53 protein-coding genes and 1 riboswitch (1 of these 54 cut by a window edge) are annotated in these 56,667 nt (G+C 58.4%); of the genes, 34 read left to right on the top strand and 19 right to left on the bottom strand.

Annotation, left to right across the window (positions count from 1 at the left end):
• The 3 genes in view from AC6I8F_RS19700 to AC6I8F_RS19710 are tightly spaced (each overlapping or abutting the next) and all read left to right on the top strand, a layout consistent with a single transcriptional unit that may run on beyond the window.
• Positions 1-191 carry the 3' portion of an antibiotic biosynthesis monooxygenase family protein gene (locus tag AC6I8F_RS19700; protein WP_127835075.1) on the top strand. The gene continues 133 nt to the left of window position 1, outside the view, so only the last 191 of its 324 coding nucleotides appear in the window; its start codon lies off the left edge, out of view; its stop codon occupies positions 189-191.
• Positions 184-576, top strand: coding sequence for an amino acid-binding protein (locus tag AC6I8F_RS19705; RefSeq protein WP_058781345.1), 393 nt, complete (start codon positions 184-186; stop codon positions 574-576). The genes AC6I8F_RS19700 and AC6I8F_RS19705 overlap by 8 nt, the downstream gene beginning before the upstream one ends.
• Positions 573-1,283 (top strand): ArsR/SmtB family transcription factor, encoded by a 711-nt coding sequence (locus AC6I8F_RS19710; RefSeq protein ID WP_238562220.1) that lies wholly within the window; start codon positions 573-575, stop codon positions 1,281-1,283. The genes AC6I8F_RS19705 and AC6I8F_RS19710 overlap by 4 nt, the downstream gene beginning before the upstream one ends.
• A gap of 174 nt (positions 1,284-1,457) precedes the next feature.
• Here AC6I8F_RS19710 and AC6I8F_RS19715 read toward each other — a convergent pair whose 3' ends face one another.
• Positions 1,458-2,405 carry a sulfonate ABC transporter substrate-binding protein gene (locus tag AC6I8F_RS19715; protein WP_127835077.1) on the bottom strand — a complete coding sequence of 316 codons (948 nt, stop codon included), beginning with the start codon at positions 2,403-2,405 and terminating at the stop codon, positions 1,458-1,460.
• A 242-nt stretch (positions 2,406-2,647) separates the two neighbouring features.
• Here AC6I8F_RS19715 and AC6I8F_RS19720 point away from each other — a divergent pair, with 242 nt between their 5' ends.
• From AC6I8F_RS19720 to AC6I8F_RS19730, 3 genes are all read left to right on the top strand, one after another.
• Positions 2,648-4,702 carry an FUSC family protein gene (locus AC6I8F_RS19720; RefSeq protein WP_127835078.1) on the top strand — a complete coding sequence of 685 codons (2,055 nt, stop codon included), beginning with the start codon at positions 2,648-2,650 and terminating at the stop codon, positions 4,700-4,702.
• A gap of 106 nt (positions 4,703-4,808) precedes the next feature.
• Positions 4,809-5,030, top strand: a complete 222-nt coding sequence (locus tag AC6I8F_RS19725; protein WP_010615756.1) for a YdgH/BhsA/McbA-like domain containing protein — start codon at positions 4,809-4,811, stop codon at positions 5,028-5,030.
• Positions 5,031-5,180: 150 nt separating this feature from the next.
• Positions 5,181-5,882, top strand: coding sequence for an aspartate/glutamate racemase family protein (locus AC6I8F_RS19730; protein ID WP_498028942.1), 702 nt, complete (start codon positions 5,181-5,183; stop codon positions 5,880-5,882).
• Positions 5,883-6,007: 125 nt separating this feature from the next.
• Here AC6I8F_RS19730 and AC6I8F_RS19735 read toward each other — a convergent pair whose 3' ends face one another.
• The 6 genes from AC6I8F_RS19735 to AC6I8F_RS19760 all read right to left on the bottom strand — a co-directional run bounded on the left by AC6I8F_RS19735 (position 6,008) and on the right by AC6I8F_RS19760 (position 10,879).
• Positions 6,008-7,279 carry an alanine racemase gene (locus tag AC6I8F_RS19735; RefSeq protein WP_127835079.1) on the bottom strand — a complete coding sequence of 424 codons (1,272 nt, stop codon included), beginning with the start codon at positions 7,277-7,279 and terminating at the stop codon, positions 6,008-6,010.
• 11 nt (positions 7,280-7,290) lie between these two features.
• Positions 7,291-8,028, bottom strand: a complete 738-nt coding sequence (locus AC6I8F_RS19740; RefSeq protein ID WP_021508752.1) for an amino acid ABC transporter ATP-binding protein — start codon at positions 8,026-8,028, stop codon at positions 7,291-7,293.
• The gene (locus AC6I8F_RS19745) at positions 8,025-8,669 is read right to left on the bottom strand and encodes an amino acid ABC transporter permease (RefSeq protein ID WP_021508751.1); all 645 of its coding nucleotides are present in this window, start codon (positions 8,667-8,669) and stop codon (positions 8,025-8,027) included. The genes AC6I8F_RS19740 and AC6I8F_RS19745 overlap by 4 nt, the downstream gene beginning before the upstream one ends.
• Positions 8,666-9,403, bottom strand: coding sequence for an amino acid ABC transporter permease (locus AC6I8F_RS19750; RefSeq protein WP_021508750.1), 738 nt, complete (start codon positions 9,401-9,403; stop codon positions 8,666-8,668). The genes AC6I8F_RS19745 and AC6I8F_RS19750 overlap by 4 nt, the downstream gene beginning before the upstream one ends.
• A 53-nt stretch (positions 9,404-9,456) precedes the next feature.
• Entirely contained in the window at positions 9,457-10,293 is an 837-nt protein-coding gene (locus AC6I8F_RS19755) for an ABC transporter substrate-binding protein (protein ID WP_021508749.1), read from the bottom strand.
• Between the two features lie 193 nt (positions 10,294-10,486).
• Positions 10,487-10,879: a RidA family protein gene (locus AC6I8F_RS19760; protein WP_021508748.1), complete on the bottom strand. Its 393-nt coding sequence runs from the start codon at positions 10,877-10,879 to the stop codon at positions 10,487-10,489.
• Between the two features lie 381 nt (positions 10,880-11,260).
• On the opposite strand from AC6I8F_RS19760, the gene AC6I8F_RS19765 reads away from it, so the two are divergent.
• From AC6I8F_RS19765 to zigA, 3 genes are all read left to right on the top strand, one after another.
• Entirely contained in the window at positions 11,261-12,013 is a 753-nt protein-coding gene (locus tag AC6I8F_RS19765) for an IclR family transcriptional regulator (RefSeq protein ID WP_010615761.1), read from the top strand.
• A gap of 150 nt (positions 12,014-12,163) precedes the next feature.
• Positions 12,164-13,270: an ABC transporter substrate-binding protein gene (locus tag AC6I8F_RS19770; protein ID WP_215800996.1), complete on the top strand. Its 1,107-nt coding sequence runs from the start codon at positions 12,164-12,166 to the stop codon at positions 13,268-13,270.
• 159 nt (positions 13,271-13,429) lie between these two features.
• Positions 13,430-14,647, top strand: coding sequence for a zinc metallochaperone GTPase ZigA (gene zigA / locus AC6I8F_RS19775; RefSeq protein ID WP_058770469.1), 1,218 nt, complete (start codon positions 13,430-13,432; stop codon positions 14,645-14,647).
• Between the two features lie 41 nt (positions 14,648-14,688).
• Here zigA and AC6I8F_RS19780 read toward each other — a convergent pair whose 3' ends face one another.
• Complete coding sequence (locus tag AC6I8F_RS19780) at positions 14,689-14,922, bottom strand: hypothetical protein (RefSeq protein WP_059010076.1); 234 nt, start codon at positions 14,920-14,922, stop codon at positions 14,689-14,691.
• A gap of 57 nt (positions 14,923-14,979) precedes the next feature.
• Complete coding sequence (locus tag AC6I8F_RS19785; protein ID WP_498029029.1) at positions 14,980-15,660, bottom strand: O-methyltransferase; 681 nt, start codon at positions 15,658-15,660, stop codon at positions 14,980-14,982.
• Positions 15,661-15,753: 93 nt separating this feature from the next.
• Between AC6I8F_RS19785 and AC6I8F_RS19790 the strand changes: the two genes are divergently transcribed.
• Both AC6I8F_RS19790 and AC6I8F_RS19795 read left to right on the top strand, forming a co-directional pair.
• Positions 15,754-16,392: a TetR/AcrR family transcriptional regulator gene (locus AC6I8F_RS19790; RefSeq protein WP_058775568.1), complete on the top strand. Its 639-nt coding sequence runs from the start codon at positions 15,754-15,756 to the stop codon at positions 16,390-16,392.
• A gap of 135 nt (positions 16,393-16,527) precedes the next feature.
• Entirely contained in the window at positions 16,528-17,349 is an 822-nt protein-coding gene (locus tag AC6I8F_RS19795; protein WP_021508741.1) for a Cof-type HAD-IIB family hydrolase, read from the top strand.
• Positions 17,350-17,435: 86 nt separating this feature from the next.
• Here the strand turns inward: AC6I8F_RS19795 and AC6I8F_RS19800 are convergent, their stop codons facing one another.
• Positions 17,436-17,864, bottom strand: a complete 429-nt coding sequence (locus AC6I8F_RS19800) for a winged helix-turn-helix transcriptional regulator (protein WP_058770471.1) — start codon at positions 17,862-17,864, stop codon at positions 17,436-17,438.
• A gap of 108 nt (positions 17,865-17,972) precedes the next feature.
• On the opposite strand from AC6I8F_RS19800, the gene AC6I8F_RS19805 reads away from it, so the two are divergent.
• The 3 genes from AC6I8F_RS19805 (at position 17,973) to AC6I8F_RS19815 (ending at position 22,287) form a co-directional block, all read left to right on the top strand.
• Positions 17,973-19,022 carry an NAD(P)-dependent alcohol dehydrogenase gene (locus AC6I8F_RS19805; protein WP_058758677.1) on the top strand — a complete coding sequence of 350 codons (1,050 nt, stop codon included), beginning with the start codon at positions 17,973-17,975 and terminating at the stop codon, positions 19,020-19,022.
• A 180-nt stretch (positions 19,023-19,202) separates the two neighbouring features.
• Entirely contained in the window at positions 19,203-21,038 is a 1,836-nt protein-coding gene (locus AC6I8F_RS19810) for a methyl-accepting chemotaxis protein (RefSeq protein ID WP_498028943.1), read from the top strand.
• Between the two features lie 172 nt (positions 21,039-21,210).
• The gene (locus AC6I8F_RS19815) at positions 21,211-22,287 is read left to right on the top strand and encodes a diguanylate cyclase (protein WP_021508737.1); all 1,077 of its coding nucleotides are present in this window, start codon (positions 21,211-21,213) and stop codon (positions 22,285-22,287) included.
• Here AC6I8F_RS19815 and AC6I8F_RS19820 read toward each other — a convergent pair whose 3' ends face one another.
• Entirely contained in the window at positions 22,288-22,749 is a 462-nt protein-coding gene (locus AC6I8F_RS19820) for an OsmC family protein (RefSeq protein WP_058770475.1), read from the bottom strand. It abuts the gene before it with no gap.
• Positions 22,750-22,878: 129 nt separating this feature from the next.
• Positions 22,879-23,649 carry a GntR family transcriptional regulator gene (locus AC6I8F_RS19825; protein ID WP_104187723.1) on the bottom strand — a complete coding sequence of 257 codons (771 nt, stop codon included), beginning with the start codon at positions 23,647-23,649 and terminating at the stop codon, positions 22,879-22,881.
• Positions 23,650-23,728: 79 nt separating this feature from the next.
• Here AC6I8F_RS19825 and AC6I8F_RS19830 point away from each other — a divergent pair, with 79 nt between their 5' ends.
• The 11 genes from AC6I8F_RS19830 to AC6I8F_RS19880 all read left to right on the top strand — a co-directional run bounded on the left by AC6I8F_RS19830 (position 23,729) and on the right by AC6I8F_RS19880 (position 36,620).
• A complete protein-coding gene (locus AC6I8F_RS19830; protein WP_498028944.1) occupies positions 23,729-25,009 on the top strand; it encodes a M20 family metallopeptidase in 1,281 nt (426 codons plus the stop codon).
• Positions 25,010-25,030: 21 nt separating this feature from the next.
• Complete coding sequence (locus AC6I8F_RS19835) at positions 25,031-26,629, top strand: ABC transporter substrate-binding protein (RefSeq protein ID WP_282955308.1); 1,599 nt, start codon at positions 25,031-25,033, stop codon at positions 26,627-26,629.
• A gap of 9 nt (positions 26,630-26,638) precedes the next feature.
• A complete protein-coding gene (locus tag AC6I8F_RS19840; RefSeq protein WP_021508731.1) occupies positions 26,639-27,586 on the top strand; it encodes an ABC transporter permease in 948 nt (315 codons plus the stop codon).
• Positions 27,579-28,409: an ABC transporter permease gene (locus tag AC6I8F_RS19845; RefSeq protein ID WP_282955309.1), complete on the top strand. Its 831-nt coding sequence runs from the start codon at positions 27,579-27,581 to the stop codon at positions 28,407-28,409. Before AC6I8F_RS19840 ends, AC6I8F_RS19845 begins: the two co-directional genes overlap by 8 nt.
• Entirely contained in the window at positions 28,406-30,043 is a 1,638-nt protein-coding gene (locus tag AC6I8F_RS19850; protein WP_282955310.1) for a dipeptide ABC transporter ATP-binding protein, read from the top strand. Before AC6I8F_RS19845 ends, AC6I8F_RS19850 begins: the two co-directional genes overlap by 4 nt.
• A 10-nt stretch (positions 30,044-30,053) precedes the next feature.
• Positions 30,054-31,283 (top strand): M20 family metallopeptidase, encoded by a 1,230-nt coding sequence (locus AC6I8F_RS19855; RefSeq protein WP_282955311.1) that lies wholly within the window; start codon positions 30,054-30,056, stop codon positions 31,281-31,283.
• Complete coding sequence (locus tag AC6I8F_RS19860) at positions 31,280-32,395, top strand: M24 family metallopeptidase (RefSeq protein ID WP_498028945.1); 1,116 nt, start codon at positions 31,280-31,282, stop codon at positions 32,393-32,395. The genes AC6I8F_RS19855 and AC6I8F_RS19860 overlap by 4 nt, the downstream gene beginning before the upstream one ends.
• Positions 32,396-32,409: 14 nt before the next feature.
• Positions 32,410-33,000 (top strand): D-alanyl-D-alanine dipeptidase, encoded by a 591-nt coding sequence (gene ddpX, locus AC6I8F_RS19865; protein WP_282955313.1) that lies wholly within the window; start codon positions 32,410-32,412, stop codon positions 32,998-33,000.
• 74 nt (positions 33,001-33,074) lie between these two features.
• Positions 33,075-33,204: riboswitch (TPP riboswitch) on the top strand.
• Between the two features lie 95 nt (positions 33,205-33,299).
• Positions 33,300-34,382 carry a LuxE/PaaK family acyltransferase gene (locus AC6I8F_RS19870; protein ID WP_498029014.1) on the top strand — a complete coding sequence of 361 codons (1,083 nt, stop codon included), beginning with the start codon at positions 33,300-33,302 and terminating at the stop codon, positions 34,380-34,382.
• Positions 34,379-35,827, top strand: coding sequence for an acyl-CoA reductase (locus tag AC6I8F_RS19875; RefSeq protein ID WP_498028946.1), 1,449 nt, complete (start codon positions 34,379-34,381; stop codon positions 35,825-35,827). Before AC6I8F_RS19870 ends, AC6I8F_RS19875 begins: the two co-directional genes overlap by 4 nt.
• A gap of 19 nt (positions 35,828-35,846) precedes the next feature.
• Positions 35,847-36,620 (top strand): SDR family oxidoreductase, encoded by a 774-nt coding sequence (locus AC6I8F_RS19880; RefSeq protein ID WP_498028947.1) that lies wholly within the window; start codon positions 35,847-35,849, stop codon positions 36,618-36,620.
• A 59-nt stretch (positions 36,621-36,679) separates the two neighbouring features.
• Here the strand turns inward: AC6I8F_RS19880 and AC6I8F_RS19885 are convergent, their stop codons facing one another.
• Both AC6I8F_RS19885 and AC6I8F_RS19890 read right to left on the bottom strand, forming a co-directional pair.
• A complete protein-coding gene (locus tag AC6I8F_RS19885) occupies positions 36,680-37,012 on the bottom strand; it encodes a four-helix bundle copper-binding protein (RefSeq protein ID WP_058770486.1) in 333 nt (110 codons plus the stop codon).
• A gap of 494 nt (positions 37,013-37,506) precedes the next feature.
• Entirely contained in the window at positions 37,507-37,671 is a 165-nt protein-coding gene (locus tag AC6I8F_RS19890; RefSeq protein WP_010615780.1) for a con-10 family general stress protein, read from the bottom strand.
• A 490-nt stretch (positions 37,672-38,161) separates the two neighbouring features.
• On the opposite strand from AC6I8F_RS19890, the gene AC6I8F_RS19895 reads away from it, so the two are divergent.
• Entirely contained in the window at positions 38,162-38,668 is a 507-nt protein-coding gene (locus AC6I8F_RS19895; protein WP_058770487.1) for a DUF892 family protein, read from the top strand.
• Positions 38,669-38,686: 18 nt separating this feature from the next.
• On the opposite strand, the gene AC6I8F_RS19900 is transcribed toward AC6I8F_RS19895, so the two are convergent.
• Together AC6I8F_RS19900 and hpxD are read right to left on the bottom strand one after the other, a co-directional pair.
• Positions 38,687-39,649, bottom strand: a complete 963-nt coding sequence (locus tag AC6I8F_RS19900) for a PDR/VanB family oxidoreductase (RefSeq protein WP_059011985.1) — start codon at positions 39,647-39,649, stop codon at positions 38,687-38,689.
• A gap of 10 nt (positions 39,650-39,659) precedes the next feature.
• Positions 39,660-40,691, bottom strand: coding sequence for a molybdenum cofactor-independent xanthine hydroxylase subunit HpxD (gene hpxD, locus AC6I8F_RS19905; protein ID WP_059011986.1), 1,032 nt, complete (start codon positions 40,689-40,691; stop codon positions 39,660-39,662).
• Between the two features lie 137 nt (positions 40,692-40,828).
• Here hpxD and AC6I8F_RS19910 point away from each other — a divergent pair, with 137 nt between their 5' ends.
• Positions 40,829-41,755: a LysR family transcriptional regulator gene (locus AC6I8F_RS19910; RefSeq protein WP_498008363.1), complete on the top strand. Its 927-nt coding sequence runs from the start codon at positions 40,829-40,831 to the stop codon at positions 41,753-41,755.
• A gap of 6 nt (positions 41,756-41,761) precedes the next feature.
• On the opposite strand, the gene AC6I8F_RS19915 is transcribed toward AC6I8F_RS19910, so the two are convergent.
• The 3 genes from AC6I8F_RS19915 to AC6I8F_RS19925 all read right to left on the bottom strand — a co-directional run bounded on the left by AC6I8F_RS19915 (position 41,762) and on the right by AC6I8F_RS19925 (position 44,383).
• Positions 41,762-43,087: an MFS transporter gene (locus tag AC6I8F_RS19915; protein WP_249219514.1), complete on the bottom strand. Its 1,326-nt coding sequence runs from the start codon at positions 43,085-43,087 to the stop codon at positions 41,762-41,764.
• 268 nt (positions 43,088-43,355) lie between these two features.
• Positions 43,356-44,141, bottom strand: coding sequence for a type I methionyl aminopeptidase (map, locus tag AC6I8F_RS19920; RefSeq protein ID WP_150059739.1), 786 nt, complete (start codon positions 44,139-44,141; stop codon positions 43,356-43,358).
• Positions 44,138-44,383 (bottom strand): ParD-like family protein, encoded by a 246-nt coding sequence (locus AC6I8F_RS19925; protein WP_010615787.1) that lies wholly within the window; start codon positions 44,381-44,383, stop codon positions 44,138-44,140. Before AC6I8F_RS19925 ends, map begins: the two co-directional genes overlap by 4 nt.
• Before the next feature lie 291 nt (positions 44,384-44,674).
• Between AC6I8F_RS19925 and AC6I8F_RS19930 the strand changes: the two genes are divergently transcribed.
• The 7 genes from AC6I8F_RS19930 to cobA all read left to right on the top strand — a co-directional run bounded on the left by AC6I8F_RS19930 (position 44,675) and on the right by cobA (position 56,623).
• Entirely contained in the window at positions 44,675-45,898 is a 1,224-nt protein-coding gene (locus tag AC6I8F_RS19930) for a nitrate regulatory protein (RefSeq protein WP_021508714.1), read from the top strand.
• A 262-nt stretch (positions 45,899-46,160) separates the two neighbouring features.
• Positions 46,161-47,423, top strand: a complete 1,263-nt coding sequence (locus tag AC6I8F_RS19935) for a CmpA/NrtA family ABC transporter substrate-binding protein (RefSeq protein ID WP_058770491.1) — start codon at positions 46,161-46,163, stop codon at positions 47,421-47,423.
• Entirely contained in the window at positions 47,423-48,295 is an 873-nt protein-coding gene (gene ntrB, locus AC6I8F_RS19940) for a nitrate ABC transporter permease (RefSeq protein WP_058758656.1), read from the top strand. Before AC6I8F_RS19935 ends, ntrB begins: the two co-directional genes overlap by 1 nt.
• Before the next feature lie 10 nt (positions 48,296-48,305).
• Positions 48,306-49,094 carry an ABC transporter ATP-binding protein gene (locus AC6I8F_RS19945; RefSeq protein ID WP_021508711.1) on the top strand — a complete coding sequence of 263 codons (789 nt, stop codon included), beginning with the start codon at positions 48,306-48,308 and terminating at the stop codon, positions 49,092-49,094.
• A 10-nt stretch (positions 49,095-49,104) separates the two neighbouring features.
• Positions 49,105-53,178 carry a nitrite reductase large subunit NirB gene (nirB, locus tag AC6I8F_RS19950; RefSeq protein ID WP_498028948.1) on the top strand — a complete coding sequence of 1,358 codons (4,074 nt, stop codon included), beginning with the start codon at positions 49,105-49,107 and terminating at the stop codon, positions 53,176-53,178.
• Positions 53,175-55,796 (top strand): nitrate reductase, encoded by a 2,622-nt coding sequence (locus tag AC6I8F_RS19955; protein ID WP_498028949.1) that lies wholly within the window; start codon positions 53,175-53,177, stop codon positions 55,794-55,796. The genes nirB and AC6I8F_RS19955 overlap by 4 nt, the downstream gene beginning before the upstream one ends.
• Positions 55,793-56,623, top strand: a complete 831-nt coding sequence (cobA, locus tag AC6I8F_RS19960; protein WP_104093534.1) for a uroporphyrinogen-III C-methyltransferase — start codon at positions 55,793-55,795, stop codon at positions 56,621-56,623. Before AC6I8F_RS19955 ends, cobA begins: the two co-directional genes overlap by 4 nt.
• The last annotated feature ends 44 nt before the right edge of the window (positions 56,624-56,667 follow it).

The raw sequence follows: 56,667 nt of genomic DNA on the forward strand, positions 1-56,667 counted from the left end.
CCACGCCCGGCAAGATCCTCTCTTTGTCCTGGTGGGAAGATGAGGATGCTGTCGCCGGGTGGAAACGCAATGTGATGCATCAGGCCGCGCAGCAAGAAGGCAGGCAGTCGATTTTTTCATTCTACAGAATACGGGTAGCCAGCGTTTTCCGTGATTACTCTTCTGAAAAGGGAACCAATCAGCATGCATGACATTCACGTTATTCTCAAAAATAGCCCGGGCTCGCTGGGTTTACTGGGGAGTGTATTGGGGAAAAACGGTGTGGGTCTTGAAGGAGGTGGCGTATTTACAACACCGGAAGGCGGACATGCGCACTTTCTGGTTGAAGACGGTTATAAAGCGCGCACGGTATTAACTGAAGCCGGTTTTGAAGTCGGCAACCTATGTCGTCCTCTGGTCAGAAAATTAGCGCAGGAACGTCCCGGAGAGCTGGGCGAAATCGCTGACACGCTTGCCCGGAACGGCATCAATATTCTGGTACAGTACAGCGACCACCATAACCGGCTCATTCTCATTACGGATGATGATGTCCGGGCAGCCGAAGTAACCCGAAAATGGGCAGTAGCTTCTGAATGAACCTTGTTAACCAAACGCGCGAAAGTGAGCCGGATAATGTCCTTGAAACATCAATGGCAATGGTGGCATCTGCGCTGGCAGACCCGTCAAGGGTGGCTATTCTGTGCGCGCTGATGGACGGGCGCGCATGGACAGCGACCGAACTTAGCGTAGTGGCTGGCATAGCAGCCTCGACAACCAGCGGGCATCTGAACCGACTCCTCAACAACGGTCTGGTCATTTGCATGATGCAGGGTCGTCATCGCTATTACAGTCTGGCTGGCCATCCTATCGCCGGATTGCTGGAAAACCTGATGGGGGTTTCCATGGGGACCATTAAGGCCCCCGTTTCCAGTACGCCGCTTCATCTGCGTTATGCACGCACCTGCTATGACCATTTGGCAGGCGAGCTTGCTGTCGAAATTTATGACTTTATGCTTAGGGAAAACTGGCTGGAAGCAGAGGGTTCGGGACTGACATCAGCCGGCAAAATCCATTTTGAGAACATGGGCGTTTTACTTAACTCCCGCACACGGCGCAAGCCCTGTTGCCCCTGTCTGGACTGGAGTGAAAGGCGTTTCCACCTCGGCGGTGACGCGGGCTCAGCCCTGTTTACGCTTTTCCTGCAAAAAGAATGGGTAAAGCGTATACAGGGATACCGTGAAGTCAACGTAACCGATTCAGGCCGGGTGGCAATGAATCGGCTGTTTAAGCTGAAAATCAGCTGAATAAACGTCAGGTACCGGTCGATGTGATCAGATGAGCCGGCATGCCCTCCTTGTGAAAGGTTAAGCGGAGGGCGATAAGTTTTCCCGCTGGATGCGGTAACTTACCGTCCGGCCGTGGAAAACAGGCTTACTCCGCTTCAGGTCAGGGCGCCAAATCGCCAGAACTTAAAGAGGTTATTTCTTATCCAGCGACCAGGTCGCGCTGCGCACATCAACCTTCACCGGCAGCAGGCCGACGCGGGTGAAGGTGTCCGCCAGCGTCTGCTGTTCCGCAAACACCTGCGGTGACATGCGTGACGCGCCATAAGGCAGGCGTTGCAGCGTGGTCTGCCAGATGGATTTATCCAGACCGGTGGATTTCGCCAGAATCGCGGCGGCTTCATCCTGATGCTGATTGGCCCAGTTGCTCAGTTTGCTCAACTCGTCAACCACCTGCTTAGCCGTTTGCGGGTGGTTTTCGGCAAACGGGCGGCTGGCAAGATAGAAGGTGTAGTGCGGCACCAGACCTTCGGCGTTGCGCACTTCACGCGCGCCGGCGTTGGCTTCGACCTCAGCCAGGTAAGGATCCCAGATCACCCAGGCATCGATTGCGCCCTTCTGGAAGGCGGCGCGCGCATCGGCCGGCGGCAGGTAAACCGGCGTGACATCTTTATAGTTCAGCCCGGCATCTTCCAGTGCTTTCACCAGCAGATAATTAACGTCTGAACCCTTGTTCAGGCCAACGCGTTTGCCTTTGAGATCGGCCACGCTTTTGATGGGTGAGTCTTTCGGCACCACAATGGCTTCGGTTTTAGGGTTGGCGGGTGAATGTCCGAGATAAATCAGATCGGCTTTTGCCGCCTGCGCGAAGGCGGGTGGCGCATCGCCGGTGGCGGCCAGATCGATACTGCCCACGTTGAGCCCCTCCAGCATTTGCGGGCCGGCGGGGAATTCCACCCAGCGCACCGCGATACCCTCTTTTTTTAAGGTCTCATCCAGCGTGCCGCGATATTTCAGCAGTGCAAAAATGTTGGCTTTCTGATAACCGATGGTGACGGTTTCCGGGTTGGCGGCAAAGGCGTGCGTGGCGAGCAGGCCGAAGCTGAGTGCCAGTGCGCTCAGGGCAAAACGTTGTGCTTTCATGGGGCGTCTCTCGTGGTTTTTTCTCCATCCTGGCAAAGTTGTTATATAACCAATAAATAACTTTTTAATATCGCTTATAACTCTAATTTCAGCCTGCATCAGCATTCACTGTAATGGGCAAGTTGCATAGAGAACCGGATAATTAGCACGGTAATAATTTGTATAACAAATCAAAATGTCAACGCCGCAGGCTTCTGTCAGGATAAGCGATAACGTTGCCTGCTATAGGTTGCTCCCGTTCTATGAAGTGGTTTTCCCGAAGCGCCGTACTGTTCTCTGCCAAAACCTGTCTGGCCGCCTTTCTGGCTTTTTATCTTGCGCTGGAACTCAACCTGGACAAACCCGCCTGGTCACTGACCACCGTGTATGTTGCCTCGCAGCTTTATTCCGCTTCGACGGTGTCCAAATCGGTGTTTCGCTTTTTTGGCACCGTGCTGGGCGGGCTGTTTACTCTGTTGATCTATCCGGCTACGGTCCAGTCGCCGATGCTGTTCAGCCTGTGTATTTCACTCTGGGTTGCCGTCTGCCTGTATCTCTCGCTGCACGACCGCACGCCAAAAAGTTACGTCTTTATGCTGGCCGGCTACAGCGCCGCCATTATGGGCTTTCCCGATGTGACCTCGCCCGGCGCCATTACCTATACGGTAATTTCCCGCATTGAGGAAATCACCGTGGCGATTGTCTGCAGCAGCCTGGTGCATCGGCTGATCTTCCCGGTTTCGATGCGCCATCTGCTCGAACAGAGCGTCGGGCTGTGGTATCAGAACGCGCGTAAATTGTGTAGCGAGCTGATGACGGCGATGCCTGCGGCAAAATCGCTGGAGCGCGAGGATATTCTGGTGCAGATGGCCAACTATCCGCTTAACGTCGAAACGCTGATCACCCACTGCGTTTATGAAGGGGATGCCGCGCGGCGGCTGGTGCGGCTGGTCAGCGTGCAGTATCAGCATCTGTCGTACCTTATCCCGACGCTCACCGCCATTGAATCGCGTCTGAATCTGCTGGCACAGCAGCAGATCCGCTTTCCCGATTATGTCGCGACGGCCTTTCAGCAATTTTTACAATGGCTGAACGGTGATGTGCAGCAGCCGGTGCGCGATCGCCTCACCGACGCTCAGGAACAGCTGCAGCAGGCCTGGCGCGCAGGGCGGCTTAACAGTGAAGAGAGCATTTTGCTCATCGGTCTGCTGGAACGGTTACTCAACTTTGTCCGTATTGCTGATGCTTACCACAGCGTCAGCGAGCGCGTCAGTGACTGGACGCCAGCGGTGAAACCGGGCAAGGCCTCACGCGCGCACAAACATGTCGATAAAGGTCTGCTGTTCCTGTCGTGCTTTACTGCCTTTATCGCCACCTTTGCCAGCTGCCTGTTCTGGATTGGCAGCGGCTGGCGTGATGGTTCAACCGCGCCGATGATGGCGGCGGTGCTGTGTTCGTTCTTCGCCGGGCTGGATAGCCCCATCGCGCCAATGAAGCTGTTTCTGAAGGGCGTGCTAATCTCCATGGCGATCAGCCTGATTTACGTCACGCTGCTGATCCCACAGGCGGTGACGTTTGAAGCGCTGGTGATTTGCCTCGCGCCGGGATTATTTGCTTTAGGGCTGGTGATTGCCAATCCGTCCACCAACCTGATCGGTCTCATCGTTGCCACGCAGATCCCCGGTTTGATCGGCATGAGCCACCATTTCAAACCCGACTTGCAGCTTATAGTGAATGCCATGATCTCCACGCTGGTGGGCATTGCCGTTGCGCTGGTGCTGACGCTGCTGATTCGCAACAAACGCCCGGCATGGACGGCCACGCGTGCGCTGCGTAAAGGCATTCGCGATCTGCTGCAGTTTATCACCGCGCTGCGCATGAACACCGCCACGCTGACGGCGCGGCAGCAATTTGTCGCACGCACGCTGGACAGAGTAAACGTGATTCTGCCGCGTAAACGCGTCGATCCGGCACCGGAGCTGGTGGCGGGCGGTAACCTGATTGCGGAGGCCTGGCTCGGGGCTAACTGCTATGACTATTACACCCGTCATCGGCACCTGCTGCTGGCGAACCAGATAGAAAGCGCAGCCATGTTTCACGAGCTGAGCCAGTTTCTTAAGCAGCGGCTGAAAACGCTGGACAGCACGCCATCGCCTGCGCTGCTGCATGAGCTTGATGTGTTACTGCTGCGGCTGGAGGCGGCGGCGCAGCAGGAAAATGCGCTGTTTGCGCCGCTGTTTCATCTGTTCAATATCCGTCTGTCGCTCTTTCCTGGCGCGCGCTGGCCGCAGCCGCTGGCAGAGCAAAACCGCACATAGTGTGATTAAGATCGCACTTTTTGTTAGGTCGGTAATAATAACAATGGTTACTATAACTCCCATGCAGAGCATTCAGCTCTGACCCAAACATTGAAGGAATATGACCATGAAAAACGTAAAAACTCTGACCATAGCTGCTGTTGCTGCTCTTTCTATGATCTCTTTCGGTAGCTTCGCCGCTGAAAGCATCTCCGTTCACGGCAGCACGCTGGATAGCGCTGAAGCCCAGGTTGCCGCTCAGGCTAAAGCGAGTGGTGCGGACAGCTACAAAATCACCAGCGCCCGCGCAGACAACGGCGTGGACATGACTGCTGAGCTGTACAAATAATAACAATCCTTTTCTCCGTTAACGTGCTTAGCCCGGGTTATCCCGGGCTTTTTTGTGCCTGCGATGCGGTTCAGCGCCGCGATGCTTTCAAGCCTTCATTGAATACCGTACAGTGCCAGACGAGCTAATTTCCGTGGGGAACGGTAACTGATGAAAATGATTGGCCTGATTGGCGGCATGAGCTGGGAATCCACCGCGCTCTATTACCGCATCATCAATGAACAGGTAAAGCAACAGCTGGGCGGACTGCACTCGGCGCGCAGCCTGATGTACAGCGTCGATTTTCAGCAAATTGAGAAATTGCAGGTCGCCGGTGAATGGCAGCAGGCCGGTGAAATCCTGGCCGAAGCCGCCCGTAGCCTGGAGAAGGGCGGGGCGGATTTCATTGTGCTGTGCACCAACACCATGCACAAAGTCGCCGATCAGATCACCACGGCCACCCGCATTCCGCTGCTGCATATCGCTGACGCCACGGCACAACGCATTCGTCAGGCCGGCGTGAAACGCGTCGGTCTGCTGGCGACCGCGTTCACCATGGAGCAGGAATTCTATAAAGGGCGCCTTGAGCAGCAATATGACATCGAGGTGCTGGTACCGGACGCTACCGGACGTATAACGGTGCACGACATTATTTATCAGGAGCTGTGCCTCGGCGTGATCCGTGAAGAATCACGCGCGCAGTACCGTGACATCATCGCTCAGCTGGTGGCACAAGGGGCTGAAGCCATTATCCTTGGCTGTACCGAAATCACGCTGCTGGTTAAAGCGGAGGATGCGGCGGTGCCGCTGTTCGATACCACATTAATCCATGCGCAGGACGCGGTGAAGCTGGCGCTGGCAATAAATAACTAGCCTGCTAATTATAATCTGTGTTATTATGTGTTCATTGAAGGCACAACGCCGACCCGCATGGTCGCACAGGGATGTGCCAGAACTGGCTGCCAGCACTGGCAGCCTTTTTTGTGGCTGAAAAAGCGTCAGAACGCGGTTTCCAGTGAATCGGTGACGTAATAGTCATCATCCACCAACGGTAAATAACGCCACTTGTCAAATGCGGTACAGGGATGGGAAATGCCGCAGCCAATCCAGTCGCCCGGTTGCAGCGGATCGTCCGCCGGTAACTGCAAATAAGCGTGCTGATCGTTGACGTCGGTGATGCGCAAATGCGTAGCCGCGCGCGGTGCGCTGCCGTCCGCCTGACGAATCCACAGCGGATTGGGCAGATCCTGATCGAACGGCACATCGCGCCGGCCGAAATCGACAAAGGCCAGCCCCGGCTCCGGACGCGATAACACGCGGCCCCAGATCTCCAGTGCGGCGCTGAAATGGTGCGTTGCTCCCGGCTGCGCAAAGGGGGCAATGCGTGCATATAAGCCGCTGTCGTGTGCCATGTACGCACCGGATCGAATCAGCGGCGTGACCGGCAGCGGCAACTGTGCCGCGCTGAAGCAGGCCGCGACCACATCGAACCACGCGCCACCGCCGGCGCTGAGAATAATTTCTCCGCTGGCAAACAGCTGGTGTTCAGCCAGCAGCGCGGCGGTCGCGATCATCATCTCGCAGTAATCTTTCACCCGCTGCACGCCTGCGGCATCGCGTCCGGCACCCAGCGCACCTTCATAACCGGCCACACCCACCAGCTGCAGTGAGCGGCTATCATGGATTGCCTGGGCGATTTCCAGCGCAGCCTGCGGCGAGCGACAGCCGGTACGGCCGCCGCTGACCGACATCTCCAGCAGTACGGCGATCTGCGCGCCGCCGAGATGCTGCTCAAGCAGTTTTACGCCCTGCAGCGAATCCACATAACAGAGAAAGCCGTGGTCGGGATGCTGCTGTTGCCACTGGCCAATCCAGCGGATCCCGGCGGGATCCACCAGTTCATTGGCGAGAAACACGTTGCGGATGCCAAACTGGCGCAGTGCGCGCACCTGGGCCGGCGTCGCTGCGCTCAGGCCCCAGGCGCCGCCTTCACTGACGGCACGGCGCAGAATCGCCGGCGACATCGAGGTTTTGCCGTGCGCGGCCAGCATCACGCCGTTTTCCTGGCAGAACGCCGCCAGTTGCCGCAGGTTATTCTCCAGCGCCGATTGTTTCATCAGCATCAGCGGTGAGAAAACTTCAGGGCTGTTAAACACCGGCGTGCCGTTAGCCAGCGGCTGATTGCCCGTTCCGGCCACTGATTTAAACCGCGGCGCAGGCTGCAGCGCATCCAGCGCGCCGTCGGCCTGCAAAGGGAAGTGAATCGACATCCTGCCTCCTGTTAGTGTTCAAGCACGCGCGATAAAAACTGCTGGGTGCGCGGATTCTGCGGATTAACGAAAATCTGCTCCGGCGAACCCTGTTCGGCGATCACCCCCTGGTCCATAAACACCACGCGATCGGCGGTTTTACGCGCAAAGCCCATCTCATGCGTCACCACCACCATGGTCATGCCTTCACGGGCCAGACTGCGCATCACTTCCATCACTTCACCAACCAGTTCGGGATCGAGTGCGGAGGTGGCTTCATCGAAGAACATGATTTTCGGCTCGACCGCCAGCGCGCGGGCAATCGCCACACGCTGTTGCTGGCCGCCGGAAAGCTGAGCCGGATAGTGATGCGCGCGCTCCGCCAGGCCAACGCGCGTCAGCGCCGCCATGCCGCGTTTGTTCGCTTCCGCTTCGGACAGCTTCTGCGCTTTGATCAGCGCCAGCGTCACGTTGCCGAGTGCGGTTTTATGGGGGAACAGGTTGAACTGCTGAAACACCATGCCGACGTGGCCGCAAATTTCACTGCTGCGTTTACGGTCGTGCAGCGGTACTTCATTGACCCAGATTTCGCCGCCGTCGGCGGTTTCCAGACCACTCATAATGCGCAGCACGGTACTTTTTCCCGAGCCGGAGGCGCCAATCAGCACCAGCACTTCGCCCGGCGACACGTCCAGGCTGATCTCTTTCAGTACCTGAGTTGCGCCAAAGGATTTGGTAATACGGCTCAGCGTAATGGCGGATTTGCTCATGATAACTGGCTCCTGGTTTGATGATGTTGAACCCAACGGGAAAGCGGAAAGCAGACAGCGAAGTAGAGCAGGGCGACCAGGCCGTAAACCACCACCGGCTGGCCAATGCGATCAACAATCGCCTGCCCCTGGTGCATCAGCTCCGACATGCCGATCATGCTGACAATCGACGTATCTTTGATTAGCGAAAGATACTGGCCCACCAGCGGCGGCAGTACGATGCCGCGCGTTTGTGGCAGCACTACGCTGAGAAACGTCTGGCGTTTTGATAATCCGAGGATCCACGACACTTCCCACTGCCCTTTCGGCACGGCTTCAATGCCGGCCCGGAACACTTCAGCAATGTAAGCGCCCTGATAAATGCTCAGGCCCAGAATGCCGGCGGCGAACAGATTGATTTCATAACCAAAATAGGCCACACCGAAGTAAATGAACATCAGGGTGATCAGCACCGGCGTGCCGCGAAACAGCTCGGTGTACAGCACGGCAATCTCTCTGGCGATCGGCAGACGGCTGGTGCGAAGCACCGCGGCCAGTAAACCGAGCAGGGTGCTGCCGGCGATAGCGGCGATGGACAGCAGTAAGGTGATGACCAGCCCTTTCAGCAGGATTGGCAGCGAGCTAATGATAAGTTCGCTCATAACGCATTCTCCCGTTTCACTGGATTAATCAGCCATTTTTTTGCCCACCGCCAGCCGGACTTTTTTACCGGCGTCACCAGCGGCGGGTGGAACAGCCGGCGTCCGGCCACGGTGCCAAGCCATGAAAACAGGTTGCTTAGCACCAGATACACCAGGGCAACGACGCTGAAAGTCTGGATATAAAGCAGGGTGCGCGCGTTAATTACCGTGGCGGTACCGGTCAGCTCCGGAAGGGCGATTGCCGAGAGTAGCGACGTACCGAGTAGCAGCTGAATCAGGTTATTGATGATCGCCGGCCAGACGGCGCGAGCAGCCTGCGGCAGCACCACGCTGAGAAAAATCTGGTGACGCGGAATGCCGAGGATATAGGCCGCTTCCAGCTGACCCTTCGCCACGGACTGAATACCGGCGCGGAAGGTTTCCGACAAATAGGCACCGACGTTAATCCCCAGTGCCAGCACCCCGGCGGTAAAGGCGCTCATGGTGATACCGAGCGACGGCAGGCCAAAAAAGATGATAAAAATTTGCAGCAGCACCGGCGTATTGCGGATGAATTCAACATAACAGTGGCTGATCCAGCGCAGCGGCGCCAGCGGTGAAGATTTCGCCAGTGCGGCCAGCAGACCGAGCGCCACCGCCAGCGCGAACGCCAGCAGGGTAACCTGCAGCGTGAGCCACGCGGCCTCCAGAAAGGTGTCGGCGTAACGCCACAGGGTTAGCCATTGATAACTCATGGTATGACTCCTTCAGGCGGCGCAGCCTGTGCGACTGCGCCGTGGGCGGACAATCAGTATTGCGGATTCAGCGGATAACGCGGTTTGCTGCCGAACCATTTCTCATACAGCTGGGCGTTCTCACCGGATGCGTTGATTTCAAACAGGAATTCGTTGAGGTAATTGGTCCATACCTGGTCGCCCTGTTTCACCCCAAAGGCGTTGTACTCCAGTGGTACCAGCGCTTCGTTAGTTACGGCCAGTGACGGATCGAGCTTCGCCTGGTAAGCGAGGAAGTTGTTATCCTCGATCATCGCATCGGCCTGGCCCTGTTTGACGGCCAGAATCGCCGCCTGGGATGAGTCGTATTCCTGGATTTTCACGTCGATGCCGAGGTTGCGCACTTCGTCGCCATTGGTCGAGCCTTTCACCGTGGCAATGGTTTTGCCGGCCATGTCATGCGCAGACTGAATGCCGCTGTTTTTGCGCACCAGCATTGCCTCACTGGCTACTACGTACGGATGGGTGAAGCCAATCTCTTTGGCACGTTCCAGATTGCGGGTGAAGTTACAAAACACCACATCGACTTTGTTGGTTTGCAGATTAGGGATGCGGTTGGCGCTGGTGGTGTTGACCATTTCCAGCTTCACGCCCATCTCTTTGGCCAGCGCTTTCGCCAGGTCAACGTCGTAACCATCCGGGTTGCCGTCTTTGTCATAAAAACCGAACGGTGCGAAGCTCAGGCAGTCACCGACGCGCAATGTGCCGCGCTGCAGCACGGTTTGCAGCGCCGACTGTGGCGCGGCGCCAGCCTCTTTTTTCTCTTCGGTCGGCGTACAGCCTGCTATCGCCAGCAAGACCAGCGCACCGGCCACGGTTTTGGCACTTAATTTCAGCGATGTTGCATTCATCTTTATGCTCTCTTTAAATGTTTGACGAGACGGCGTTATTCCGCATCACCCGTTTAATAGACGATCGCCAGCGCAGCGGCCGCACCGCGTATTTCGGGTTATTTTTTTGAAAAAGCAAATGCACTAATTAATATCAGGCTGGCCTGGTGTTGGCGAAGAAAATGAACATCGCAGCCTGGTTGAACGGTATTACTTATTTACGATCGGCGCGGAAACATTTCATGTCCACTTCGACTTTGCAGTCGACCACTAAATCCTGCACGCTACAAATACGCGCCGGTGGATGACCACTGAATATCTCACTGAATACTTTGTTGAAAGAACTGAAATAACGCGCGTCGGTCAACACCGCCGTCACATGGACCACATCCTCCACGCGATAACCCGCTTCGCGCATGATGGTGAGGCAGTTGTCGAACGCTAACTGTGTCTGTTCGATGATGCCGCCCTCTACTACTTCGCCGTCGCGCATCGGCGTCTGGCCTGAGATATACAGCCAGCCATCGGCCTCCACGGCGCGGGCGAACGGCAATTTTTGCCCGCCGGTACCGGTACCGCCCTCAATGCCATAACGTTTGATCGTCATGTATTTCTGCTCCTTTGCACACTTCTGTTTCTGTCTGATATACCAGACTGCTATCTGCAATACCGGATAGGACGAGATTTGCACAGCTGTTGCTTTTTTGCAATATGCCAATCGGCAATTAATTTTTTGCCGTGCTGGTGCGATCGCAAAATAAAATCCAGTGCCTGATTTTTTTGAATGGAAATGTGACCGCTATCGAAATTAACAGTGAGGCTCATCCTTTTTATGCGCCACAATGGGGCCCGAAAATAGCGCATGATAAATAAATTCGCCGGAAAGATTTTTATTATTGTGGGGATGGGTAATTCCGTTTGCCGGGTGTATCATGCAGCTCTTTTTAAACGCAGATGAGTAGCACCATAACGACAGGGGAGTGAGCGTATGCCGGATGAAAAAACGTCCCGGGCACGCGGTGTTGACCGGGTTATTGATATTTTTCGCCAGCTGCATATCGCGCGTCAGCCTATGGCGATGCGGGATTTAATCGAAGCGACCGGTGCACCGCGCTCCAGTATTTATGAACTGGTCAGTTTGCTGAGTGAAGCGGGTCTGGTTGAGCTTGATGCGGAAGGTGCCGTATTTTTCGGTCGTGAAATGCACTATTACGGTGCGGACTACATGGCCCACAACGATCTAATCCGTCGTGCACATCAGCTTATGGTTGAGATCGTGGCGCGTCATGGCGAAACCGTCCAGCTGTGTATGCTGGAAGGTAACAAATACACCGTGGTGCTGTCGGAGAGCAACGCCCATCCGTTTAAAATCACCTCTGATATCGGTGTGCGCGTGCCGATCACCTGGACGGCGACCGGTCGTTTGCTGCTGAGTAACTGGTCGGACAGCGCTATCCTCGACCTGATTCCGGAGGAGGATTATCGGCTGGCCAGTGGTCAGATTCTCGATAAGCAGACCTTCCTTGAAGAGATTCACCGAGCCGGCCAGCTGGGCTACTGCATGACCGAAGGTCTGTCCGAAAGCTTTACCTGCTGTATGGCTGCACCGATTCGCTCGCGCAGCGGCCAGGCGGTCGCGGCGATCTGCTTTATGGTCAGTCGTGATACCCCGGCGGAACGCCGACAGATGCTGTTGCAGGAGCTGATCGCGTCCGGGCAAAAATTGTCTGATTTCACCTGAGCCGTTGCTTCGCTACAGCTTAATGCGGCGGGCTCCCGGCGCCGTATTATTCGCTTACAACCGCGTGCCGTCGGGCTTATTTTGCCGTGATTAAGGTTGTGTTAAGGTAATTGATAATAATAACTATTTCTTTTACCACGGAGTTTTGGCATGAAAACGCGCCTGTTACTGGCAATGGGGATTCTGGTCTCAACCGCAGCCTGCGCGACTGACTATCCGCTCACCGTCACCGACATGGATGGTCACACGCAAACAATCAGCAAAGAACCGCAGCACATCATTCTGCAGGATGGGCGCGATGTGTTGACGCTGGCGCTGCTCGATCGCGACAATCCGTTTAAACGTGTCGTGGCCTGGAACAATCTGCCGAAAAAGCAGGATACGCAAACCTGGGATATGCTAAAGCGCCGCTGGCCTGAAGCGACAAAAATTGTCGATATGGGCTTCAGCGATCAGGGCCAGGTTAATCTGGAAAGCGTGCTGGCGCAGAAACCGGATCTGATGATTGCACAGCTGCGCGCTAAGCCGGCGCTGGAACAATCCGGCGTGCTGAGCACGCTGAACAACCTGCACATCCCGGTGCTGTTCGTCGATTATGAACTGCATCCGGCACAAAACACCGCCCCGAGCGTCACGCTGCTGGGCAAAGTGCTGAACCGCGAAAGCGAAGCCAAAGCCTACACCGATTTTTACCAGCAGCGCTTCGACCGCATCACCCAAGCCGTTGCGAAGGTCAAAAACAAACCCACGGTATTTATCGAACCCATTGCCGGTAACAGCGATAACTGCTGCTTTACCCACAGCCATAATGGCTGGGGTGGGCTGGTAGAAGCGGTCGGCGGCAAAAATATTGGTTCGGCACTGCTGCCAGGCAATGCCGGCTTTGTCGCGCTGGAAAAAATCATCGCCATGAAACCGGACGTTTACATCATGACCGGTTCAAAGCGGCCAAACAGCAACGTGCTGCCGTTTGGTTACGGCGTGCAGCCGCAGGAAGTACGTGCCACGTTCCAGACGTTATTGCAGCGTACCGGCCTGGCGCAAATCGCGCCGGTGAAGCAGGGGCGCGTATACGGGGTGTATCATCACTTCTACAATCACCCGTACAACATTATCGGCATGGAAATCCTCGCGAAGGATCTCTATCCACAGCAGTTTGCCGATCTCAAACCGGTGGCGGATTTCCATACCCTCGTGAAAACCTTCACTCAACTGCCGGACGATGCCATCGAACTGAGCTATCCGGACAACCTGTAATTGCCCGCAGCGGGCGCCCGGCCCGCTGTTCGCTTTCCCTGAAAGGCAAAATCCCCACAAAAAGTGCACGACGATCATGACACTGCATATTGTTATGTTATAACATATCGATATCAGCACCCCTTCAGGTGCGCGTGATGTCATTATTCAGGAGTGATTATGTCAGCTTTATCCACAAACGGCGGCTTCAGGCGGCTGCCGGTCACCGTACTCTCTGGCTTTCTCGGCGCCGGAAAAACCACTTTGCTTAACCATATTCTCAACAACCGCGAAGGCCGCCGCGTGGCGGTGATCGTCAACGATATGTCGGAAGTGAATATTGATGCCGCGCTGGTGCGCGAGGGCGGGGCGGCGTTGTCACGTACCGACGAGAAGCTGGTGGAAATGAGCAACGGCTGCATCTGCTGCACGCTGCGCGAAGATTTACTGCTGGAGGTCAACCGGCTGGCAAAAGAGGGGCGTTTTGATCATCTGGTGATTGAATCTACCGGCATCTCTGAGCCGCTGCCGGTGGCGGAAACCTTTACGTTTGCCGATGAAGAGGGGCAAAGCCTGTCCGCCGTGGCGGCGCTGGATACCATGGTGACCGTGGTAGATGGCTACAATTTCCTGCGTGACTATGATTCCAGCGAAAGCGTCCGCTCGCGCGGCGAATCGCTCGGCGAGGAGGATGAGCGCACGGTGGTCGATTTGCTGATCGATCAGATTGAATTTTGCGATGTGCTGATTCTCAACAAAACCGACCTGATTGATGCGGCGGAGCAGGCACGGTTGACCGCGATTCTGCACTCGCTCAATCCCCGTGCGCGGATTATTCGCGCGCAGTTTGGTCAGGTGGCGCTTGATCAGGTGCTGAATACCGGCCTGTTTGACTTCGATGCTGCGGCACAGGCCCCCGGCTGGCTGAAAGAGTTGCGCGGCGAGCACACGCCTGAAACTGAAGAGTACGGCATCCGCAGCTTTGTTTTCCGCGCGCGTCGTCCCTTCCATCCGCAGCGTTTTTACCAGGTGATTACGCAGCACATGCAGGGCGTGGTGCGGTCGAAAGGATATTTCTGGCTGGCAACCCGCCCGCGTCACGCCGGATCCTGGTCGCAGGCCGGCGGCGTCACGCGGCAGGGGCTGGCCGGGATGTGGTGGGCCTGCGTGCCTGAAGATCGCTGGCCGCAGGACGCAGACACGCTGCATTACATCCGCGAAAACTGGCATGAAGGCACGGGAGATGCGCGGCAGGAGCTGGTGATCATCGGTATCGATATGGATGAAACCGTGCTGCGTCAGCAGTTGCACTATGCGTTACTGACCGATGAGGAGATGGCGCTGGGGCCAGACGGCTGGGCACAGTTGCCGGATCCGTTCCAGCCATGGTTTGACTGAAGCGTCGCCGCGCAGCGGGCTGTGCGGCGACGGACCTATCATCATAACCCGGTATTCACCAGCCGCATCTGGGTGCAGAACGGACACTGACAGCCGCTCACCGCCGTCGCCAGGCGCGCATGCGCTTCGGCAATCGCCAGCGGCTGCGCCTGATCGGTGCTGGCGAGCGCGTTAGCCGGTTTCAGCGCCAGCTTTAACGGATCGATTTTCGCCTGAAATGCCCCCGCTTTCGCCGAAGCAAAAGCAATCACTAACAGTGGAACGGTAACCTTCATCGCAGCAACCTCAATCAGAGCACGGTATTGTAACGATATAACATAAACGTGACGCTGTTAAGCGCCTTTATGTGGCGATCCCAGCCACATTGAAACTTCGACGCCATCAGCAAAAGGCAGCGAGGTATAGAGGCGGCTGCCGTGGACCATTTCCAGATATTCCGGGCTGAAATCGGCATCATCGGCCACAATCAGGGCACCCGGACGCAACCAGGGCTGCACCAGCTGCAAAATCTCCGGATAGATCGCCTTCGCGCCATCCAGCACCAGCATATCAACGCTGGCTGGCAGGTCCTGACTGAGCGTGTCCAGCGCATCGCCCACGCGAATTTCAATCAGGTCACTGACGCCAGCATCGGCAAAATGATTGCGCGCCAGCGCCACTTTGCCCGGTTCAAACTCGCTGGTGATGATGCGGCCACCGCCGTTATCGCGCACCGCCGCCGCCAGGTGCAGGGTGGAGAGACCAAACGAGGTACCAAACTCAACGATATGCTGCGCCCGGCTGCTGCGCGCCAGCATATACAGCAGTTTGCCGGTTTGCCGTGAGACCGCCAGCGGCACATCCTTTAAATGACCGTAGAGTTCGCGGTAATCGGTTTTGCTCTGCAGCAGACGCGTTTGCTCCTCATCGGACATCACGCGAAACGCTTCATTGGTGGGATGCGCCATGTTATCCGCCAGCTCAAACAGATAGTTAAGCAGCGGCGCCAGCGGCGCGGAAGTCAGGGTGTTCATCATCGGGGTTCCTGCATCAGAAGGTGGATTTTGCGTCAGGAACAGAATACGATTAATTACTCGCATTTCACTATTCGCGTTCAGGAGCAGACGATGGCCGCACAACGTAACGCTAAGATTTCTGAAAGAAAAAAGCCGCAGCAGGCGCGATCCAGTGAGCTGGTAGCAGCCATTTTGCAGGCGGCGACTCAGGTTCTGGAGCAGGAAGGTGCCACGCGCTTTACCACTGCCCGCGTGGCCGAACGGGCGGGCGTCAGTATTGGATCGCTGTACCAGTATTTTCCCAACAAGGCCGCTATCCTTTTCCGTCTGCAGAGCGAAGAGTGGCAGCGAACCGGCGATCTGCTGGGTTCGATTCTGCGCGACAGCGCATCCACGCCGCGTCAGCGCTTGCATCAGCTGACCTGGGCGTTCCTGCACTCAGAGTGTGAAGAGGCGGCGATGCGCACCGCACTGAATGATGCCGCGCCGCTTTACCGGGATGCGCCGGAAGTGCAGGCCGCGCGCGCCAATGGCGAGAATGTGATGTGCGAATTTCTGCAACAGCTGCTGCCGCAGCGTGACGCAGCTGAGGTGGCGCGGGCGGCGGATTTAATCAACAGTACGCTGGGTGACGTCGGCAAGCATTTTTCCGAATCGCCGCGCAGCGCAGCAGAAATTCAGGCTTACGCACGCGATATGGCAGACATGTTCTGTGCCTGGATCAGAGAAAAAGGGGCCGAATTGCAGTAAAAAATGGGCTGGAAATCTCTGAAAGCGGTTAACAAACTCATTATTCACATTCTCATTAATCCACACCGCGAGTAAGCTTGATAAAACCTTGGTAAAGCCGGATGGATTGACGGCACACAGAGACGGGAGAGCATGATGGCAGTAAAAATGATTGCGGTGGATATGGATGGGACATTTCTCGATGACAATAAGCAGTACAACGCGCAGCGTTTTGCGCGCCAGTACGCGCTGCTGAAGGAGAAAGGCATCCGTTTCGTGGTCGCCAGCGGCAATCAGTATTATCAGTTGCAGCACTATTTTCCCGCTATCAAAGATGAGATCGCCTTCGTGGCTGAAAACGGTGCCTGGGTGTCCGACAGCAACGAAGAAATTTTCTGCGGCGAGCTGGCGCCGGAGCGTGTTCATCAGGTGCTGGATATTCTCGCCAAAGAACCGGAGATCAGCACCGTGGTGTGCGGTCGCAACGGGGCTTATGTGCACAAGTCAATGCCGGATGAGGTGGTCGCCATGCTGGCCAATCACTATCGCCGGCTGGAGAAGCGCGACAGCCTGTACGATATCGACGATACCATTTTCAAGTTTTCGCTGAATCTGGCACACGAAGGTGTCGAGGCGCTGCTGGCGCGTCTGCACAGCGAACTGAACGCGATTGAAAACATCATGCATCCGGTCTCCAGCGGATTTGGCTTTGTCGATTTAATCATTCCCGGCTGTCATAAGGCGCACGGCATCGCGCTGCTGCAGGAGAAGTGGGGCATTGATGATTGTGAAGTGCTGGCGATTGGCGACAGCGCCAACGACATCGAAATGCTGCGCCAGGCCTGTTACAGCTTTGCCATGGCCAACGCCGCTGCACCGGTGGCAGCCGTCGCGCGGTATCGGACGGAAAGTAATAACGACGAGGGCGCTCTCAACGTCATCGCCCGCCTGCTGGCACGCGAAACGCCGTTTGGTTAACGGTCACCGGATCGATCCACGAACCGCGGCGCTATTTAGTGTGAGATAAATCGCGCCGCGACGAACAGTATGCGACCCGCGCGTGGTTATTCACTGGCGGATGACGCTGCAGGGCGGGCGTTTTCCGCCGGCGTGCCGCCTGCCGCGCGAAGGTTAGCTTCCATCTCATCCAGTGCCGCCTGGTTTTCTAATCCCCACTGATACATCTGCTCAATCGGCCGGGCGAAGGTCATCCCCAGTGCGGTCAGCCGGTAATCCACTTTCGGTGGAATCACTTCGTAAACCTGACGCGCAATTAAGCCGCGCTGCTCCAGCTCTTTCAGTGTCTGAAAAAGCATTTTTTTCGAAATCCCCTGCAGGCTACGCTGCAGTTCACCGGTACGGGCGCGCTGTCCCGGCCAGTGATACAACGCGTGCAGCACCATCGTGCTCCATTTCACCGAAAACAGATCCATCAGACGGCGCGGTGGCGAATCCGCATAGAAAACCAGTTTGCCATCAACCCAGGCAGGCATCGCACTCTCCTTTATGGTCACCAAATGGTGACTACTATCAATTCTGCACCGCGTTGATTATAGTCTGCCGCCTTCATTCAGCCCACATCAGAATTTGAGGAAGGCATCATGAAAATTAACGCACTGGTGGCGCAGGATGCAGCGCAACCGCTGGCTGCCGGCCAGATTACCTTGCGTCCGCTGCAGCAGCAGGACGTAAAAATTGAAATTCTTTACTGCGGCGTATGCCATTCCGATTTGCACATGGCACGCAATGAGTGGGCGGTCAGTCGTTATCCGCTGGTGCCGGGCCACGAGATCGTTGGACGCGTGCTGGAGACCGGAACTCAGGTTACGCGTTTCAAAGCCGGTGATGTGGTTGGCGTGGGCGTGATGGTGGATTCCTGCCGTGCCTGCCACTTCTGCCAGCAGCAGGAAGAGCAGTACTGCGAAGCGGGCTTCACCGCCACTTACAACGGCATCGATAAATACACCGGCGACAGCACCTGGGGCGGCTACGCGCAGAATGTGGTGGTCGATCAGCATTTTGTCGTGTCGATCCCGCAAAATCTGGCGCTGGCGGGCGTGGCACCGCTGCTGTGTGCGGGCGTGACGGTGTGGTCACCGCTGCGCCATTTTGGCGTCAAAGCCGGCGATAACGTCGGGGTAGTGGGGCTGGGTGGTTTGGGCCACATGGCGGTAAAACTGGCCAGCGCGCTGGGCGCTGAGGTTACCCTGTTTACTACCTCGCCGGAAAAAGGTGCTGACGCACGTCGTCTTGGTGCGACGCGCGTGGTGGTGTCGCGTGATGCCGCGCAGATGGCGGCATGCCAGACCTCGCTTGATTTCATCATTGACTGCGTGGCGGCACCGCACGATCTCGATCCTTACCTCGCGACGCTGAAGACCAATGGTCGTCTGGTGCTGGTCGGCATTCCTGACCAACCGCATCAGTCGCCGAACGTCACGCCGCTGGTGTTTCGCCGTCTGAGCATCAGCGGTTCATCCATCGGTAGCATCAAAGAGACCCAGGAGATGCTGGATTTCTGCGGCGAGCATAACATCACGGCAGATATTGAGCTGATCGCCGGTGAAGAGATCGAAACGGCCTTCGCGCGTATGCTGAAGGGCGAGGTGAAGTACCGTTTCGTCATTGATATGCTGGCAACTCGCTGGTAATTGCCCACCATGGCTGGCGATTTCAGGCTGAAATCGCCGGCCTTGCTATGAATAGGCTACTCTGGCAGGACCGCTTTTATGACACAGCACATTTTCGCCCCGCAACAGTAAACAATTCCCGTTACGGTCCGATAACCCCTTCTGCAAACTTAACAAAAACAACAATGACAGGAGCGAGACATGGGACTGGTCTCCCGATTACGGAATGTGCGCATTACGCGCAAGCTGGCGGCGGGCTTCGGCATCGTCCTGCTGCTGGTGGCGCTGGCCACAGCGCTCAGCGTGCAACGATTCAACCAGATTCACGACATCTATCAGAAAACCAATCTGATTTATGACATCAACATTGAAGTCTTTCAGGCCAAAATCAATCGTCTTAAATACCTGTACGGCGAGGACAAAGCGGGCGGCACCATGACGGATTACGTCACGCACGCACAGCAACTGACGCAGCAGGCCCAGCAGTTGCCGTGGACGGCGGACGCCAGAGGGTTGCTCAACGATGTCGCCAGCCAACTTGCCCGTTTTCAGCACAGCATCACCGCCATGACCCAGGCAACCCAACAGCTCAACGAGCTGCGCAGCCAGCTGGATGCGCTGAGCCAGCAGGACATGACGTCGCGCTATACCGGGCTAATCCGGACCCCCGTCAGCTCACCCGAAGTCACCAACCAGATTTATCAGCTGCTGTTTGCTATCAGTAATGTGCGCGAAGAGGCCTGGGCGCTGCGCTTCAACGTCAGCGAGGCACTGCGCAATAAACTGGAACATGATTTTCAGCGCGCCGGGCAGGACATGAACACGCTATTGACCCAGTTGCCGGCGGAGCAGCAGGGCGGATTTAACGCGCTATGGCAGGATACCGGACGTTTCAAAGATCTGAGCCTGCAGGCGGCAGCGATTTACGGCCAGCTGCGCGGCGCGGAAAACACCGTCAAAGTGGCGGGCGATAACAGCAGCGCGGCGATCAAACAGATCATCGCCCTGGTTAAGGCGCGTAACGATGAACTGGCTAACGGGTCAGCGGCGCTCTCGCTGCTGATTGGCAGCCTGGCAATAGTGCTGGGCGTGCTGGTGGCCTGGACCATTATCCGGCAGATTACGCGCCCGGTGTTCCACAACCTCGCGCTGGCGGAACGCATTGCCAGCGGCGACCTCAGCTCGCAGTTTGTCACTAATCGCCAGGACGAGCTCGGCCAGCTCACCTCTGCCATGGGACGCATGAATGCGCGGCTGCGCGGCATGATTGGCGAGGTGCTGCACAGCGTCAGCAATGTGTCGCAGGCTGCCAGCACTATACATCAGGGAAACCTGGAGTTGTCGTCGCGCACCGCCCAGCAATCGGCTGCGGTGGTGGAAACCGCCGCCAGCATGGAGCAGCTCACCGCCACGGTGAAAAATAATGCCAGCAATGCGCGTCTCGCCAGCCAGATCGCGGCGGAAGCGACGCATAACGCCAGTCAGGGCGGTATCGCGGTGCATGACGTCGTCAGCACCATGGGCGAGATTTCTGATAGTTCAAAGAAAATTGCCGAGATTACTGCGGTGATCAACAGCATCGCCTTCCAGACCAATATCCTGGCGCTCAACGCGGCGGTTGAAGCCGCCCGCGCCGGCGAGCAGGGGCGAGGCTTTGCCGTGGTCGCCAGCGAAGTGCGTAATCTGGCACAGCGCAGTGCCGGAGCCGCGAAAGATATTGAGCGACTGATTGGCGAATCGGTAGGGCGTATCAGTAACGGCCATCAGCAGGTAGCGCGCGCGGGTGAAACGATGGAGCAGATTGTCAGTAGCATCGCACGCGTGAATGAAATCATGGCGGAGATCGCGGCTGCTTCTGATGAGCAGAGCCGCGGCATTGAGCAAATCGCGCGCGCGGTAGGTGAGCTGGACGGTACCACCCAGCAAAATGCGTCGCTGGTCAGCGCGTCATCCCATTCAGCACAGGCGCTGGAAGAGCAGGCATTCATGCTGCAGCGGCTGGTCAGCCAGTTTCGTTTGCAGGGAGCTGCAAGCTAACTACACGCACAGCGGCAGCGAACTTCACCCGCTGGCCGCTGCTGCTATTGGCGGCTAAGCGCTTCCTACTTACGTGTCGCCAATGTGCAAGGCGAAAATTCTTAAAAAAAGTCGCCGCAGGTCGACTTTTTCCCGATACACTGCCATTTTTGTCGACCTGAATTTTCCGTGAATGAATTACTACTCGCCTGATGAAAACCATTTGAAGCGCCGGTCAAAACGCTTCGTTCGTCGTATGTTCATCATGCGTCAGCTCGGCACGATCCTCTGTTTCTTTCCGATTCTCTCGGTGTTGCTGGAAATGCAGCGCGGACTGGCATTCAGTGCACTGCTGTTTGTGAACGCCTTTTTCTGGCCATGGCTGGCGTATCAGCGTGCGCTTCGTGCCGAAGACTCAACCGGTACCGAACGCCAGAATCTGACGCTGGATGCCGCCTTTGGCGGAATCTGGGTAGCGCTGATGGCGTTAAGCCCGATGCCCTCTTTTGTCATCATGGCGGTGCTGGCATCGGATCGCTATGCCGCTGGCGGCGGCGCGCAGCTGATTGCCGCCATACAGGCATTTTTGTGCGGGTTTATTATGGTGTGGCTGCTGGATGGCACCAGCGTACATCTGGCGTTCAGCACGCAAACCGTCTGGCTGACGCTGCCGCTGGCCACCTGTTACATGCTGGTACTCAGCGTGGCTTCCTACAATCTCACCTGGCATTTACGCACCCGCAACCGTGAACTGGAGCGCATCGCGCTGATGGATCCCGGCCTGAAAATTCCTAACCGTCGCCTGTTTGAGCGGCGGCTGGAGAGTGAATTTCTCAGCACGCGGCGCGGCGATAGCAGCGGCTATCTGCTGTTGCTGGATGTCGATCACTTCAAAGTGGTCAATGATAGCTGGGGTCATGAGGCGGGCGATTTTCTGCTGGCCGAGATCTCGGCGCTGCTGCGCAACTATGTCGGGCTGCAGGACATTCCGGCGCGCTTTGGCGGCGATGAGCTGGGCGTTATCGTGCATCAGGCCAGCGATGAATCGGTGGTGGAGCTGGCCGAAAGGCTAAAAGAGAAGATTGCCCAGCTGCGCTTACCGGCCTCGGCAGAGTTTCGCTGCTCGGTCAGTATCGGTATTGCGCCTGCGGTCAGCGCCGAATCGTTAAGCGACTGGCTGCGCCATGCGGATGAAGCGCTGTATGAAGTGAAGCGCGCCGGGCGCAACGGCGTGCGGCTGTGGCAAACGCCGCTGGCCCGCGCATCATAATCAGAAAAATTCAGGATCGCAGTTTACCGGAAAATTCAGCGAGTTAGCGATGAAGCAGGCTTCGTGTGCCTGATGATGCAATGCCCGCGCGCGATCGGCATCCGCTGGGTCGCGCAGTTTGATGCGCGGCTTCAGCGTGATATCGGTAAAGCGGCCACGCGCCCCCTCGACCATGTTCCCTTCGGCAGCATCTTCATACTCCTCCACCACAATGCCGGCATCGGCGCACAGGTGTAAATACCACAGCTTATGGCAGGCCGCCGCAGACGCCAGCAGCAATTCCTCAGGATTCCAGCGCGTTTTATCCCCACGAAATGCCGGATCGGCACTCAGCAAAATGGGCGGTTTATCGGGTGCCTGTAATTCACTGTCACGATCGTAAGCGGTATAAGAAGCTGTGCCATCGCCGCGATTGCCGCTCCAGCGAAGGTGAATCTGGTAATGGTGCTGCCGTGCTGCCATGGGAAATGTCCTGTTCAGTGAGATCACCTTAGCGGTTGTTATTCACAACGTTCGCTACGTTTTGGTGCAAATTAATAAGGTGCGCGTCGATGCGCATCTGAAACACCTTACAGTAAAACATCTACGTAATCAGCGTATCTCATTGACATACATAAAGTGTTCAGTGCTGAAACGGTGATGCGCAAGAATCACCGGCGTGGCGCTTTGATCAAATGAGACCTCATCGATCACCATCACCGCGTGCGGCAGAGCAAGTTCCAGCAGGCTGGCATCTTCTTCTGTAGCGAGCGTAGCGCTGATCTGCTCGCGTACCGCCGCAACACGCACATCGTACTGCTCAAACAGGTAACGATACAGCAGCTGCGGTAGCTGTTCCGCCGGTGGAAAGTCGGGCAGACGCGCGGCGGGCAGCACCAGCGTTTCATGCATGGCCGCAATGCCCTTCACCCGGCGCAGGCGTTTCAGGCGAATCACTGCGTCACCTGGTGCGATCTGCAGCTTATCGGCCTCGTCGGCGCTGGCGCGGCTGTGCTGATACTCCAGCAGTCGCGTTTCCGACTGCAGCAAACCGCCCGATTTGTCATGCAGACGAAAATAGTGAAAGAAATGGCTGAGGTTATGCAGCGGCGCCCAGCCGGTCACCACCGTGCCGGTTTTGCGCCGGCGCATCAGCATCCCTTCCGTCGTAAGCGCCGCCAGCGCTTTGCGCACCGTACCGACCGAGACACCGAACTTCGCCGCCAGACTGTTTTCACTGGGCAAAATGGTGCCTGCCGGCAGTTCGCCCTGCAGGATGGATTCACTGATATGGCGCTTCACTACTTCGTACAGCGGAGCGCCTTCGCCTTCGTTCAGGCGACTGAATTGAGGAACGTCGTGCGCGTCATAGTTTTTTTGCATGTTTCCGATTACCGATTGACCCCAGCTGTTCATTTGCATTATCTATAAACTATATAGAAATACAATAAGTGAACAGTTTATGCAGGAAAATTCATCACTACAGCGCGCTCTGACCCATATCGCCGACGATCAGGCGCAGATTCTTGACGATCTGCAACACATGCTGGCGGTGGATACCTGCTTCCCGCCCGGACTGGGTTACGCAGCATTCGCCGACCTGCTGAGCACGATGCTGCAGCCGCTGCATTTTAACCTGCAGCGCGTTTCGGTGCCCGACGCGCTGTGGCAGACGCCGGACGGCAGCGCGCAGGGCGAGCGGGTGAATCTGCTGGCCGCGCTGGATGCCGGCGCGGCTGAAAACTGCAATCTCTACTTTCACACCGATACGGTTCCGGCCGGTGATGGCTGGCGCTTTCCGCCGCTGGCGCTCAGCGTGGCGGAAAACAAGCTGTTCGGACGCGGCGCCGCGGACATGAAAGGCACCATCGTGGCCGCGCTGGCTGCGGTGCGGGCCGCGCAGCGCTATCAGCTCAGCCTGCGCTATAACCCGGTGTTTTTACTCTGTACCGATGAAGAGGGCGGCCTTTATCCCGGTATTCGTTATCTGGCGGAGCAGCAGTTATTTCACGGTCACCTGCTCAGCTTCAACGGCGGCGCGGTGCCGCGCATCTGGGCCGGCTGCTTTGGCAGTATCGATATCAAAATTATCGTCAGCGGCCGCTCGGCGCACTCCGGCGATCCGCTGCAGGGTATCAATGCTATTGAGGCTGCGCTTCCGCTGATGAATGCGCTGTATCAGCTGAAAGGCGAGGTGGAACAGCGGGTTTCGGCAATGCCCGCGCCGCCGCATTATCAGGGCCAGCCGCTCACCGCCTTACTGACGCTGGCCGCCGCGCACGGTGGCAGTAAAGGCTCCACCATTCCGGAACGCTTCGAGCTGCTGGTTAATCGCCGCTATGCGCCGGAAGAGCCTTTTGCCGACGTGTGGCAGGAGCTGACGCAGTGCGTGGATAAGGCGATGCAGGGCAGCGCCGCCAGTGACGTCACGCTACAACTGATTGGCCATCTGGCGCCGGTCGCCGATCCCACCGGTCCGCACTGGCCGCGCTGGCAGGCGGCGCTCAGCCAGGGCTTCGGCTTCCCGCCAGCAGAATTCAAAGCCTGGGGATCCGCCACCAGCTCGGATATGGGCTGGGTACAGCAGGCCGGCATTCAGGAAATTCTGCTGGGCGGACTTGCCCGTCCCGATAACCGCATTCATGCCGCCGATGAATACACCACGATGACAGATGTTATTGCACTTTCGCAGTCGATTCTGGCGTATCTCGCCAATGATTTTCAGCCAACCCAAGGTAATTAATAAACCAACGAGGAACAGAAGATGTGCGCCATGAAAGGGTTAAACCGCAGACAGTTTATCGCCAGTTCAACCGCCCTGACCGGAGCGGCGCTGCTGCCCTGGTCATTCAGTGCCTCGGCTGCCGCCGTTGCCAGCGCGACCCCGGGCGGCACGCCGCGTAAAGGTGGCGTATTGCGCATCAGCGTTGACCAGGCGGTCAGCGTGCTCAATCCCCATCAGGTGCGGGTTAATCCGGAATATCTGGTGGCAGAGCTGTTGTATAGCGGCTTAACCCGCCTGACGCAGGCGATGAAAGCGGAAGGCGATCTGGCGCAGTCCTGGCAGCCGAACGACGACTTAACCCAGTGGACCTTCACGCTGCGGCCCGATCTGCGCTTCAGCGACGGTTCGCCGCTCACCGCAGCGGACGTGGTCGCCAGCCTGCAGGCACTGCTGGACCCGAAAAACGCCTCACCGGCGCTGCACAACATCGGCCCGATTAAAACGGTAAGCGCCAAAGACAACAACACCATCCTGATTGAGACCGAGGCGCCTTATGCCGATCTGCCGGTGATGCTGGCCTATCCGGATGCCAAAATTATCCCGGCGCATATCGCGCAGGGGCAGTACGACAAGCTGAGTAGCGCCTCGCTGGGGGCCGGGCCGTTCCAGCTGGTGTCTTACGATCCGGAACGCAAAATCGTGGTGAAACGCAACCCGCACTATTACGACGCCACGCGGCCGTATCTGGATGGCGTGGAAGTGGTGGTGTATCCCGACGCTATCGCTGAAAGCTCCGCGCTGATCGCCGGCGATACCGATCTGATGCTGAGTGCGCAGTCGAGCGAGTTTGCCCGCTTAGCCAAATCGGCGGGCGTGCTGCCGCTGCGCGTGGCATCCGGTCAGTTTCTTAACGTCAACATGGGCTGCGATCAAAAGCCGTTTAATGATGTGCGCGTCCGCCAGGCGCTGGCGTTATGCGTGGACCGCCAGGCATCAGTGGATTTTGTCGCAGACGGTCTGGGGTCGCCGGGTAACGACACGCCGATCAACGCCGCTTATCCGTATTACGCGCAGCTGACGCAAAAAGCGCTGGACTACAGCAAGGCCAAAGCGCTGCTGGCGGAGGCCGGTTATCCCAATGGGCTGGATTTAACGCTTATCGCCTCAGACAAGCCGTCAACCCGCACCCAGTTGGGGGTTGCCCTGCGGGAGATGGCGAAACCGGGCGGTTTCCGTATCAATGTGCAGACCATGGCGCACAGCACCTATCTCGATCAGGTGTGGAAGAAGGGCAATTTCTACGTCGGCTTTTACAACATGCAGCCGACGCCAGATGCGGTGTTTTCTCTGCTCTATACCTCAACGGCGGCGTGGAACGAAACGCGCTGGAACAATGCGGCTTTCGACGGTGCGGTGATGGCGGCGCGCGAAACCAATGATGAAACGCTGCGCACCCAGCTGTACGGCAAAGCGCAGCAGCTGATGCACGACGAGGTGCCCTCGTTAATCCCGACCTTCTTTGATTTGCTGGCTGCCAGTCGTGAGCACGTGGCGGGCTATCATCTGCATCCGCGCGGTGCGGTGTTCCGCCTCGATCATGTCTGGCTGACCGCTAACGCGCCAAAGCGCAGCCTGTAAGGAGCGACCGTGACAGCAAGTTACCTGCTTAAACGCCTGCTGCTGATGATTTACACGCTGCTGGTGGTGTCGCTGCTGGTGTTTGGCATCACTCAGCTGCTGCCCGCCGATGCCGCGGTCACGCTGCTGGGACAAAACGCCACGCCGGAAGCGCTGGCGGCGGTGCGGGCGCGGCTTGGGCTGGATGCGCCCGCCTGGCTGCAATACTGGCACTGGCTGACACAGGCGTTGCAGGGCAACTTTGGCGTGTCGATGCGCAATGGCCTGGCGGTCGGGCCAACGCTGCTGACGGCGCTGTCGCGCTCGCTGCTGCTGGCGCTGTGCGCCCTGTTGCTGATGCTGGTGATCGCCATTCCGCTCGGCATCTGGGCGGCCGTGCGTCGCGGTAAGACTGCCGATGTGCTGGTCAGTGTGATCTCGTACATGGGCATCTCGTTTCCGGAATTCGTCACCGCCACGCTGGTGCTGCTGCTGTTTGCCGATGTCTGGCAGATTCTGCCCGCTACCGGCTACGTGCCGCTCAGCGAAAATTTTATCAGCGGTATTCAGCACCTGATTCTGCCGTCGATCACCGTTGCGCTGATTCTGGTGGCACACGTTTCGCGCATGGTGCGCTCAGAAATGGTTGACGTGCTGCACACCGACTACGTTCGCGCCGCGTGGCTGAAAGGCCTGTCGCGCCGGCGCATCCTGTGGCGCCATGCACTGCGCAATGGCCTGTTGCCCACCATCACCATTGTGGCGCTCGACGTCGGCTATCTGCTGGGCGGGATTGTGGTGGTGGAGGAGATTTTTGCCATTCCCGGTATTGGCCGGGAGCTGATTGTCGCGGTACAGGCGCGCGATTTGCCCACCATTCAGGCCGGCGTGATGATCCTCGCGGCAACCTATGCCGTGGTGAATTTCCTCGCGGATTTGGCCTACGTCATGCTCGATAAGCGGATTTCCTATGCCTGAAATACTGAAACGATTACTGCGCTCGCCGCAGGGTGCGGCGGGTGTGCTGATTCTGCTGCTGGCGCTGCTGATGGTGGCGGGCGGCGCGCACGTGGCACCGTTTGATCCGGAAGCGATCTCGATTCTGACGCGTTATCGCCCGCCCGGCGCGGAACATTGGTTCGGCACCGATCAGCTGGGGCGCGACATTTTCAGCCGGGTGCTGGTCGGCGCGCGATCCACCATTTTGCTGTCGCTGCTGGCGACCGCGCTGGCGATGGTTATTGGTTCGGTGCTGGGCACCGCCAGCGCCTACCTGGGTGGCAAAGTGGATGAATTCCTGATGCGCACCATGGATGCGGTGATGGCGATTCCCAGCCTGCTGTTTGCGCTGCTGATTGTCAGCACCCTGGGGCAGAGCAGCATGAACGCCGTGCTGGCTATCACCATCGCCTTCGTGCCGGGCATGGTGCGCATTGCGCGCAGCGTGGCGCTGGCGGCGCGTCAGCAGGACTACATCAGCGCCGCCATCGCACGCGGCGAAGCGGGTTACTACATCATTCTGAGCGAAATGCTGCCGAACATTCTCGCGCCGATCATCGTGGAAGCGACCATTCGCGTGGCATTCGCCATCATGCTGTTTGCCACGCTGAGCTTTCTCGGCCTCGGCGCGCAGCCGCCCGAGCCGGAGTGGGGGCTGATGGTGTCCGAGGCGCGCAGCTATTTCTTTAAAGCACCGTGGATGATGATGATCCCCGGTCTGGCTATCGCGCTGGTGGCGATTGGCTTCAACCTGCTGGGTGATGGCCTGCGTGATGTGTTAAATCCAGGGAGCCACAAATGAAGAGTCCGCACAACCCGGTGCTGTCGGTGGACAATTACAGCCTCGATTATGCGTTAGCGCGCGGCCATTCGCTGCCGGTACTGCGCGATATCACCCTGCAGGTGATGCCGGGCGAAGTGCTGGGGCTGGTGGGGGAATCCGGCTCCGGCAAGACTACCCTTGGCTGGGCGATCATGCGCTGGCTGGCCAGTAACGCACGCGAGCAGGCGGGTGATATCCGGCTGAACGGCGAAAGCCTGCTGCAGCTGCCAGCGCACCAACTGATGGCGCTGCGCGGTAAAAAGCTTGGCATGATTTTTCAGGATCCCAGCGCGTCGCTGAACCCGACGCTGACGCTGGGTGAACAGGTCACCGAAGTGCTGCGCCGTCATCGTGGGCTGTCAGCGCGCGAAGCGCAGCAACTGGGGGAGTCGCTGCTGCGCGATGTCGAGCTGAAGCACCCGGCACGCATGATGCAGCGCTATCCGCATCAGGTTTCCGGCGGTGAGAAGCAGCGCATCCTGATCGCTACCGCCTTCGCCTGCCAGCCGGACTGCCTGATTTTTGATGAGCCGACCACGGCGCTGGACGTCATCAGCTCGGCGCAAATCCTCGATCTTTACGAGCGACTGCGCGCCGAGACCGGCGTCGCATCGCTGTATATCTCACACGATCTGGCGCTGGTGGCGAAAGTGGCCGACCGGGTGTGCGTGCTGGAGCAGGGCCGCATCGTCGAGCAGGCCGCGACGCGCACGCTGTTCAGCGCGCCCGCGCATGCGTATACGCGCAAACTGATTGCCGCGGTGCCGGATCCGCAGCATCGGCTGGTCGCGGATGCGGCCGGCAGTCAGCCGCTGCTCAGCCTGCAGGCGATGACGATTGATTATGGCCAGCACGGCGTGCTCGATCGGCTGCTGAAACGCGAAGCGAACACGACGCGGGCCGCCAATGCGGTTTCGCTGACGGTGCATCAGGGCGAAATTCTCGGCGTGGTCGGCGAGTCCGGTTCGGGCAAATCTTCGCTCGGTAAGGCGATAACCGGCCTGGTGCCGTTCACTGGCAGCATCGACTTCTGCGGCGCGACGTTATATGGCCGCGCGCAGATGGACCCGGCGTATCGCCGTCGCGTGCAGATGATTTTTCAGCATCCGGACGCTTCACTCAATCCGCGCATGACCGTCGGCGAAATCATCGCCCGTCCGCTGCGGCTGTATGGACTGCCACCAGGAGAAAGCGAGGCGCAGGCGGTGGCGCGTCTGCTGCAGGAAGTGCGGCTGCCCGCGGAATTTGCCAGCCGCTATCCGCACGCGCTGTCGGGGGGGCAAAAGCAGCGCGTGGCGATTGCGCGCGCCTTCGCTAACCCGCCGGACCTGGTGATTTGCGATGAAATCACGGCGGCGCTGGATGTGTCGGTGCAGGCCACCATTATCGAGCTGCTGCTGGAGCTGCGCCGTCGCTACGGCACGGCGTATCTGTTCATCACCCACGATCTCAATCTCATCCGCCAGATCGCGCATCGCGTGGCGGTGATGTATCGCGGCGATGTGGTGGAAGTGCTGCCCGGCGAGAATATGCGGGCTCAGGCACAGCATCCTTACACCCGTGCACTGCTTGATGCCGTGCACATCCCTGATCTAACCCAATCCGTGGCATAACGAGAAGCGCATGAACCCTGAACAGTTAATTCATCACATCGATCGTGAATACTGCCTCGCTTTCCTGGCAAAAATGGTGCAGCACAAAAGTTACAGTGCCACCGAGGGCGAACGCGAATTAGCCCGCTATATGGCACAACAGATGGCGCAGCTGGGACTGGAGACTGAACTGCAGCCGGTGGCCGGCGATCGGCTGAACGCCATTGGGCGGCTGACCGGCAGCGGAGGCGGCCACAGCCTGCTGTTCAACGGTCATCTTGATACCAACCCGGTCACCGAAGGCTGGACCGTCGATCCCTGGGCGGGAAAAATCGACGAGCAGTTTATTTACGGCATCGGCGTTTCTAACATGAAAGCGGGCGATGCCGCCTATTTCTGCGCGCTGAAGACGTTGATTGATGCCGGCGTGAAGCTCAGGGGTGACGTGATCCTCACTTATGTGGTCGGCGAGTTACAGGGCGGCATCGGTACGCTGGCGGCGATTGAGCAGGGTATACGCGCCGACTATTTCATCAATGCCGAACCCACGGATTTACAGGCGCTGACCATGCATGCCGGCTCGCTGATGTTCACCATTGAACTGACCGGCGATACGCGCCATCTGTCAAAGCGTGAGGAGGCGGTCGACGCGATTGCGGCGGCGGTCGAACTGATTCCGCAGATCAATAACATCACTTTCAGCGGAGCGAAAAGCGCAGAACACCGCAAAATTAACCGTGGTCATATTGGCACCGTACACGGTGCGCTGGGGCGTGATTTGCAGGAGTGGCGGCCGCCGCAGGTCGCTGATTTTGTCCGCCTGAAAGGCTCCGCTCGCTTTGCGCCGGGGCAAACGGTGGACGGCGTGCTGGCCGATCTGCAGGCCCTGCTGGATGCACTGTGCCAGCGCTATCCGGGTCTGCAGGCGCAGCTGTTTGATGACGGCCTGCGCGATAAACCCACCATGCTGCCGTTTGAGGTGTCGCCGGAATCGCCAATCGTTAAAGCGGTCAATCGCGGCTGGCAGACTGTGCGCGGCACGCCGCAGCCCACCGGGGTGATCACGCCGCCCGCCTTCTACGGTACCGATGCGGCGCACCTGTATCAGCATGCGGGTATGGAGGGCATCGTGTGCGGGCCCGGCGGCAAGTACAACACCATGCCGGACGAGCGCGTTGAGATCAGTGAATTTCTCGATATGGTGCGTATCTATTTGCTGGCGATCCTCGACATCTGCCAGCCGGTTGAACCGGCGTCATGATCGCCGACGCGCTCTCACGGCTGCGCAGCGCCATGCTCGCCGCCGACATTGAGGTGATGCTGATCGATCATGGCGAACTGCTGGCATGGTTAACCGGTTATACCGTGTCGGAAACGCGTTATCGTGCCTGTCTGGTGCCGTTGCAGGACGAACCGTGGATGGTGTTGCGCCAGCTGGATGCCGCGCCGTGCCGCGCGCAGTCACCGCAGCTGGCGATTGACGCGTACCGTGATGAAGACGATCCGTGGCTGGCGGTGGCGCAAAGCCTGACGCGGCGAGGCTATCAGCGGGCGCGGCTGGGCGCGGATTATGCATCCTACGGCATGACGGTGCATAGCTGGCAGCAGCTGGCGCGCCATCTGCCCGGGGTGCGCTGGTGTGATGTCAGCGGTCTCAGCGACCGGCTGCGCAGCGTCAAATTTCAGGCTGAAATCGCCAGCTTACGCCAGGCCGCCAGCATTGCCGATGCCACGCTGGCCCAGCTGAGTGCGCAGGTGCAGGGCGGCTGGCGCGTGCGTGATGTCGCCGCGCTGGCGGCGGCACAATTTCTGCGGCTCGGTGCTGACAGCGGTGAAACCGGACCGATTGTTATCGCCAGCGGCGACAGCGGATTTTTGCATGCCAGCGGCCATGAGCAGCGTCTGCAAGCGGGCGATGTGCTGCACGTTGAGCTGATCCCTAAAGTGCGGCACTACAGCGCGCGCCTGATGCGTCCGCTGATTGTCGGTGAAATCTCTGCGGCGCGCGCGGCGCTGGCACAACAGCTGATCGCCATTCAGGATCGCCAGCTGCGGGCGATGAAGCCGGGCGTTGCGGCCTGTACGGTGGATGCCGTCGCGCGTGAGGCGGTGCTCAGCGCCGGGCTGCGTGAGGATTACAGCAACATCACTGGTTATGCGCTGGGTCTGTATACGCGCACCCCGCGTCCGAGCGATTTCAGCTGCTGTTTTCATCCTCAGGCGCCGTGGTTACTGGAGGAAAACATGGTGTTTCACATGTATATTTCAGCGCAGGGCCTCGCCTTCAGTGAAACCGTGCGCGTCACGGCACAGGGCGCAGAGCGACTCACCACGCTGCCGCGCCAGCCGTTTACGCTGCCGGCTAACAATTAACAGGATGATGTACAGTGCAGGACGTTGAATTAATCGATTTGGCTGCCACCTTGCCTGGCCTGATATTTGATCTGAAATACGCCACCGCCGATAACATCGCCGGGTATGCCATTTATCGCGACGCGCAGGCGCTGCTGCATCCGGATGCCGCAGCCGCGCTGCGCCGCAGCTGCGATATCGCCCGGCTGGCGGGATTTCGCCTGCTGGTGCTGGACGCGTATCGTCCGCAGCAGGCGCAGTGGCACTTGTGGGATGCCTGTCCGGACGCGGATTATGTGGTGCCACCGGCGCGGGGCTCGAATCACAGCCGCGGCGTGGCGATCGATGTGACGCTGGTGGATGAGGCGGACAACATTCTGGAAATGGGGACCGGGTTTGACGACATGTCTGCTGAGTCGCACCCGTTCCATCCCAACGTGCCGCAGCAGGCGCAGCGCCATCGCCTGTTGCTGAACGCCATCATGCTCGGCGGCGGTTTTGTCGGCATGCCCACCGAATGGTGGCACTTTGAACTGCCGGATGCGCAAAACTATCCGCTGCTCAGCGATCGCTTTGCCTGCGTCAGCCGGGCTGATCGCGCTCCTGTGAATGATATTGCGCGTTAATAATCGCGTTGCTGAAGCGGGGGGTTCTGCGCCTTCCCGCCTTGACATGCCCTCCGTTCCGACCCCAGAATGCAGCTTGTTCCAAGGGGTGCCCTGTTAGAGGGCTGAGATTCTACCCGCGCGGCTGTCACGGCCGGCAACGTAGTGACCCTCTGAACCTGATCCGGCTAATACCGGCGTAGGGATGTGGAACCGGGGTCACTGCACGCCCTCATTCCCTCTTTGCGCCTTTCTGCGAATTCTGCGCATCACTCAGCCCCTGGCTGGCCGTTATGCCGCAGTCCAAAGAGGGCACCTTCATGACCGAAGCGTCAATCATCGCCGCGCTGCTGGCGTTTATGCAGCGCCAGGAAACCACCGAAGCGGATTTCAACCAGCTGGCGCTGCAGCTGTTCGCGTGGCAATTCGAACACAATCTCCCTTACGCCCGTTTCGCCCGCCAGCGCGGCCGTACGCCGCTGACGGTCAAACAGTGGCGGCAGATTCCGGCGGTGCCGATTACGGCGTTTAAAGATCTGACGCTGAGCTGCCGTCCGGCGGCGGAGATTCCCCACATCTTTATGACCAGCGGCACCACGGGGACCGGCCGGGGGCGCAGCTATCACCCCACGCTGGCGGTTTACGATCGCTCGATGCTGATCAATTTCCGCCAGCGCTTTATGGCCGGATATCCGCGCCTGCCGATGGCGATCCTGTTTCCGCACAGCAGCGAGCTGCCGCACTCTTCGCTGGCCCATTATCTGACGCTGGCGATGCAAGAATGTGGCACGCCAGACAGCGAAGTGATGGTGGATGCGCAGGGGCTGAAACTGCCGCGTCTGATCGCCGCGCTGGAGCAGGCACAGGCCAGCGGCCAACCCTATGCCCTGCTGGGTGCCAGCTACAGTTTTGTCCATCTGCTGGACGAACTGGCGCGTCAGCAGCGGCGTTTCAGGCTGCCGCCGGGCAGCCGCATCCTCGACACCGGGGGTTTTAAGGGCCAGTCGCGTGAAGTTGCGGCGGAAGCGTTTTATAGCGCGCTGCAGCAGACGCTCGGCGTGCCGCGTTCGCACTGCATCAATATGTACGGCATGACTGAACTCAGCACGCAGTTTTACGATGCCGGCAATGAAATCTGCCCGCCGGTGAAATCCGGACCGCACTGGATTCGCACGCGCGTGGTCAACCCGCTGACCGGTGCGGACGTGCCGGAAGGTGAGACAGGCGTACTGGTGCATCACGATCTCGCCCATTTCAATTCTGTTTCCGCCATTCTGACCGAAGATGCCGGCGTGATGGTGCCCGGCGGGTTTCAGCTGCTGGGCCGCGTCGCGGGCGCCGATGCCAAAGGCTGCTCGCTGGCGATGGAATCGTTTCTCGCTGCCGCGCAGGCGCGGGCATGAAACTGTATGCCGGCCATCTGCCGGGCATCCGCCACAGCGAGGTGGCGTGGCACAGCCTGCACTTTGGCCAGCAGGGCAGCGCGCTGGAAGTGTGCGTGCCAGTGCTGTCCGAGGCGCAGATTGCCACGCTGGCGGCCAGCGTACGTGATAACGCGCGCCGCTACCTGCACACCCTGAGCGTAGCGCGCATCACCGCGTTGATTGATGAAGCCATCGCGCGCCTGCTTGACCGTTCGCACCCGGTGCGCCAGCAGGCGGAGCGGTTGCTGCCGCTGGTTACCGGCTATGACGCCGACATGCTGCGGCTCGGTTTAACCGGCTATCTCAAAACCTTCCGTGAACCGCAGCTGCGGCGTTTTCTGGCGGAGGATTTCGGCAACGTGCAGATGCTGGACGATTTTCAGCCGCGGCCAAAAGGCGGCTTTGCCCGCGCGTTTGGTCCACAGCTGTTGCTGCAGGTCTGGGCCGGCAATGTGCCGGGTTTGCCGCTGTGGAGCCTGATTGCCGGCCTGCTGGTGAAGGCGGGAAGCGTGGGCAAAGTGGCGAGCGCTGAGCCGCTGATGGCGGGCTGGTTCGCCCAGCTGCTGGCGGCGATCGATCCGCAGCTGGGCGACTGTCTGGCCGTTGTATGGTGGCAGGGCGGTGATGAACGCACCGAGCAGCAGTGGTTCCGCGAGGCAGACGTGGTGATGGCTTATGGCGGAGAAGCCGTGCTGACGGCGATGCAGCGGCGTCTGCCGCCAGCCACGCGCTTTCTGCCGCACGGCCACAAAATCAGTTTTGGCATGGTGGCGCGGTCGGCGCTGGACGTGCGGCGCGGTCCGGCGCTGGCGCGTCAGGTGGCTTACGATGTGATGCGCTATGACCAGGCCGGCTGTTACTCGCCGCAGGCGCTGTTTATTGAGCGCGGTGGCCGGATGTCGCCGCAGGAGTTTGCTGCTTATCTCGCCCATGAACTTGCCGCACTGGCACAGCGCTATCCGCGCGCGACGCTGACGCTGGGTGAAAGTCAGGCTGTAGCCGCGTGGCGCAACGCGGAGGAAATGCGTGCGCTGAGCGGTGACCGCACGCTGTATGGTGATGAGCACGATGCCTGGGCGGTGGTGTACGTCGACAAGCCGGAGCCGCTACAACCGGGCGCGCTCGGACGCACGCTGAAGGTGATTGCCGTGGATACGCTGGAGGAGACGGTGAGCTGGGTGGCCGCGCAGCGCGCGTATCTGCAAAGCGTTGGCCTCGCGGCCGCGCCCGAGACGCTGTTTCGGCTGGCGGCGCAGCTCGGGGCGGCGGGCGTCACGCGCATCACGGCGCTGGGTAACATGACTTCACCGGAGGCGGGCTGGCATCACGATGGCCGCTTTAGCCTGCTGGATCTGGTCACCCTGTGCGAAATCGAACAGGCGGCGGAAACCGCCGCTGAACATTATGCGCCCTATCTTGACTGAGCGGGCGTGGAGAAACGCAATGAAATTCAGCAATCACACCGTGCTGGTGACCGGCGCCAGTCGCGGTATTGGCGCCGCCATTGCCCAGGCCTTTGCCGCCGAAGGCGCGTTTGTCGTGGTCAACTATTTACGTAATCACGACGCCGCTGCGCAGGTAGTCGCGGCCTGTGAAGCACAGGGCGGGGGGGCACTGGCGATTGCCGCCGATGTAACCTGTGCCGCACAGGTAGCCGATATGATGCAGCAGATCGAGGCCGCTACCGGGCGACTGGATGTGGTGGTGAACAATGCCTTCGCACCTTATCGCTTCGATCCCGACCGGCGCCAGCGCTTCTGGGAAACGTCCTGGTCTGCTTACCAGACGCAGTTTGATGGCGCAGTGAACGCCTGCTACAACGTGTGTCAGGCGGCCTTGCCGCTGATGCGCCGCCGCGCGCGCGGCAGTATCATCAATCTGGTGAGTGATTTGATCGCCCGGCCAGCGGTGGCTTATCACGGCTATATCACCGCAAAAACCGCGCTGACGGGCTTTAGCCGGACGCTGGCGGCCGAACTGGGGGCGCTGGGTATTCGGGTGAACTGCGTGGCGCCGGGACTGGTGTATCCCACCGATGCCAGTCAGCATACGCCAGAAGCGGTACGCCATGCGCTGACAGCGCAAACGCCGCTCGGACGACTGGCGCGCGCTGCGGATATCACCGGGCCGGTGCTGTTTCTGGCATCAGCGTGGAGCGAATTTGTCACCGGCCAGACGCTGTATGTCGATGGCGGTTTGGTGATGCAGGATCATTAAGCCAGGTCGCCAGTCGCCGCACTGGCGACCTGCCACCGCCCGCCCGGTACCTCAATCCCTTATTCCGCCATGCCCACCGTCATGCAGCTATCTGCGCATTGCAGGCAAATTTCAGCACAGGTCTGACAGTGCGGATGCTGGTGCTTCTGGCACTCCCAGCCGGCCAGCTGACAGGCCATCGACGTGATGGTACAGAGCTGCTCGCTCAGTTCACTCTGGGCAGCCAGCAGTTGGGCGGTTACGCGACACAGCGCCGCGCACTGCTGATTCAGGCTAATGCAGACGCTCATCTCACTGGCGTCAGCGTCCAGCAGACAAGCCGCTGCACAGTGGTCGCAGGCGGTCGCGCAGCGATAGCACAGCGCAATACAGTCATTGAGGTCAGCGTTTATGCGTTTCCCTTAGCGTCAGGTTAATAGCGACGCAATAGTGAGCGTGAATGGAGAATTTAGCTAAAAGCGGGGTGATATCAAGCGGATAGCGGGTAATTAATCCATGTAAGGTGCATTGCGTATGCAATAATTCCTTAAATATTGCGGAGTTAGCCAATTGTAAGCTTGTGTATATATATCAGCCCGGGTAATTAACGCAGATTAAATAAAAGTGTACAACTCTGCGTGGCTTGTACAAATATAGGGTGCCTGAAGCTGATAGTTAGATAATCAATGATTTAATTTTGGGATAAATAAACTGAAAAGCGGTCGCTGATAAGCGAAGCGGTAAATAACGCAGGATCGCTGAAGATTTGATCGATTAATTGTTTTCGGATGGGAAAATTACTCTCCTGACAAGGTTAGACGTGCGTTTAAGCGAAGCGTAAACGCGATGTCAGGAGAGCACAGTGCAAAAGTTATCGAGGTTAAATCAATACAAAGATGGGGAGTAGTTATTTACGACGACTGATCTTTCCTCCCTTCCTGCCGGCTTCAATGGCGCGCTGTGGGTCATTTTTGAAGTTACCACCACTGACCTGACCGCCTTTGCGGCCTGCTTCAGCCGCGCGCTCCTTATCGGCGGCGAAGTTGCCTGAACCCCCACGACGTTGCGTCACTTTTTCTTCCTCTTCAGGTTTCTTCTTTGGATCCTTCATTTTTTCCTCTCTGTTCATACCCGCATGAAGCAAAAATAAATGTAGCGATGTTTTTACCATAATCAAGCCAGGAATAATCTTAACTTTTAATTTACAGCACGTTGGTTGTTTAACGATGAGTCAATTTCAGCTGATTTATTCCGGCAAATCATTTGGGGGGGAATTGTTAACATTTTACTTTCATAAAGGGAAGCGTTCTTTTAGCGGCGCTAATGTGAATTGATGACGTTGTGACAATTAACCGCTGTCGCATTTCTTAAAAACCTTTCTTGCACAGCCCGGCTTGCTTGCTACGTTTAATTAAGTTGTTCGCCTGGACTTAATTAGCGCTTCGCTTATTTTTCAGATAACCAGCCTGAAAGCGATGAGGTCAAAGCGGGCTGCCCGATCAGGGATCCGTCTCTGACGCCGTTGAGGTAGATCGCCCGTGTCATTCACTTTGGAGCAAACCATGACGAAGGAATCTGTATATCTGGACTGGCTGCGCGATGCGCATGCTATGGAGAAACATGCGGAGAGCCTGCTGAAGGCGGCTGCATCACGTCTGACGGATCATCCCGCGTTGCAGGCGCGTATTGAGCAGTATCTTGAGCAGAGCCGTGACCAGCAGCAGCAGGTGAAAACGCTGCTGCGCCAGTATGACAGCAGCTGGTCGGTGCTGAAGGAGTCGTTAGGCCGGATGTCGGCGGTCGGTCAGGCCGCCAGCGATATGCTGCAGGATGAAGAGGGCATCCGTGTGGCCGTCAGCAGCTACGTGTTCTGTAACTATAAAATCGCCACCTACTCGACGTTGCTGGTGGCCGCAGAGCAGGCGGAAGAGGGGGAGGATGTCAGGATTGTGCGGCGCATTCTGCAGCAGGAAAGCCAGATGGCCAGCTGGCTGCTGCAACTGCTGCCACAGGCGGCAGAGGAAGCCATTGTGCTACGTACGGAACCTGAGCTTTCCGGCACGGATTAAGTCATTCTGCGGCGCGCCCTAGAGATCAATCACCAGTTCCGCCGATTTGCTGCGCGAGCAGCATAAGGCGATGTACTGCTCCGGGGCGCTTTTTTCGCTGTCAGACTGCACGGTATCGCGGTGATCGATCTCTCCGGCGGTGACCCGCGTCAGGCAGGCGCCGCACATGCCCATCTCGCAGGAGAGCGGAACGTCGACGCCATGCTCCAGCAGCACCGTGGCAATGGTTTTGTCAGGCGGAATGGTACATTGCTGCCCACTGCGTGCCAGCGTCACGGTAAAGCCCTCTTCCGCGCCAGCCGTGCGGGCGGCAGGTTTGAACGCTTCAGCGTGAATATTGGCGCTGTCCCAGCCGCGCGCCAGCGCCTGCTGCTGCATGTGCGTCATAAACCCTTCCGGCCCGCACAGGTACAGATGCGTGTCGGCGGCAGCATCAAGCAGTTCCGCCGGTGGATAATCACGTGCGCTGCGACCTTCGCTGCTATACCAGATTTCACAAAATCCATGCTGAAAACGCTGCGCCAGTTCGGCGGCAAAAGCTTCATCACCGCGCTGGCGCACAAAGTAATGCAGCACAAAAGGCACGGCGGCGGCCTCCAACGCCAGCGCCATGGCGTACAGCGGCGTAATGCCAATTCCGGCCGCCAGCAAAATGACTTTAGCGGCCGGTTGCAGCGGAAACAGGTTGCGCGGTGGCGAAATCGCAATCGTCTGGCCGGGGCGCAGCGTGTCGTGCACGTAGCGCGATCCCCCGCGAGATTGCCCGTCGCGGGCAATACAGATTTGGTAGCCGCGCGCGTCATCGCAGCGTCCGGTCAGTGAGTACTGACGTATCAGGCCATCACGCAGGTGGACATCAATGTGCGCACCCGGTTGCCAGTCCGGCAGCGGCTGGCCATTTTCCGCCACCAGCGTGACGCTGAGATTGTGACGTCCCTGACGATACAGGCCATCCACCACCACATTCAGCAGATCACTCATCGTTGCCTCCTTACACCAGGAAAAATTCGCCGAAGCCCATGCGCTTCAGGCCACGGCGATAAGCAATGGAGCTGCGATCGGCAGGAATATGCGCTTCCAGAGCCAGGTCGAGCGGCAAACGCTCCGGCTGCTGGGTTTCCACCATCAGGCGATCTTCCTCGAACACGCGCTGATTGAAGGCGTGCACCTCTTCGACCGGGATGTGCAGGTCAAAATTACGCGCGATGGGCGCAAACATGCGCGTTTTGCGCGCCGACACCGGCGACGCGGCATTCATGATCACCAGGCGCGATTCGCCGGGGAAATGAATGGTCAGCGTGGCGGTAAACGGCAGATGCATCTCGAAATGACGCAGCCAGCTAAATCCTTCCGGCGCCTGCTGCGGACTGTCAGCGGCAAAGTTACTCACTGAACTCCAGTAATCCACGGCAAAACCGGTCTCGGTCTCGACCGGGTTATAGGCAGGCACTACCTGGTTGTTGGGATCGGCGAAGGTTTCCGTGTGCACCCAGGCGAAGTGCGCCACATCCAGAAAACCTTCCACCTGGCGTCCGGCAAAGCCGTTGACGTCAAAACCGGGGCAGTTGATCTGTTGAAAACCGGCATCATTCCAGTGCGGCATGGTGGGCAGCGGCGCGGGCTGGTCAGCATCCGGCGCGAGGCACACCCAAATCAGACCAAAGCGCTCTTCCACCGCGTAACTGATCAGATTGAGTTTGGCCGGAATCGGCTGATCGGGGCTGGACGGAATGCGGTTGCAGCGGCCATCGGCACCAAAACGCAAGCCGTGATAAGGGCAGACGATTCCCTCTTCATCGTGAAAACCCAGTGTCAGCGGCACGCCACGATGCGGGCAGACGTCGCGTGCTGCCACCACCTGGCCATGCAGACGGTACAGCACCAGTTGTTCGTCCAGCAGCACCGCTTTGGTCGGTGCGCCGGCGATATCACAGGAACGGGCAACCGGATGCCACTGTCGCGCCAGACGCAGCCAGTCATCAGGTTCAAACGTGCAGTGTGCGGGAGGCGTAATGTTATTCATGCTGTTGTCCTGTCAGGTGCTCACATAAGGCGAAATAGAAGGCTTCATTTTTGTCAGGACATTGTTAATATGCTTGCCTGTGCAAATCCATCAGCAAGAATGCAGCCAGGTGTTGCAAAAAACCGTACAGGTGAGCAATGAGCCCGTTTTCCCGCTTTGCCGTCTATTTTGCCGAAGTGGCGCGCAGTGGCAGTTTGCGCAAAGCCGCTGAGCAACTGCACGTTTCCGCTTCTGCCATTAACCGGCAGATTCTGCAGGCGGAAGAGAGTTTTGGTACGCCGCTGTTCGAACGTTTGCCGGAAGGGCTGCGCATGACCACCGCCGGAGAATTGCTGTATGACGATGTGATGCGCTGGCAGCGTGAGTTTCGCGTCACGCGGCAGCGTTTCGATGATATTCAGGGACTCAAGCGCGGTAACGTCACGGCCGGGCTGGTGCAGTCGCTGACCAAAGGCAGCGTGGCAGACGCCATCGCCGATATCGCACGCCAGCATCAGTGGCTGCGGCTGGAGCTGACGGTAGACAACAGCCACCGCATCAGCCAGATGATTCGCCAGTCGGAAATCGATTTTGGCCTGATTCTCGATCCCGCCGGGCAGAGCGGACTGGAAGTGCTGGCGTTTGCCGAACTGGAGATGGGCGTGGTGATGGCCGCCGACCATCCGCTTAGCAAGAGGCCGCTGCTGTCGCTCAGCGAACTCAGTCATGAGCGACACATTGTGCCTGGCGCCGCGCTGGTGGTCCACGAACGTGTCGATGCGCTGTACCGCAAGCAGGGCCTGGCGCCGGAAAACATTATCGCCTGTAACGACATCCGCCTGATTCGCAGCCTGATCGCGCAGGGCACCGGCATCAGCGTGCTGAGCCTGCTGGACGTAATGACCGAGGTGCAGGAGAATCAGCTCTGCTTTGTACCGCTCAGGCACAGCGTGATGCGACCGCTGACCCTGGCGCTGTGTACTGCGCCGTCGCGCCAGCTATCGCGGGCGGCGCAGATGGTGATTCAGCGCATGACCGAGGTGATTGAGGAGATGGCCAGCGTCAGGCCCGCAGGCGGGCCGTAATCACGTTCAGTGCCCGGTTTCGGCATGCGGCGCGCGGGTTTTGCTGGCACCGGCGCCGCCCGATGGACGGGCGATAATAATACCGAGAATACCGCCGGCAATTAGCGCTATCGCCACAATCAGCAATCCTGAGTGATAACTTTGCGTCGCATCTTTCATTTTTCCCAGCAGCGGCGGTAAACCCAGTCCGACAAAGTTTGCCACCGTATTGATAAAGGCAATCGATGCCGCAGCGGCTACGCCAGCTAATTTTTCCGTCGTCACGGCCCAGAATATTGGCGTCAGGGCAAAGTTAAGCCCGACGGTGAAGACCAGCAAAATATAAGCCAGCAGCAGGCTGCCCGAATAAATCGCGCCGGTTAATGCCAGGCCCGATAAAATTAATGGCAAGCCCATATGCCAGGCGCGTTCACCGCTGCGATCGGAATGGCGTCCGTTTAAATACATAAATACGCAGGCCATCACAAAGGGCAGGGCGGATAACAGGCTGATAATAAAATTGCTCTGCTCTGCGGCCATGCTTTTAATAATCAACGGCATAAACAACGTAATACCGATCGAGCCAAACGCCTGTAAGAACCACACCAGACTGAGCAATAACACCGTGCGATCTTTTAATGCCTGCAGCCAGGAGTGGTTCTTATTCAGGGTAACACCCAGATTGTCCTGTTCGAGGCGCTGACGCAGCCAATGTTTTTGCGGTGTAGTTAACCAGACAGCATCGTCGGGCTTATCGGGTAAGCGCCACAGCACCAGACAACCAAGCACCACTGCGGGAATGCCTTCCAGCGCGAAAAGCCAGCGCCAGCCTGCGATATCGGCAATGCCATGCATATTGAGAATGGCACCGGAAATGGGCAGACCAATAATCGACGCGCCCACCGATCCCATATAAAAGAAAGACATTGCACGTGCGCGGTTACTTTTAGGGAACCAGCAGGAAATATAATAGATAATACCCGGCGCAAAACCGGCTTCGGCCATACCGAGTAAAAAACGCATCACGTATAACTGATTGGCGCTATGAACCAGCGCCATGCCGGTACTGACAATGCCCCAGGTAATCATAATGCGCGCTATCCAGCGCCGGGCACCGACTTTGGTCATAATGACATTGCTGGGAATCTCAAACAGAATGTAGGAAATATAGAACATGCCGACACCGAGGCCGTACATGCTGGTGGTAAGCCCGAGATCGGCATTCATTTGCAGCGCAGCGATAGAGATATTGGTTTTATCGAGATTAGCGACAAAATAACAGATCACGATAAACGGGATGATGCGCTTATTTAATTGACTCAACGTAGAACCAGAAACATCGGAACTTATCATATCCACCTCGTCACGCAGCATTACGCCACTCCGCGCCGGCAGACAGGCGCAAGGGTAGCGATGTCATGAATGATCTGTTTCGCTTGCTAAGCAATAAATGAAGTGCAGCCGAAAATAAAAATCATTTTATTTCGGCCACGCGGCAGCATTAACTATGCCGATAGTGATATTGCACATGAGCGATATAAATCGTCATGAGTAAGAAGTGTAGTACAATCTATTTTGATTGTACTACAATAGAGATCACAGATTGGACGATTGGCAGGCGTTAAACGATCGCGGCGTAATCACCGGTACCCTCCGGCCAGGGTGTGAGCAGGTCGAAGCCGGTATCCGTGACGGCGACAGTGTGCTCCCACTGCGCGGACAGGGAGCGATCTTTGGTCACCACCGTCCAGCCATCAGACAGCACGCTGGTGCCCGCTTTGCCGGCGTTAATCATGGGCTCAATGGTAAAAATCATGCCAGCCTGCAGCGCCAGCCCCTGGCCCGGCGTGCCGTAATGCAAAATTTGCGGATCGCCGTGGTAGATCTCGCCGACGCCGTGACCGCAATACTCGCGTACCACGGAAAAACCGGCCTTTTCAGCGACCTGCTGAATAGCCGCACCGATATCGCCCAGCGTTGCACCGGGTTTCACCACCCGAATGCCTGCCACCATTGATTCATACGTCACGTCAACCAGGCGCTTAGCGCGTACCGAAGGCTGACCGACGAAATACATGCGGCTGGTGTCGCCGTACCAGCCGTCTTTGATGACCGCCACGTCGATATTGACGATGTCGCCGTCTTTGAGCTTTTTCTCGCCCGGAATCCCGTGGCACACCACGTGATTAACCGAGGTGCAAACGGTACGGGTATAACCCTGATAGCCAATGTTAGCCGGAATGACCTTTAGCTCATTGACAATATAGTCGTGACAGCGGCGATCCAGTTCATCGGTGGTGACGCCGGGTTTCACCCAGGGCGCGATCATCTCCAGGACTTTGGCGGCGGCGTGACCGGCGGCACGCGCCCGTTCAATCTCTTCAGCGGTATGCAGTTTGATACTCATTGCGCGATTCCCTGCGGAATAAAGGAAGGTTGGTCAAGCAGCTGCGCCAGTTCAGCGCCGCCATCACGTTCGACCCGCATCAGCAGACGCGTCAGTTCCTGATGGCTGAGCTGCGGATAAAGTTCGGCCAGCATGCCGATTTTCATCCAGTGCTCCGCCTGCGCGTTGATCGAACGACTGAGCGCCGTGCTGGCGATGCGCAGATTCTCATGCATTAAATCCGAAATTTTGACGATACCCATGGCTGGCCTTTATATGAAACGTATATGCTATGTATATAGCATATCCACAACGGCATGATTTGCAAGCTCAGATTTTCAGCTGTGCGTAAATTTGCGAAATTTGTCAGAAAATCAAATACATTGTTTAGACCACTACGTTCTCGTCTCCACGCGGACCGGGATACTTTTTGGTCATAGAAAGATTTTTATGACCGGGCAGCCGCTGCGATTCTCGTGAAGAGAAATGAGGTGATACGAAAACGGCACGGCTTTTGCTTGACTCACTTTTTGGCATCAAAGGGTGGGGGAGCAATGGATGACGCACTGAGTTGGTTACAGGCCTCAAGGCAAAGCGATATTGCCAGCCTGCAACGCCTTCGCCAGACCGGCAAACTCATTACCACCGTCAGCGAGCTGGTGCATCAGCTTCAGCGCGAGCGGGGGGCGAGCAATCTGTGGATATGTTCAGAAGGCAGGCTTTACGGCGAGCAGCGGCTCGCCAGTGAGCAGGATGTGACGCGCTGCCAACGGGATTTTTGCCAGGCCTTACCCAGGGTTGAAGCCCAGCCGGGATACAGCCGCTTCTGCAACCTGATCGCCGCCGCGCTGCAGGCCCTGGCCGGATTACCGGCGTTGCGCCAGCAGATTACGCAACAGCAGATCGCGCACGCGCAGGCCGTTGCGGCGTTCAGTACCATTATCCGTAGCTTACTGAACCTGGTTTTTGAGGCCGCCGACACCGCCAGCCATCCTGACATTACCCGCGCGCTCATTGCGCTGTTCAGCTTTATGCAGGGCAAAGAGCTGACGGGACAGGAACGCGCCCTGGGAGCGGCCGGCTTTGCTGCCGGACAATTCAGCGCGGAGCAGCGCAGCGCCATGGTGGCCTTAATTGAAGCACAGGAACAAAGCTTTTCGACCTTCCAGCAGTTTGCCGATGAGGCGGTTTTACACCACTGGCAGCCGCTGGCGCAGGCCAGTCGTGAAATTGAACGACTGCGACGCATTGCCTGTACCGACGGTCGGCGGGACGACAGTGGCGCGCTGCACTGGTTTTCGCTGCTGTCACAGCGCATCGACCAAATGAAATTGCTGGAGGATCGGCTGTCAGCCACGCTGATGTTGCGCTGCCGCGAGGCGATCGCACTGGCACAGCATCAGGCAGCTGAACCTCTGCATGTGGCGCAGTCGGGCTGCGATTTTACATTATATGTCTCCGGGGTGGACTGGCTGCCCACCGAGTCCGGTGCGCTGAACAGCGACGGGCTGGCACCCCAGCTGGGTCGTTCACTGCTGTCGTTGATCACGGAGCAGTCTCAGCGTTTACAGCATCAGGCCAATGAGCTGGCCACCCTGCGCGCCACGCTGGAAGAGCGCAAACTGCTCGACCAGGCCAAAACCTGGCTGATGCAGCAGCATGGGCTGAGTGAAGAGCACGCCTGGCAACGGCTGCGTAAAAGCGCGATGGATCAGAATAAACGGCTACCGGAAATCGCCCAGGCGATCGTCACGGTGGCAGCCACAATGAAGAGATAACTCTAAAGCGTTAGCTGCACAATGCTTGTGCGTGGTCTGCGTCACAAACGTGCAAAATCGGTTAAAAAACCAGCCCGGCGAAAGCCCTGATCGCCACGCGCAGGGCCGTTTCAAAGCTGGCATGCAGTTTGCTTTACCCTATTAAGTGTATGCATTTGCTTTGCCAACGGCGGTAAAGCGAGTGCTTTTGGATAAAGGCGTCCATCTCCCTGTGAAAGCAGTGGAGAGGACGCCTTTTTTTATTTCCTGAGGGTGGCAAAAAATGAGCAAATCGCCAGTTTCACTGTCTCGACGTCAACTGCTGTTATCCAGCGCCGCCGCTGGCGGGCTGTGGCTGTTGCCGGGATTGCGCAACGCCGTATGGGCGGCGGGTTCCGATGCGCCAGAAAAAGCCACCGTGCGGGTGGGATTTATTCCACTGACCGACTGTGCGCCGGTCGTCATGGCCTCGGTGAAAGGCTTCGACAAAAAATATGGTCTGACGCTACAGCCCAGTAAAGAAGCCAGTTGGGCAGCCGTCCGCGACAAACTGATCTCTGGTGAGCTCGATGCGGCACACGTCCTGTACAGCATGATCTATGGCCTGCAACTGGGCGTTGCCGGCCCTCAGCATGCGATGGCGAACCTGATGACGCTCAATAACAATGGCCAGGCAATCTCCCTGTCGAACCAGCTTAAAGCGCAAAAGGTCACCGATGCCGCCAGCCTGAAAAAGACCATCGACAGCAAGGCCAAAGGCAGTCTCACCTTTGCGCATACCTTTCCGACCAGTACCCACGCGATGTGGCTCTACTACTGGCTGGCGAATGCCGGTATCAATCCATTTGATGACGTGCGCACTGTCGTCGTGCCGCCGCCGCAGATGGTGATGAATATGAAGATTGGCAATATGAGCGGCTTCTGTGTGGGCGAGCCGTGGAATCAGCGCGCTATCAGTGATGATATTGGTTTTACCGTCGCTACCAGTCAGCAGATTTGGCCCGATCACCCCGAAAAAATTCTTGGCACCCGCGCCGCGTGGGTGAAAGAGAACCCCAATACGGCGCGCGCGCTGACGGCGGCTGTCCTGGAGGCGGCACGCTGGATCGATGCCTCCGATGATAACCGCCGCGAAACGGCGCAGGTGCTGGCCGGACGCGCCTGGATCAACACCAAACCTGAGATTCTGCAGGGTCGCATGCTCGGCCAGTACGAAAACGGGCTGGGACAGAAATGGCAGGACCCGCATGCGATGCGCTTCTTCCATGACGGCAGCGTCAGTTTCCCGTATCTGTCCGATGGCATGTGGTTCCTCACCCAGCTTAAGCGCTGGGGAATGCTGACCGAGGATCCGGACTATCTGGACGTCGCAAAGCAGATCAACCGAATTGATATCTACAAACAGGCAGCGAGCGCCGTCGGCAACATCACGTTGCCCGGCAGTGAGATGCGCAGCAGCACCCTGATCGACGGCAAGGTGTGGGATGGCACGAATCCTGCCGTTTACGCCGCCAGCTTTGCCATTAACCACAAAGAGAGGTCGTGATGAAAAGCCAGACTCGCTCCCTGACGCAGCCTGAGACGCTGCCCACCCGGGCCACGGTGGTGCCCCTTCAGGTCACGCCAAAAAAGATGCGCTCGCCTGCGCGCCTGCGTCCGTTTTTGCAGCGTGCCATTCCCGCGCTGTGCGGTGTGATGCTTCTGCTTCTGATCTGGCAGATCGCGGCCCTTTCCAGCAAAGGCTTTCCCGGCCCGTACGCCACCTGGGAAGCGGCGAAAATCCTGTTCGCCGATCCGTTCTATAACAACGGCCCTAACGATCAGGGCATCGGCTGGAATGTGCTGGCCTCGCTGCAGCGCGTCGCTATCGGCTTTGGCCTGGCCGCGCTGGTGGGGATTCCCACAGGCTTTCTGCTGGGGCGTTTTGCCTTTGTGGCACGCATGTTCAATCCGGTTATCGCGCTACTGCGTCCGGTCAGCCCGCTGGCCTGGCTGCCTATCGGCCTGCTGCTGTTCCAGCGCGCCGAACCGGCCTCCAGCTGGACCATTTTTATCTGTTCTATCTGGCCGATGATTATTAATACCGCCGAAGGTGTACAGCGCATTCCACAGGATTACCTCAATGTGGCGCGCGTGCTGCAACTGTCGGAATGGACCATCCTGCGCCGCATCCTGTTTCCCGCCGTTCTGCCTGCGGTGCTGACCGGGGTCCGCCTGTCGATTGGTATCGCCTGGCTGGTGATCGTGGCTGCCGAAATGCTGACGGGAGGCCTGGGGATCGGCTTCTGGATCTGGAACGAGTGGAACAACCTCAATGTTGAAAACATCCTGATTGCCATTTTGCTGATTGGCGTCGTCGGCCTGCTACTGGAGCAGGGACTGATGCTGCTGGCGCGTCGCTTTAGCTGGGATAAATAAGGGGAACACTATGCAACCTATCATTCGTGTACAGCAGGTCAGCCAGCGTTTTACCACTTCCGGCGGCGATTTTCTGGCGCTCGATAATGTCAGCTTTGATATTCATCAGGGGGAAACCCTGAGCCTGATCGGCCACTCCGGCTGTGGTAAATCCACGCTGCTCAACCTGATCGCCGGTTTAACCCGACCTACCAGCGGCGTCCTGTTATGCGATAACCGCGAAGTCACCGGCCCCGGCCCTGAGCGCGCCGTTGTGTTTCAAAACCACTCGCTGTTGCCCTGGCTGACGGCGTATCAGAACGTTGAGCTGGCGGTAGAGCAGGTGTTTAAAGGCAAGATGAACAAGGCGGAAATGCGTGACTGGATCGAGCACAACCTGAACCAGGTGCAAATGAGTCATGCCATGCATAAACGCCCCGGCGAGATCTCCGGCGGCATGAAGCAGCGTGTCGGTATCGCCCGCGCGCTGGCAATGAAACCTCGCGTGCTGCTGCTCGACGAACCCTTCGGTGCGCTGGATGCCTTAACGCGCGCGCATCTGCAGGACAGCGTCATGCGCATCCAGCAGGCGCTGAACACCACCATCGTCCTGATTACCCATGATGTGGATGAAGCCGTGTTGCTGTCCGATCGGGTACTGATGATGACCAACGGTCCGGCGGCGCAGGTGGGCGATATCCTGACGATCGACCTGGTCCGGCCGCGTTCACGCGTGGCGCTGGCGGATGACGTGCGTTATCACCAGCTGCGCCAGAAAGTGCTGCATTTTCTCTACGAAAAACAGACTTCGGCGGCATAAGGACGACACCATGAGACAACGGCTGCTGGTTGCGGGTAACGGGATGGCGGGCATGCACATGGTAGAAACTCTGTTGCAGCTGGCGCCGATGCGTTACGACATCACTGTGATTGGCCGTGAGCCGCACGGCAACTATAACCGTGTGCTGTTGTCGCCGCTGCTGGCCGGAGAAACCACCGTTGAGCAAACGCTGATCCACGACCCTGACTGGTATCACCGTCACGGCATAACATTGCGGGTGGGAGAGACGGTGGAACAGGTGAATATTGCTGAGCGGACCTTACGCACCGACCAGCGCCTGCTGCACTGGGACCGCCTGGTACTGGCGACCGGATCGCAGCCCTGCAGGCCGTCTGTTCCAGGCAGCGACCTGCCGCATGTCAGCACGTTTCGCACGCTGCAGGATGTGAACACTTTGCTGGCCGGGCACGGTCCGGTAGTGGTGGTCGGTGGGGGCTATCTGGGTATTGAAGCCGCCGCCGGACTTCAGGCGCAGGGACGTCAGGTCACGCTGATTCATCGTCAGTCACGTTTGCTGGACAGACAGCTGGATATCAGGGCAGGGGAATTACTGCTGGCTCAGCTCCGGGCGCGCGGCATTCGCTGTGAACTGAATGCCAGCCTTGCGGCGATCCGCACGGATAGCGTGATCCTCCACGATGGCCGTGTGCTGGCGGCGCAGCAGGTGGTGATGGCCATTGGTGTCCAGCCGGCGATCGCCCTGGCGCAGGCCGCCGGTATTCCCTGTCAGCGCGGCATTCTGGTGGATCGCCAGTTGCGCACTGCGCACGCCGGAATTTATGCCGTAGGCGAATGTTGTGAAATCAGCGGCGAGACCTTCGGTCTGGTCGCGCCCTGTCTGGCCCAGGCAAAGATTCTGGCGGCGCAACTGGCCGATCGGCCTCAGGGAGATTTCTACAGTGCGGCCACGGGCACCCGTCTCAAAGTCAGCGGCATTTCCCTGTTTAGCGCTGGTGACGTTCGCGAAGCCCCGTCTGTCACCAGTTTTGACCCGATCGCCGGGCACTATCGCCGCCTGTTCCTCAAAGACGGCCGACTGAACGGCGTGCTGCTGTATGGCGACTGCCAGCAAAGTGGCGCGCTGCTGAACCAACTCCATAATGCCGGACCGGTTTCTGTGAATACGCTGTTCGGCCTTGATGAACCTGAAACGCAGCCGCTGGCTGCAGGAAACCCTGTGATGAGCCAAACGAAACCTGTATTAGCCGTGGTGGGTCACGGCATGGTCAGCCACCATTTTCTGGAGCAGCTGGTCGCCCGTAACCTGCATCAGCATTATCACATTGTGGTCTACGGCGAAGAGCGCTATCAGGCTTACGATCGGGTTCACCTTTCTGAGTATTTCATCGGTAAAACGGCAACAGAGTTGTCGCTGGTGAGCGAGGATTTTTTTGCCCGGAACGCAATTGAACTGCGCAGCGGTTGCCGGGTAGAGGCGATCGATCGCCAGCAGCGCAGCCTGCGTGACAGCGCGGGACGTGAGCTGGCCTGGGATAAGCTGGTGTTGGCCACCGGCTCCCGCGCCTTTGTACCACCGGTACCCGGCCATGACGCCGGGCGCTGCTTTGTCTACCGCACGCTGGACGATCTGGATGCCATCGCAGCTTGTGCCCGCCAGAGTCAGCGCGGCGTGGTGATCGGCGGCGGGCTGCTGGGGCTGGAAGCCGCCAATGCGCTGAAGCAGCTGGGGCTGGAGACGCACGTGGTTGAGTTTGCGCCGCGCCTGATGGCCGTGCAACTGGATGACGGCGGGGCGCTGATGCTGCGGCAAAAGATCGACTCGCTGGGCGTGACGGTGCATACCTCGAAGCAGACCGAACAGATTGCCACCCAGCCTGACGGCAGTCTGGTGCTGCACTTTGCCGATGGCGGCGAGCTGACCACCGATCTGGTGCTGTTCTCTGCCGGTATCCGCCCGCGTGATGAGCTGGCCCGGAGCGCCGACATCAGCGTGGGGCCGCGCGGCGGCATTACCATCAATGATCAATGCCAGACGAGTGACAGCGACATTTATGCTATCGGCGAATGCGCGTTGTGGAACGGGCAGATTTTTGGCCTGGTAGCGCCTGGCTACCAGATGGCGCGTGTGCTGGCCGGGCATCTGGCGGCCGAACCGGCGCAGTTCACCGGTGCCGACATGAGCACTAAACTGAAGCTGCTGGGCGTAGAAGTCGCCTCCTTTGGCGATGCGCACGGCAAAACGCCGGGCAGCCTGAGCTACCACTGGGCCAACGGGCCAAAAGGCATTTACAAGAAGATCGTGGTTAGCGTCGACAATGCACGACTGCTGGGCGGCGTGCTGGTGGGAGACAGCAGCGACTATGCCACGCTCCTGCAAATGATGTTAAACGCCATGCCGCTGCCGACGGCAGCGGAAGCGCTGATTTTGCCTGCGTTGAATGGCGCGCCGGCCAAAGGGTTGGGCGTCGCTGCGCTGCCGGACAGTGCCCAGGTGTGTTCCTGCCATAACGTCAGTAAAGGCGATATCTGCCATGCGGTGCAGAGTGGCTGTGGCGATATGGCCAGTATAAAAAGCTGCACTAAAGCCGCAACAGGCTGTGGCGGCTGCGCCGCGCTGGTAAAACAGGTGATGGAGCTTCAGCTGGAAAACCTGGGCGTCGCTGTTAAAAAAGACATCTGTGAGCACTTCGCCTATTCCCGTCAGGAGCTGTATCACCTGATCCGTATTAATGGCATCAAAACCTTTGACGATCTGCTGGCCAGCCACGGACGGGGTTGTGGTTGCGAGGTATGCAAACCGCTGGTGGGGTCGCTACTGGCCTCGTGCTGGAACGATTACCTGCTGAAACCGGCACATTTACCGTTACAGGACACGAATGACCGTTACTTTGCCAATATCCAGAAAGATGGCACCTATTCGGTCGTACCGCGCGTGCCGGGGGGCGAGATCACGCCACAGGGCCTGATTGCCATCGGCGAAGTGGCCGTGCGTTACGATCTCTATACCAAAATTACCGGCGGCCAGCGTATCGATCTGTTTGGTGCGCGGCTGGACCAGCTGCCTGCTATCTGGGAAACCCTGCTGGAAGCCGGTTTTGAAACCGGTCATGCCTACGGAAAATCCCTGCGTACGGTGAAATCCTGCGTCGGCTCGACCTGGTGCCGTTATGGCGTGCAGGATTCTACCGCCTTCGCCATCGCGCTGGAGAACCGGTATAAGGGCCTGCGCGCACCGCATAAGATCAAGATGGCGGTGTCCGGCTGCACCCGCGAATGTGCGGAAGCACAAAGTAAAGATATCGGGGTCATCGCCACGGAAAACGGCTGGAACCTGTACGTCTGCGGCAATGGCGGCATGAAGCCGCGCCATGCGGAACTGTTTGCCAGCGATCTGGACGATGACACGCTAATCCAGTACGTCGACCGGATTCTGATGTTCTACGTGCGCACGGCGGATCGCCTGCAGCGTACCAGCGTCTGGATGGATAACATGGAGGGCGGGCTGGACTACCTGCGTGAGGTGGTGATTCATGACAGCCTGGGGATCGCCGCCACGCTGGAACAGGAAATGCAACAGGTGGTGGACACCTGGCAATGCGAATGGCAGACCACGCTGGCCGATCCCTCGCGACGTGCGCTGTTTACCGCCACAGTGAACAGCGATCAGCCGGATGAAACGCTGCACTATGCACGCGTGCGCGGACAGCGCCAGCCACACAAGGCCAGTGGTATTCCCCTGATGCATCTGCCCGCCGAACCCTGGAGCGAAATCTGCCCACTGGAGGCCATTCCGCCAGAGGCCGGCATCGGAGCCCGTCTTGGCAGCGTCCGTATTGCCTTATTCCGCATGGGTGATGACTGTTATGCGCTGGAGGATCGTGAGCCGGGCAGCGAAGCCAGCGTACTGTCACGCGGTATCCTTGGTGATGTTGCGGGGGAGCCGGTGGTGATCTCGCCGCTTTACAAACAGCGTGTACGCCTGCGTGACGGACAGAGCCTTGATAATCCCCAGCATCAGCTGCGTTGCTGGCCGGTTAAACTGGAGGACGGCCAGGTCTGGGTCGCAAACCGTCCGCTTAACCTGATGGCGCAGGCATCATGAAAACTACCTGCGCTTATTGCGGGGTGGGCTGCGGCGTCGAGGTCACGCAGCCGCAGAGCGCGTCGCCTCAGGTCAGTGGCGATACCCGTCATCCGGCGAATGCCGGGCGGCTATGCGTAAAGGGCGCGGCACTGGGCGAAACCCTGACACAGGCCGGACGGTTGCTGCATCCTCAGCTTCATCACCAGCGGGTCAGCATGGAGACGGCACTGGATGCCGCGGCTGATGGTTTGCGCAGGATTATCGATGCGCATGGCCCGGAGGCAGTGGCTTTCTACGGTTCCGGCCAGTTGCTCACGGAAGATTACTATGTGGCTAACAAGCTGATGAAAGGCTTTCTCGGCGTCGCCAACATCGATACCAATTCACGCCTGTGTATGGCCTCCGCGGTGACAGGCTATAAGCGGGCATTTGGGGCGGATGCCGTACCGTGCTGTTACGAGGATCTGGATGAGGCCGAGGTAGTCATTCTTGTCGGCTCGAACGCCGCCTGGGCCCATCCGGTGCTGTTTCAGCGCCTGAAACAGGCAAAAGCGCAGCGCCCTGAGATGCAGGTTGTGGTTATCGATCCGCGCCGCACGGCCAGTTGTGAATTCGCCGATCTGCATTTACCGCTCCGGCCGGGCAGCGATCCGGCCCTGTTCTCGGGCCTGCTGCACTGGCTGGAACAGCATGACGGCATTGACGTCACGATGCTGCCGCATCTGGACGGTATAGACACAACCTTACGGGCCGCGTGGCAGTGGGATGGTGCGGCGGTGGCAGCCCATTGTGATATCAGCCAGGAAGTGATCGCTGCGTTCTACCAGTTGTTCGCCCGGCATGAGCGCGTACTGACCTTATGGTGCATGGGCATTAATCAGTCACAAAGCGGCAGTGACAACAACAATGCTATTCTCAATGCGCACCTGCTGAGCGGCAAGATTGGCCGACCCGGCTGCGGCCCGTTTTCGCTGACCGGACAGCCGAATGCGATGGGCGGGCGGGAAGTAGGGGGGCTGGCCAACCAACTGGCGGCGCATATGAGTTTCACCGCAGAAGATTGCGACCGTTTACAGCGTTTCTGGCGCAGTCCGCGTATGGCGCGTGAGCCCGGCCTGACGGCGGTTGATCTGTTTGACGCCATTGACCGTGGAGCAATCAAAGCTGTGTGGATTATGGGCACCAATCCGGCGGTTTCGATGCCAGAAGGCAATCGCATTGCCCGGGCGCTGGCTGCCTGTCCGCTGGTAATTGTGTCAGACGTGCTGGCGCAAACGGATACCACCGCCTTTGCGCATATTTTGCTACCCGCGCAGGGCTGGGGGGAAAAGAACGGCACCGTGACCAATTCTGAACGCCGGATTTCCCGTCAGCGCGCGTTTATGCCTCCGGCCGGAGAAGCTAAACCGGACTGGTGGTTACTCGCGCAGGTCGCCCAGCGTCTGGGCTTTCATGAAGGCTTTACCTGGACGCATCCGGCAGCCATCTTCCGCGAACATGCGGCGTTGTCGGGGTTTGAGAACAACGGCCAGCGCGCCTTTGATATCAGCGGTCTGGCCGGTATGAGCGACGCACAGTGGGATGCGATGAAGCCGGTACAGTGGCCAATCAACGCTCGTTATCCCGAGGGCTGCGCCCGGCTGTTTAGCGACCGGCACTTTTACCATCCTGATGGTAAAGCCCGCCTGTTGCCACCGGCCACGCCGCAGTCAGTGGTGTGCGAAACGGCTTACCCGTTATTAATGAACAGCGGACGGATCCGCGATCAGTGGCACACCATGACGCGTACCGGCCTGGTTCCCCGGCTCATGCAGCATTGTGATGAGCCATTTGCAGCCCTGCATCCGCAGGACGCACAACGCTATGGCCTGTGCGCGGGCGCACTGGCACGGGTGCAGTCCGACGCGGGCTGGGTGACGGTGCGTGTGACGCTGGACAGAGGTCTGCGGCGCGGTGAGATCTTTGTCCCTATGCACTGGAACCGACAGTTCAGCCTGCAGGGCACGGTTGGCGGACTGGTGGCTTCAACCCGCTGTCCAGTCTCGGCACAGCCTGCATTTAAACAAACCGCTGTGCGTATCCACCCGCTCAACGTCAGCTGGCAGGGCTGGCTCTGGCAGCGCGACGCAAGCCCGCCTGATGCGCTGCGCTACTGGGCGCGAACACCCTATGAGGGCGTGCAACGCTTTAGCGTGGCTGGAGACGGTTCGCCAGAACAGTGGCTCATGGCAACGATCCCGCTGGCCGGGCTGCAACTGCAAACCGCTCATGCGGCGGAACCGCATTACCGCCTGCTGGCCTGGCGTAACGGTGAGCTGCACCTGGTCTTTTATGCAGGCGCGTCTTTACCCGAGATCAACCATGACTGGGTTGCTCAGGCTTTTCGCCAGGCACCTGTGAATGCGGCGGACCGGCATGCTCTGCTGGCGGGACAATCGGCACAACGTGCCGTGGCTGGCCGGACGATCTGTAGCTGCTTTGGCGTTGGGGAAAACACCATCTTACAGGCGATTAAACAGGGCTGTCACAGCACTCAGGCACTGGGTAACGCACTCAACTGTGGTACCAACTGCGGCTCCTGCCTGCCGGAGCTAAAACACCTTTTGCTTTCCGTTGCTGTACCGGAGGAAGAATGATGATTGCGATCAACCCTTTAGATAAACTGCTGGCGCCGGACAACGCGTCCAGCCCTGGCAAAGTCTGGCTGGTAGGGGCCGGACCGGGGGATGTGGATCTACTGACAGTCAAGGCGCTGCGCCTGCTGCAACGTGCGGATGTCGTGGTCTATGATCGCCTGGTCAGCGAAGCGGTGATGGCGGAAGTCGCCAGCAGCGCACTCTGTATCGACGTAGGTAAACAGCCGGGTCATCACGGCCTGAAGCAGGCACAAATTAATCAACTGCTGGTGGACCTGGCTGCCAGCGGGCGCAATGTCGTACGTTTAAAAGGCGGCGATCCCTTTATCTTTGGCCGTGGCGGTGAAGAGATGGTCAGCCTGCAACAGGCGAATATTGTCTGCGAAGTGGTGCCCGGCATTACCGCCGCCGTGGGCTGTGCGGCTGCCAGCGGCATTCCACTGACGCACCGTGACTGTGCCCAGTCATTGCGCTTTATCACCGGACACGGGCGCAGCGGCGAGCCGCAGCTGGATGCGGCGGCGCTGACCGCGACCAATCAGACGCTGGTGTTTTACATGGGGTTAAGCTGGAGCAGCGTGATTAGCGCCCGGTTACGGGAATATGGCCGCAGTGAGGCAACGCCGGTGGCGATCATTGAAAACGGTACGCGTCAGAACCAGCGGGTGCTGATCACCACGCTGGCCGGGTTGCCTGAAACTGTTGAACAGCAAAAACCGGTGTCGCCGTCGTTACTGATTGTGGGCGATGTGGTGCGCTATTACCGTGCCGATCGAGTTGCAACGCATGGGTGTGAATTGGAGTTAAGTGATATTGCAGCGCACTGATGCTCACCGTGCCGAAGGAAGGGACACGGTTTCTACGGCTGGGG

The sequence above is a fragment of the gamma proteobacterium symbiont of Axiagastus rosmarus genome (genome assembly GCF_059730925.1).

Coding starts and splice junctions, on each gene's coding strand:
- AC6I8F_RS19705 (WP_058781345.1), top strand. CDS start 184: ATGCATGACATTCACGTTATTCTCAAAAATAGCCCGGGCTCGCTGGGT.
- AC6I8F_RS19710 (WP_238562220.1), top strand. CDS start 573: ATGAACCTTGTTAACCAAACGCGCGAAAGTGAGCCGGATAATGTCCTT.
- AC6I8F_RS19715 (WP_127835077.1), bottom strand. CDS start 2,405: ATGAAAGCACAACGTTTTGCCCTGAGCGCACTGGCACTCAGCTTCGGC.
- AC6I8F_RS19720 (WP_127835078.1), top strand. CDS start 2,648: ATGAAGTGGTTTTCCCGAAGCGCCGTACTGTTCTCTGCCAAAACCTGT.
- AC6I8F_RS19725 (WP_010615756.1), top strand. CDS start 4,809: ATGAAAAACGTAAAAACTCTGACCATAGCTGCTGTTGCTGCTCTTTCT.
- AC6I8F_RS19730 (WP_498028942.1), top strand. CDS start 5,181: ATGAAAATGATTGGCCTGATTGGCGGCATGAGCTGGGAATCCACCGCG.
- AC6I8F_RS19735 (WP_127835079.1), bottom strand. CDS start 7,279: ATGTCGATTCACTTCCCTTTGCAGGCCGACGGCGCGCTGGATGCGCTG.
- AC6I8F_RS19740 (WP_021508752.1), bottom strand. CDS start 8,028: ATGAGCAAATCCGCCATTACGCTGAGCCGTATTACCAAATCCTTTGGC.
- AC6I8F_RS19745 (WP_021508751.1), bottom strand. CDS start 8,669: ATGAGCGAACTTATCATTAGCTCGCTGCCAATCCTGCTGAAAGGGCTG.
- AC6I8F_RS19750 (WP_021508750.1), bottom strand. CDS start 9,403: ATGAGTTATCAATGGCTAACCCTGTGGCGTTACGCCGACACCTTTCTG.
- AC6I8F_RS19755 (WP_021508749.1), bottom strand. CDS start 10,293: ATGAATGCAACATCGCTGAAATTAAGTGCCAAAACCGTGGCCGGTGCG.
- AC6I8F_RS19760 (WP_021508748.1), bottom strand. CDS start 10,879: ATGACGATCAAACGTTATGGCATTGAGGGCGGTACCGGTACCGGCGGG.
- AC6I8F_RS19765 (WP_010615761.1), top strand. CDS start 11,261: ATGCCGGATGAAAAAACGTCCCGGGCACGCGGTGTTGACCGGGTTATT.
- AC6I8F_RS19770 (WP_215800996.1), top strand. CDS start 12,164: ATGAAAACGCGCCTGTTACTGGCAATGGGGATTCTGGTCTCAACCGCA.
- zigA (WP_058770469.1), top strand. CDS start 13,430: ATGTCAGCTTTATCCACAAACGGCGGCTTCAGGCGGCTGCCGGTCACC.
- AC6I8F_RS19780 (WP_059010076.1), bottom strand. CDS start 14,922: ATGAAGGTTACCGTTCCACTGTTAGTGATTGCTTTTGCTTCGGCGAAA.
- AC6I8F_RS19785 (WP_498029029.1), bottom strand. CDS start 15,660: ATGAACACCCTGACTTCCGCGCCGCTGGCGCCGCTGCTTAACTATCTG.
- AC6I8F_RS19790 (WP_058775568.1), top strand. CDS start 15,754: ATGGCCGCACAACGTAACGCTAAGATTTCTGAAAGAAAAAAGCCGCAG.
- AC6I8F_RS19795 (WP_021508741.1), top strand. CDS start 16,528: ATGGCAGTAAAAATGATTGCGGTGGATATGGATGGGACATTTCTCGAT.
- AC6I8F_RS19800 (WP_058770471.1), bottom strand. CDS start 17,864: ATGCCTGCCTGGGTTGATGGCAAACTGGTTTTCTATGCGGATTCGCCA.
- AC6I8F_RS19805 (WP_058758677.1), top strand. CDS start 17,973: ATGAAAATTAACGCACTGGTGGCGCAGGATGCAGCGCAACCGCTGGCT.
- AC6I8F_RS19810 (WP_498028943.1), top strand. CDS start 19,203: ATGGGACTGGTCTCCCGATTACGGAATGTGCGCATTACGCGCAAGCTG.
- AC6I8F_RS19815 (WP_021508737.1), top strand. CDS start 21,211: ATGAATTACTACTCGCCTGATGAAAACCATTTGAAGCGCCGGTCAAAA.
- AC6I8F_RS19820 (WP_058770475.1), bottom strand. CDS start 22,749: ATGGCAGCACGGCAGCACCATTACCAGATTCACCTTCGCTGGAGCGGC.
- AC6I8F_RS19825 (WP_104187723.1), bottom strand. CDS start 23,649: ATGCAAAAAAACTATGACGCGCACGACGTTCCTCAATTCAGTCGCCTG.
- AC6I8F_RS19830 (WP_498028944.1), top strand. CDS start 23,729: ATGCAGGAAAATTCATCACTACAGCGCGCTCTGACCCATATCGCCGAC.
- AC6I8F_RS19835 (WP_282955308.1), top strand. CDS start 25,031: ATGTGCGCCATGAAAGGGTTAAACCGCAGACAGTTTATCGCCAGTTCA.
- AC6I8F_RS19845 (WP_282955309.1), top strand. CDS start 27,579: ATGCCTGAAATACTGAAACGATTACTGCGCTCGCCGCAGGGTGCGGCG.
- AC6I8F_RS19850 (WP_282955310.1), top strand. CDS start 28,406: ATGAAGAGTCCGCACAACCCGGTGCTGTCGGTGGACAATTACAGCCTC.
- AC6I8F_RS19855 (WP_282955311.1), top strand. CDS start 30,054: ATGAACCCTGAACAGTTAATTCATCACATCGATCGTGAATACTGCCTC.
- AC6I8F_RS19860 (WP_498028945.1), top strand. CDS start 31,280: ATGATCGCCGACGCGCTCTCACGGCTGCGCAGCGCCATGCTCGCCGCC.
- AC6I8F_RS19870 (WP_498029014.1), top strand. CDS start 33,300: ATGACCGAAGCGTCAATCATCGCCGCGCTGCTGGCGTTTATGCAGCGC.
- AC6I8F_RS19875 (WP_498028946.1), top strand. CDS start 34,379: ATGAAACTGTATGCCGGCCATCTGCCGGGCATCCGCCACAGCGAGGTG.
- AC6I8F_RS19880 (WP_498028947.1), top strand. CDS start 35,847: ATGAAATTCAGCAATCACACCGTGCTGGTGACCGGCGCCAGTCGCGGT.
- AC6I8F_RS19895 (WP_058770487.1), top strand. CDS start 38,162: ATGACGAAGGAATCTGTATATCTGGACTGGCTGCGCGATGCGCATGCT.
- AC6I8F_RS19900 (WP_059011985.1), bottom strand. CDS start 39,649: ATGAGTGATCTGCTGAATGTGGTGGTGGATGGCCTGTATCGTCAGGGA.
- hpxD (WP_059011986.1), bottom strand. CDS start 40,691: ATGAATAACATTACGCCTCCCGCACACTGCACGTTTGAACCTGATGAC.
- AC6I8F_RS19910 (WP_498008363.1), top strand. CDS start 40,829: ATGAGCCCGTTTTCCCGCTTTGCCGTCTATTTTGCCGAAGTGGCGCGC.
- AC6I8F_RS19915 (WP_249219514.1), bottom strand. CDS start 43,087: ATGATAAGTTCCGATGTTTCTGGTTCTACGTTGAGTCAATTAAATAAG.
- map (WP_150059739.1), bottom strand. CDS start 44,141: ATGAGTATCAAACTGCATACCGCTGAAGAGATTGAACGGGCGCGTGCC.
- AC6I8F_RS19925 (WP_010615787.1), bottom strand. CDS start 44,383: ATGGGTATCGTCAAAATTTCGGATTTAATGCATGAGAATCTGCGCATC.
- AC6I8F_RS19930 (WP_021508714.1), top strand. CDS start 44,675: ATGGATGACGCACTGAGTTGGTTACAGGCCTCAAGGCAAAGCGATATT.
- AC6I8F_RS19935 (WP_058770491.1), top strand. CDS start 46,161: ATGAGCAAATCGCCAGTTTCACTGTCTCGACGTCAACTGCTGTTATCC.
- ntrB (WP_058758656.1), top strand. CDS start 47,423: ATGAAAAGCCAGACTCGCTCCCTGACGCAGCCTGAGACGCTGCCCACC.
- AC6I8F_RS19945 (WP_021508711.1), top strand. CDS start 48,306: ATGCAACCTATCATTCGTGTACAGCAGGTCAGCCAGCGTTTTACCACT.
- nirB (WP_498028948.1), top strand. CDS start 49,105: ATGAGACAACGGCTGCTGGTTGCGGGTAACGGGATGGCGGGCATGCAC.
- AC6I8F_RS19955 (WP_498028949.1), top strand. CDS start 53,175: ATGAAAACTACCTGCGCTTATTGCGGGGTGGGCTGCGGCGTCGAGGTC.
- cobA (WP_104093534.1), top strand. CDS start 55,793: ATGATGATTGCGATCAACCCTTTAGATAAACTGCTGGCGCCGGACAAC.